The following is a 57,671-nucleotide window of genomic DNA, read 5'->3' on the forward strand; positions in this document are numbered from 1 at the left end:
TGGTATCGTCTGATCAAAGTTGGAAAAAGTTATGGTGTAAGGCTTTGAGAAAATAGAAAAATAGTTTAAGACTAGACATCGGCCCGTTATTATTATACTATTATTATTGTCATTATATCAAAGAAGAAGGAAACAGAAAACAATGTCAATATTAAAGAAAAGCTCTATGGAAATCCTGAATGATGTTGGCTTGTGCCAAGAGAAAGAGGATGCCTTATTCAAGAAAAACTGTCCTCATTGCTATAGTGAAAACGTAAAAATACATTCTCATTATCAAACGAAAGGTAACGGGGAACGTAAAATGTTCATTTGTCAAGAATGTAGTTCTTGTTTTGCTGAGACTTATGGTAGCGTAATCGCTGGCTTAGAAACCCCATTAAGTGAAATTGTAAAAGTATTAAAAGCCAGAATGGAAGGAATAGGATTAAATGCAGCAGCTCGAGCATTCGGCTACGCGAAAACAACAATATTGAATTGGGAAAAGAAATTATCAGGATTACAAGAGACATTATTTTTATACGCCTTAGTGAATGAATTTGTTAAATTAGTAATAGAAGGGGATGAACTATACACAAAAGTTGGAAAAAATAAAGAAGCAAGTGCCTCTGAGGGGTGGACAATCGTGCTCATGGAGAGGGCTAGCCGCTTTATTTGGCATTTAAAATGTGGTCGAAAAGAGCAGAAATTATTTCTAGAAGCAATGATGACGGTAGCGGAATTATTTGAAAGGAGTGCAGAATCTCTCCAGTTATTTACAGATGGAGAAAAGCGATATAGTCAACTGCTATTTGATATTTGTCACGAAGTATTAAGGACTGGAAAGCGAGGTCGTCCCACCAAAGTATTACCGAAGGGTATGGTGGTAAGACTAAAAAATAAGAGTAGTAAACGTCGAGATTCTGAGGGTAAACTCAAGAAAGTAGAAACTCCGAAACCAGAACATCCTGAGACAACAGAAAAACCAGAAGAAAAGGACGTCCATGCCAACCACGTTGAGGCATTTAATAGTGCTATCCGACGCTATTTATCTGCCTTTCGTCGTCGTACAAATACTTATGCTAAATCTGTTGTGGGATTACAGCGAGTCCTAGATATTTTCTGGATGGTTCATAACTTTGTTCGCAGCCATTTTACTACGAGAAAAGTTCCTGCTGTAGCTCTCGGTATAATTGAAAAAGGGTTAACTTGGGAGGACTTACTCCAAGTTCGCCTGATTTCTTGAACCTCTCGTATTGCAACGTTTGTAGCTTCTAGCTAGACGATACCAGTGCCGAGACTTGAATATTCAACAAAATTCCCTGCTTTTTCTCGGAAAACAAAGATATGGCATTAGCAATAATTTATCGGCGGGGTTTCGAGTCGAAGCGGCCCCAAACTTTTTAAATGGGGGCGTACAAATGACAACCCGTTTACCCCTGGGAGAAATTAACCTGAGTGCGGCGGTGAGTGAATTTCAAGGACGGTTTGGCAGTGCTGCCGCTTTGTCCTATTCCACATCGGGAGCCGATGCCAGTATTTCGGCATTGATTCGTATTCTTAGCCCTCAATATGCCAATGCCAGTCTCTTACCGACCAGCGATCGCAATCTGTTGGAATTTAACCTGGCGGGCAGTCTTAATCTGGGTCGTGCAGTGAGAATATATGCGCTTCACTCTTCTGCACCCAGTCGTTATCAAAATTTTACGCAACGGGACACAATCGGACTGAGTATTAACCTCAACTCCCAAATGACCATTAACCTATCAGGTTCTCGTTATTTGAATCAGGGACAGGAACCCGATAATCAATTATTTTTGGGTTTGAATTACTTTTTAGGAAATAATCGCACCTCTTCTTTAACCTTTCAACAACAATCTGGCAAAAACAGCATGGTGGCGGCGGTGCAACAGCCCTTACCGACTCAAACAGGTTTTGGCTTTTTGTTACGGGGCAATGCAACGGATAATCAGGATACCAGTACAAGTCTTACTCTCCAGTATCAAGCACCCTTTGGACTCTATGGCTTAACCTTCGAGAGTCTTAACCAAAATAGCCCAATTAATTTTAATATTGCGGGGTCTTTAGTGTTTTTAGATGGTCGTTTGTATGCGAGTCGGCCCATTCAAAATAGTTTTGCCTTAGTACAAATTCCTGATGTCCCTGGAGTCGTTACCTATGTTAATGGGCAGGATTATGGAACAACTAATAAACAAGGTTATGTATTCTTACCTAATTTACAACCCAATTATGGCAATCAAATTCGGATTTCGGCGGATAATTTACCGCTTGCTTATAACACCATTGGCACTTCCCAGGTGATTGCGCCGCCCTATCGAGGAGGAGGAATTATTCGGTTTGTGGTAGAGAAAACCCAGGCGGTAACGGGTTTATTGCGAGTTAAAAAGGGTAAAGAAACTTTGATTCCAGGCTATGGAGAAATTTCAGTAGAGGGTAATGCTCAAGTATCGCCAATTGGCAAAGAAGGGGAATTTTATTTAGATAATTTGAAACCAGGAACTTATCAGGTCAAAATTGATTTTAAAGAGGGGATTTGTCAGTTTCCCTTGGAAGTTCCTACTTCGGAAGCGATCGTTAGTCAATTAGGAACTTTAACTTGTACTTTATCTCCTTAAATAATTTTATGTTTAATTTTTTCTTGTTTTCTAAATACAGCACTTTATGGTTAAATCTCGTACAGGGTAGGGACATAATATATTATGTCCCTACAAAGATTTATCCGTCGTTACAACGCAATTTGCCGTATCCCAATTCTGAAAGTTTTAATTTACCCCCTTGTATCTTAAAGGAAGAGTGGTAGACCGATTCCCCCTTGGTTATAAAAGCCGAGATTTAGTCTAGGTCGCCACTCATCAATCCTTCAAAAACTCGAAAAATCGAGAGGGTCTCGAACCCGTAGTGAACAAGGTCGAGTAATGAAGATAAAAACTCAAAGTAAAGGGGTAAAAGCATGGAAACTCAAGTAGCAAGCCAATGGGTTGGTATAGACGTCAGCAAAGCCAAGTTGGACATAGCTTTACGTCCAGCGAATAAGGTTTTGCAAGTAACCAATCAAGAGTCAGGCTGGCAGGAATTAAGCGAACAACTCAAAAAATACAAAATTGAGTTAATCATCATCGAATCAACAGGAGGAATGGAAAGAGGAGTGGCTCACAAGCTGCAAAAAGAGGAATTCAAGGTAGCAGTGATTAATCCCAAAAGAGCCAGAGATTTTGCCAAGGCATCAGGTCGTCTAGCGAAAACGGACAAAATAGATGCCGAGGTATTAGCCCATTTTGGAGAAGCCTTGCAACCAAGCCCAAAACCGTTAGCATCAGAATCTCAAGGGGTGTGACCTTTAGTTGATGAAGGAAAAGAAAAGTGTTAACATGAGATGAAAAGTGACAAAGAGGAAACAATGATGACAGCAAAACTAATTAATGTAGAGGGTTCAAAGATAAAAATAGAACTAACATTAGAACTAAGTCGTTCAATGTTGGATACAGAAATAAATATTCAAAAAGGCTTAAACGAAGTAGGTTGCATCGCCAGCAAAGAAGCCTTGAAATATTTAGATACAGATGGTTCACCCTTAAAAATCGGTGAAGAAATCTGGAAGAGTAAGGGAGAGCAACCGAAAGAATATCAAACACCTTATGGTGAGGTTATAGTGAATCGTCATGTATACTGAACACGGTCACAAGTTGCGAATTTTAAAAATAAGAGATAATATAGTAAAAATAGAAAAAGTAGTCAAGAGGCTGAGAAATGATTAAGTTAGAATTTACGGAAGAAGACAAAAGACTGTTGTCTTACGGTCGGTTTAATCACCCGCATCCTAGAGTACAGCTAAAGATGGAAGTTTTATGGTTAAAAAGTCAGGGATTATCTCATCAAAAAATTGCTCAATTCGCAGGAGTTTCAGTAAATACGGTGACAAGCTATATCCGTGATTATCAAGAGGGCGGGATAGAAAAACTAAAAGAAATAAAATTTAATCGCCCGAAAAGCGAGTTAACAGAGCATCAAGGGACAATTGAGGCATATTTTGAGTCAAATCCACCAGCAACAATAAATGAAGCAGTAAAAAGAATAGAAGAATTAACGGGAATAAAAAGAAGTCCAACGCAAGTCAGAAAATTTTTAAAGTCAATAGGAATGAGGTGTCTAAAGGTGGGAACAATTCCATCAAAAGCAGATGTAGAAGCTCAGGATAGCTATAGAGAAAAAGAGCTAGAACCAAGGCTAGAAGAGGCAAAAGCAGGAAAAAGGGCAGTTTTCTTTGTAGATGCCTCTCATTTTGTAATGGGAGCATTTGTAAATTTTATATGGTGCTTCAAAAGGATTTTTATTAAGTCACCATCAGGGAGAAAACGTTTTAATGTGTTAGGAGCATTAAATGCAATTACCCATGAAGTAATTATGGTAACGAACAGTTCTTATATTACGGGAACTCAGGTTTGTGAACTCCTAGAAAAGATAGCAGAATTAGGACTATTAATACCGATTACGTTGGTATTAGACAATGCTCGTTATCAAAAATGCCGAATTGTGCAGGAGTTGGCAGAATCATTAGGAATAGAGTTACTGTACTTACCTCCTTATTCTCCTAACTTGAATTTAATTGAAAGACTGTGGAAGTTTGTGAAAAAGAAGTGTTTATACGCAAAATATTATGAAGATTTTACGCAGTTTTCTGCAGCAATTTCAGGATGTCTTGAAGATGCTAACGTAAAATATAAGGAGGAGCTTGATTCTTTGCTCACCTTACGATTTCAACGCTTTGATAAATCTCAGATTATGAACGTTTGAAGTATAGAACGGACAGAACTGCCCTTAGCTCAAGCTCAGTCAGAGAGTGCGGGGGTCAGTATAGATGGGGGAAAGATTTGTCTGCGGGGCGAGGAGAAGGAAGGGGGACAGTGGCGAGATTATAAACTGGTGAGTCTTCATGGCAATGTCTGTGAAGCCTTTTTCCAAGACCCAGAGGGCTTAAAGAATTGGAGCAATGTTCAACCTTTGTCCCCAATAGTGACCTTTTTGGGAGATGGTCATCCCGCAATCTGGAATGCGGTAGAGAGTTTCGCCACTCAATCGTGGCTGATACGACGAGAGGTGTTGGATTGGTATCATCTCAAGGAGAATCTGTTCAAAGTGGGTGGCTCTCTCAAACGGCTAGAAGCAGTGGAGCATTTACTGTGGCGGGGTTTTGTGAACAAGGCAATAGATGCGTTTGATGGAGTCAAAAGCAAGAGGGCAAAGAATTTTCAAGCCTATTTGACGAAGCATTATCAGCGTATCCCTGATTACCAATACTATCAACAGCTTGGTATTGTGATTGGTTCTGGTGATGTGGAGTCTAAGATTAAACAGGTGGGAGCTAGGGTTAAATTGTCGGGAGCACGTTGGCATCTTCATAATGTTTCTCGTATTCTTCGGCTACGATGTGCTTATCTCAATGGGTGTGACCTTTAGTTGATGAAGGAAAAGAAAAGTGTTAACATGAGATGAAAAGTGACAAAGAGGAAACAATGATGACAGCAAAACTAATTAATGTAGAGGGTTCAAAGATAAAAATAGAACTAACATTAGAACTCAGTCGTTCAATGTTGGATACAGAAATAAATATTCAAAAAGGCTTAAACGAAGTAGGTTGCATCGCCAGCAAAGAAGCCTTGAAATATTTAGATACAGATGGTTCACCCTTAAAAATCGGTGAAGAAATCTGGAAGAGTAAGGGAGAGCAACCGAAAGAATATCAAACACCTTATGGTGAGGTTATAGTGAATCGTCATGTATATCAGCGTTCACCTTTGAGGAAAAACGTATTGCCCCTTAGAAAGAGAAGCAAGGATAATCATAACATCAACGCCATTATTGGCAAAACAGGTATCCTCAAAAATGTCAGGGATGGCAGGCAAAGAGGTGAAAAATGATTTATTAGAAAATCATGGTAGAAAAGTAGCGCTATCCTATATCCAAAGATTGAGTGAAGCAGTAGGAAGTGTGGTACAGGCAAAAGAAGAAGCGTGGAGTTATGCCCCGCCCAAGGAGGATAGCCAAATTGCAACAGTGGGAATAGGATTAGATGGAACCTGTATGCTGATGTGTGAGGATGGCTACCGTGAAGCAATGGTGGGAACCGTTTCCCTATACGATAGTGAGGGAGAACGTCAACAGACAATCTATCTAGGTGCGGCACCAGAGTACGGAAAAAAGAGTTTTCTAGAAAGATTGGAAAGAGAAATTGAGCGAGCGAAAAACCGTTATCCAGAGGCAAAATTTGTCGGTATAGCAGATGGTGCAGAATCAAATTGGAAGTTTTTAGAAAAGCAGACGGAAGAACAGATATTAGATTTCTATCATGCCTCTGGTTACTTAGGAGCGTTGGCAGAAGCGTTGCATCCGAATACCGTGTCAAAACAAAAAGAATGGTTGACTGAAAATTGTCGAGAACTCAAGCATGAAAAAGGAAAAGCAGGAGAACTGCTAAATCTGATGAAAGAAGTCAAAGAAGAAAAAAGTCATTCTAAGAATCTTACCGAGAAACTACAAGCGGCGATTACTTATTACGAGAATCATCAGCATCAAATGGATTATGCTGAATACTTAGAGAAAAAGTATCCGATTGGTTCAGGTGTTACGGAAGCAGCTTGTAAGACGTTGGTCAAACAACGATTATGTTGTTCAGGAATGCGATGGAAGGAAAAAGGAGCAGGAATTATTTTGAGCCTACGAGCTTTGGTATTGACCAAGGAACGATGGAGTCAATTTTGGGCAAAACTTGATCAATATGGGTTCCCTGTAGAACCCTGATTACAACAGCTTTTATCAACTAAAGGTCGCACCCATCTCAATCACTCTCCTCTTTTGAGTGTCAATGTATTATCTTAAGTGGGATGCACCCCTTCCAGATATACTTTCTTTCCCAATAGGGATAAATCCCGAACCAAATTATACTCTATTTGATTTATATCTTCCAATTCTTTATGACAATTTGGACATTCCATTACTTCGTTTTTCATTTTTAATTTTAAGAACAAAGCACCATCTATTTCTCGATAGTTTACGACTGTTACCTTTGGCAAACCTAGTAGCTCATCCAAGTTTATCCACATACTCCACCTCCTACTGTGGTATTACTATTATACACTTTCCACACAGTTGGGGGAAGAGCCTAATCTAGAGGGAATAAATCTAGAGGCAGAACGACTATCAACGCTATTAATTGTGGCAGCGATTGCCCATACAAGTGCAATTCTACAAGGTCAAATGGTCAAGAGAAAGGGAATTCAAAAATATGTGGTCAGACCAGAATCGAAAAGAACGAGTAAACGTCGTCACAGTAGCTTTTATGTAGGTCAACACCTCCATTTGTGGCTGGGACTACGGCAGATGTATGAAAAAATAATTCAAGAGCTAATGCAAATTAGTCGTCATCGGTTAAAGGATTACATTCGAGGTCAGAGGGCTATGGAGCTTGCTATGTCTGTCTTCTAGCTATCTTGTCGCCCCAGCAGGGAAAAAATAGAAGAGTGGAAAGAGAAAAATCTAGAAATATTTTGGTTGCCAGCTTATTCACCAAAATTTAATTTAATTGAAAATACTTTTGATGGATTTTATCACTTACTTCTCCACACCGAGGACAAATTGCTTTCTCATTTCTTCCTTTTACATGGAAATATATACCAATATCTTCAATGTGTTGGCACCACTCAATAATTATGTCTTTTAGGTTCAGAATTTTGTCTAGCATTGTTTTTTTCTCATAGCTTTTCTCTTCTCATTTTAGGATAAAGTTAGATTTTATACAATCTATTTATCTTCTAAATTTCTCATAATTCTTTTACTGTAAGGGTTTTGACTGTTATCCTCTTCTTTTTTTGTCTGACTAATTAAGTTTTTTTCTTTATTTGCATAATACCTACCGAAGAACCACACATATTTTATTTTATCCTCAGAAATAACGACAGAATCCTTGTTGAGCAAGGGTTGTAGGATTTGAGATTTAAAATCATTTCCTAAAGTAACACAAGAGAGATATCTTAACTTATTTGAGCATAATCGCCAACAACTGAACAGTCAATTTCTGTCTGAGCAGGGCGATCAGCTTTAGGCGATACTTTTGACATTAACTCCATCCTAAAAGTGCAAAGAAAAGCAAAAAACAATCTTGCTTATGGCAGCAATGACAATACAAGTGTGCGTACAAAATGACGCCATTGTTGATCATTGATTTTTGCGAATGACAAAATACTTTTCTATTTGCTTTTTTCAGAAAAAATCTTCTCTATTGCCAAAAGTTGTGCTAGACTTCATGTCTAAATAGAGCAAATCAGCCTAATCCAATGATATTGGAGCGGAGGAACCAAATTCTGGGGCTTATTTCAGGGAAATCGTTAAGGTTTCCAGAAAAGGACATCTCTCAGTTCTAGCCCGTCAGCTAACTTCGTCGGCATTGAGGGAAGATTGTTTCTCGACAGATTTTTTCTGGCTAGACTCAGTATTCTTGATAGGTGCTGCTCGCTACTTTTGTACCTAATCTTGAAAAGGAAGTGTTTCGATGAACCTTGCTATTTTTACCCTAGCTGCCCAAGCTGGTTGGAAAAAACTTAAACCTATCGTTTTACGAGATGTTGTCCTATTCCCAGCCCTCGGCTTTTTAGGCTTAATTACCCTGTGGTGGATCATTGCGACTTTTCGCAGTGAATTAATGCCTACCCCCTTAGAAGCTTTTACGAGTAATTTGCACTATATCCTTAATCCTTTTTATCAAAAGGGGCCGGGAGATTTGGGCATTGGGTGGTTACTGTTAGCCAGCTTGAGACGGGTTTGTCTTGGTTTTTTATTGGGAGCCGCCGTTGCTATTCCCCTGGGTTTTTTAATTGGGCTATCAAGAACGGCAATGTTGATTATTAACCCGATTATTCAGATTTTGCGACCCGTTTCTCCCCTGGCCTGGTTGCCGATCGCCTTAGCGATGTTTGGCGTAGCGGAACCGTCAGCCATTTTTGTTATTTTTATCACTTCTCTCTGGTCAACGATTATTAATACAGCATTAGGGGTTGCCAGTGTTCCCCAGGATTATTTAGACGTGGCCGCAGTTTTAGAAATGCCCCAACACCGTCAGATCTTCAAAATTATTTTACCTGCCAGTTTACCCTACATTTTTACAGGATTAAGACTTAGTTTAGGAATTGCCTGGCTGGTCATTGTGGCGGTAGAAATGCTAACAGGAGGAGTCGGTATTGGCTTCTTTCTCTGGGATGAATGGAATCGTTTAAACCTCAGTTCTGTATTTTTAGCAGTTTTTGTAATTGGCATTACAGGCTTAGTTTTAGATTATTTGATTGGTCGTTTACAACTTTGGGTAACACATCGTCCTGCTAAATCGGGACTCTAAATTTTCAGTATCAAATATTTCCTGTTGCTCTTTGATTGCTTTGCGAGCTTATTTTGGGTACGAAATTATTCTGGTTAGGTACGAAATATTCCCACCTGTAGATAATTAGGGCTTACTGAAAACGGCTAGGGGTGTGACCTTTAGTTGATGAAGGAAAAGAAAAGTGTTAACATGAGATGAAAAGTGACAAAGAGGAAACAATGATGACAGCAAAACTAATTAATGTAGAGGGTTCAAAGATAAAAATAGAACTAAGTCGTTCAATGTTGGATACAGAAATAAATATTCAAAAAGGCTTAAACGAAGTAGGTTGCATCGCCAGCAAAGAAGCCTTGAAATATTTAGGGCTTGCTGAAAAAGTCAAAAAACGAAAGAAATGTGGGTTAGGGAAGTATGGACTGAAAAAGCATAGATAACTTATCCTTATGGAAACAAATCAAAATACAGATTTTGTTTAATCTATTGTTCCTTTCTGTCTAAAAAGGTCAACACAAATCACTCCTCACAAAAGAGAGGAAAATTAACACCATTTTTCACAAGAAAAACGACTCTACAACTTTTTACTTTTTGTCTTCTGAAGTAGAGTAGAAAGATTCATTACCAAAAAGTTCATCGCAATTACCGTTTCCGAGGTCTCAGGTAGTTTGGCCATCACTCGACCAAGACTAAATTTCCTCTTTCCCTGTCCGAATTTACCCTCAATGGCATTACGCACTCTTTCATCTGAGCGTGCCTCTTTCTTTTTTTCTTTGCTCACCTCTTTCGGCGGTCTTCCCAATCGGGGACCACTCATTCTTATATCCCTTTCTTTACAATAAGCTCGATTCGCTTTTGTTCGATAGATTTTATCCACATGAACCGATTCCGGATAACATCCTGTTTCCCTTTTATATTCTTCTATTCGCGCTTGTAAATCTCCCGATTCGTTGTAATTATCCCAACTTAATTTGTCTAAGAAGACAAAGCCATTCACATTACTTGCCGATATTTTAGCTCCAAACTCTACTGCTTTTCCCGCTTTTCCACGCACTATTGGACGCACGTGAGGTTGGCTTACACTCACAATTCTGTTTTCTACTTTATTTGTCTTTTTTTCATACATTTCTAACTGTTGCTCATACACTTTTCCTATCGTTACAAGCTCTTCTTGCTCTTTTTTCGTTAGTTTTTCTAACTTTGCTCCCTCTTCTATCATTTTTTCTATATCAGACAAGTTTCTTTTTATATATCCTAGTTGTTTTTTTGTTCCTTTTCTTCTTTCTTTTTTTGACACACGACGTTTTTTTGCTATGGCTAAGTACTCTTTTCTTGCCACTTCCCTATAAGTCCTCGGCTTTTCTTTCCTTTTCTCTTTTATTTCTTCATACAGCTTATCTATTATTTTTTCTGTTTTTTCTCTGGCATCATTCAATATTCCTATATCCGTTGGATATTTTATATCTGCTGGTGTACAAGTCGCATCTAACAATAACTTTCCTTCATTTTCTTTTTTTTCTGACGCTACACCCGTCGCTTTTTTTTCTATTTCTTTATTAATTTTATTTATTAATTCCATTCCTATTTTTTTACGAAAATGAACCATCATTGACGCATTAAATGCTTCTTTGCTACTATAGCTTTCCATTCCTATAAAGTACTGTAAATAAGGGTTTTCTTTTATTTGTTCTACTGTTTCTCTGTCACTTTTTCCTGAAATTTCTTTGATAATTAATGCTCCTAATGCCATTCTAAATGATTTGGCTGGGGCTCCTTTTTTTTCTGTGAAGTTTTTTGCATATTCTTCCTCATATTCTTCCCAAAGAATCATTTTTGACATTTCTATCCAACGATTTTCTTCGTCTAACTGCCCGCCGAACAGATTTTTCAAGTTTTCTGGTGTTTCAATTGAGTACTGTTGCTTTCGGTACATCTGCTTTCTCTCTTCTTAATGCAATGGTTTTGAGGCATTCTACCCTATTTTCGTGCATTCTAGCGGTTCTTAATTCGCCTACTATTTTTCTCCGTAAAGGTTTCAGCTTTTTTCAGCAAGCCCTATTTAGATACAGATGGTTCACCCTTAAAAATCGGTGAAGAAATCTGGAAGAGTAAGGGAGAGCAACCGAAAGAATATCAAACACCTTATGGTGAGGTTATAGTGAATCGTCATGTATATCAGCGTTCACCTTTGAGGAAAAACGTATTGCCCCTTAGAAAGAGAAGCAAGGATAATCATAACATCAACGCCATTATTGGCAAAACAGGTATCCTCAAAAATGTCAGGGATGGCAGGCAAAGAGGTGAAAAATGATTTATTAGAAAATCATGGTAGAAAAGTAGCGCTATCCTATATCCAAAGATTGAGTGAAGCAGTAGGAAGTGTGGTACAGGCAAAAGAAGAAGCGTGGAGTTATGCCCCGCCCAAGGAGGATAGCCAAATTGCAACAGTGGGAATAGGATTAGATGGAACCTGTATGCTGATGTGTGAGGATGGCTACCGTGAAGCAATGGTGGGAACCGTTTCCCTATACGATAGTGAAGGCGAACGTCAACCTACAATCTATCTAGGTGCGGCACCAGAGTATGGAAAAAAGAGTTTTCTAGAAAGATTAGAAAGAGAAATTGAGCGAGCGAAAAACCGTTATCCAGAGGCAACATTGGTCGGGATAGCAGACGGGGCAGAATCAAATTGGAAGTTTTTAGAAAAGCAAACGGAAGAACAGATATTAGATTTCTATCATGCCTCTGGTTACTTAGGTGCCTTGGCAGAAGCGTTGCATCCGAATACCGTGTCAAAACAAAAAGAATGGTTGACTGAAAATTGTCGAGAACTCAAGCATGAAAAAGGAAAAGCAGGAGAACTGCTAAATCTGATGAAAGAAGTCAAAGAAGAAAAAAGTCATTCTAAGAATCTTACCGAGAAACTACAAGCAGCGATTACTTATTACGAGAATCATCAGCATCAAATGGATTATGCTGAATACATAGAGAAAAAGTATCCGATTGGTTCAGGTGTTACGGAAGCAGCTTGTAAGACGTTGGTCAAACAACGATTATGTTGTTCAGGGATGCGATGGAAGGAAAAAGGAGCAGGAATTATTTTGAGCCTACGAGCTTTGGTATTGACCAAGGAACGATGGAGTCAATTTTGGGCAAAACTTGATCAATATGGGTTCCCTGTAGAACCCTGATTACAACAGCTTTTATCAACTAAAGGTCGCACCCACTGAAAAAGGCTAAAACCCTTATAGAGAAAAGAGTATAGCCATAATAACAATGTCAAAGGTGTAGGAAAATAAGCTAAAATGAGCCGAAAACCCTGCATCCCTCCCCTCAACAGTATGTATCGCAAAGAACAGTACACAGAAAAAACACTGGAAAACTTCAAAAACCTGTTTGAGGGGAAATTGGACGAAGAAAATCGTTGGATAAAAATGTCAAAAATGATTCACTGGGAGGAATTTGAAGGAGAATATGCTAAAAATTTCAAAGAAGAAAAAGGAGCACCAGCAAAATCATTTAGAATAGCATTAGGGGCATTAATCATTAAAGAAATGTTAGGAATAAGTGATAGAGAAACAGTAGAGCAATAAAAAGAAAATCCGTATTTACAATACTTTATCGGAATAGAGAGCTACAGTAGCGAGGAGCCGTTTGAAGCATCAACGATGGTTAATTTTCGTAAAAGAATAGGGATGGAATTAACAAATAAAATCAATAAAGAAATGGTAAAGAAGGTTGAGGGAGTAGAAAAAAAAAAGAAGAAAATGAAGGTAAGTTATTGTTAGATGCGACTTGTACACCAGCCGATATAAAATATCCAACGGATATAGGAATATTGAATGAAGCCAGAGAAAAAACAGAAAAAATAATAGATAGGGCTTGCTGAAAAAAGCTGAAACCTTTACGGAGAAAAATAGTAGGCGAATTAAGAACCGCTAGAATGCACGAAAATAGGGTAGAATGCCTCAAAACCATTGCATTAAGAAGAGAGAAAGCAGATGTACCGAAAGCAACAGTACTCAATTGAAACACCAGAAAACTTGAAAAATCTGTTCGGCGGGCAGTTAGACGAAGAAAATCGTTGGATAGAAATGTCAAAAATGATTCTTTGGGAAGAATATGAGGAAGAATATGCAAAAAACTTCACAGAAAAAAAAGGAGCCCCAGCCAAATCATTTAGAATGGCATTAGGAGCATTAATTATCAAAGAAATTTCAGGAAAAAGTGACAGAGAAACAGTAGAACAAATAAAAGAGAACCCTTATTTACAGTACTTTATAGGAATGGAAAGCTATAGTAGCAAAGAAGCATTTAATGCGTCAATGATGGTTCATTTTCGTAAAAAAATAGGAATGGAATTAATAAATAAAATTAATAAAGAAATAGAAAAAAAGCGACGGGTGTAGCGTCAGAAAAAAAAGAAAATGAAGGAAAGTTATTGTTAGATGCGACTTGTACACCAGCAGATATAAAATATCCAACGGATATAGGAATATTGAATGATGCCAGAGAAAAAACAGAAAAAATAATAGATAAGCTGTATGAAGAAATAAAAGAGAAAAGGAAAGAAAAGCCGAGGACTTATAGGGAAGTGGCAAGAAAAGAGTACTTAGCCATAGCAAAAAAACGTCGTGTGTCAAAAAAAGAAAGAAGAAAAGGAACAAAAAAACAACTAGGATATATAAAAAGAAACTTGTCTGATATAGAAAAAATGATAGAAGAGGGAGCAAAGTTAGAAAAACTAACGAAAAAAGAGCAAGAAGAGCTTGTAACGATAGGAAAAGTGTATGAGCAACAGTTAGAAATGTATGAAAAAAAGACAAATAAAGTAGAAAACAGAATTGTGAGTGTAAGCCAACCTCACGTGCGTCCAATAGTGCGTGGAAAAGCGGGAAAAGCAGTAGAGTTTGGAGCTAAAATATCGGCAAGTAATGTGAATGGCTTTGTCTTCTTAGACAAATTAAGTTGGGATAATTACAACGAATCGGGAGATTTACAAGCGCGAATAGAAGAATATAAAAGGGAAACAGGATGTTATCCGGAATCGGTTCATGTGGATAAAATCTATCGAACAAAAGCGAATCGAGCTTATTGTAAAGAAAGGGATATAAGAATGAGTGGTCCCCGATTGGGAAGACCGCCGAAAGAGGTGAGCAAAGAAAAAAAGAAAGAGGCACGCTCAGATGAAAGAGTGCGTAATGCCATTGAGGGTAAATTCGGACAGGGAAAGAGGAAATTTAGTCTTGGTCGAGTGATGGCCAAACTACCTGAGACCTCGGAAACGGTAATTGCGATGAACTTTTTGGTAATGAATCTTTCTACTCTACTTCAGAAGACAAAAAGTAAAAAGTTGTAGAGTCGTTTTTCTTGTGAAAAATGGTGTTAATTTTCCTCTCTTTTGTGAGGAGTGATTTGTGTTGACCTTTTTAGACAGAAAGGAACAATAGATTAAACAAAATCTGTATTTTGATTTGTTTCCATAAGGATAAGTTATCTATGCTTTTTCAGTCCATACTTCCCTAACCCACATTTCTTTCGTTTTTTGACTTTTTCAGCAAGCCCTAAATACTGATACCAGATTGTTCCCCATAATACTGAGACTAATCTCACCGGATGCTTGCAAGGATTAGAACGGTAATTTCCCATAATGATAATCTCATCTCTGTAATGACTACCTTGAGACAATACTTGTTTGGTTTTGTAAGATGTACCCGCTCTAAATCTGGTTAGAAAAAACTTTTTAGCTTCTGTTAACAAATCAAACCACACAAAGCTAAAAAATCCCATATCTACGAGAATTAAACCATTTTCTGGTAATTTAGCTGCCAATTCTTCACACCATATTTTATCATTTTCTGTGTACCATAAAGTAACGGGTCTTTGGGTAAAGGCTTCCACTACCATCATTATTTTACCCCCCAATTTACTCTTTTCTTCTTTACTTATTTTCATATTTTTCCTTATCTGCTCTAGCGTTTAGCCATCTGCTATCCACACTGCACTAAACTTTTCTCTTATTTTTTCCCATTTTTCTCCTACTTGGAGCTTCGAGCTTCTTCCCTTTTTCGGCTGCTTTTTCTAACACTTCTTTTAGTAATATTGCAAATATTTCGGCTGGCACATTCATCATTCTTTTTGATACTGCCTGTTTGCTTACTTTTAATGATGCTACCCATAGCAATCCCTCTTCCTCTAACAGTCTTACCGCTTCACTTATACCCGCTATTTGACGATACACTATACTTAACACTAATGCCACCATTACTGGTAAATTTAATCTAAGTACAGGACAAAAAATGTAGGGAGTCGAGAAAAAGAGAAAAATTGGGTAGAGAAGGATTAAGAACAAGATGACGAAGATGGTCAAAACCAAGACGAAAAAGACTCTGCGCTAGGCGACCATGTTTCTTGAGGGGAATGGGATGAAGATGATGAATTGCTAGACCAGTTTTGAGAGACCAAGCCAAAGCTAAAGTCAGTAAAGCCAAAAGCTTACGAAGACGCTTGGGGTCAGTAAAGTGAGTAGATTCCAAGCAAAAGCCACGAGTCTTAAAGATGCCAAAAAGGGTTTCAATGCCCCAACGCAGGGCATAATCGTGAATAAGACCTTGGGAATCGGGATGTCCAATGACGATGAGTAGAGAATTATCAGGCAAGCGAAGAGCCTCTACAGAAACAGGATATCCCCAAACCCGACAACTCCCTTGAAGACGTTGAGATTCACCAATAGCAAGATGGGCAAAAATGACTTTGGCGGCCAAAAGCTTGCCATTGTGCTCAATCTTGTCCGTAGCCCGAATTCTCAGACAGAAAGCCAGTAGCGGTTCGAGCAGAAGATAGCGAAGCCAAGCCTGACCAATAAACTCACGGTCGCCACATAAACAACGAATCAGGGCGGTGGGAAAAATCTTGAGCATCTCCTCGATAAAACGCATTCGTTCATCACTGTTAGAATTGCCCTTTTTCTTGCTAAGCATCCACCACAAGATGGGAATGGCTACTCCTTCATGGACAATGCCGACAGTGAGGATATTATAACCATGACTGCCAAACTCCCAGGTTGTGCGGTCAATACTTAATACCCAAGGTTGAGGGATATCCAGCCAACTGACTACAATACGGGCAATGTGATGGTAATCCAGCTCAAATCCTGAGAAAAAGCGTTGTAAGCGTTTGTAATGAGAATCCACCAATGCCCGACCTTCAAAACCCAGGGCCAATTCTTTAAGGTTAACCGTTTTCACTTTGAGGAGGGCGAGTAAGAACAAGGCTAGGAAGGAGAGTCTGGCACCATGCCATCCCAAATGGGGTTTTAGGGCTTGTTTCAATGCGTTATATTGGTTCATGGGTTTTCTTACATTACGTTCATCTTCCATGAAACCCCTTTCTCTTATACTTTTCAAGCCTTTTGTCCTGTACTTAGGCTGTAGCTTAATCAAGAGCGATCGCTGTTTTAAGGAAGTTTAAAGTGGCGATCGCATTCAAAGACTTTAGATTAAACTGGGTTAACCTTTAGCAAAATTATGAATTACTGAGGTAAGTAAAACAATGCTCCAATTACATCCAGAACCCTTAACCAAGAACGGACAAGGTTTTGTGGTTTTGCCCTATGCCGAATTTCAACAAATCCAAAAATTGTTAGAAGACTTAGAGGATTTGGAAGACTTAAGACAAGCCAAAGCAGAACAAAAAGATGACTCAACCTATTCATTAGAAGTTGTAAAAAACATTTTATTTCAATCTGAACATAATTGGGAAAATGCCCTTGAACAATTAAAAACAGAAATTCCAGAAAACCAAGCCGAAAAAATCAAAAAATTATTTGACTCTTGGGATCAGTTCAATGATGAAGCAAGATCAACAAGAAACCTTAGAAATTATTCAAAATTTAGAAAGAGTAGCCATTTAAAATAATGGAAAAAATCATTATTCTCGACTCATCACCAGTGTGATTAATTACCAATCCCAAATCTAATTCTTTAGCAAAGGATTGTCAACAATGGTTTTACACACTACTTCAAGGAAGGTACAAAGTGATATTACCTAAAATCGTAGATTATGAAATTAGACGAGAATTATTGAGAGCAAATAAACTGTCAGATTTAAGGAGATTAGAGCAGCTTAAATCAGAAATTCTCTATCTACCGATCACCACAGAAATTATGTTAAAAGCCGCCGAACTATGGGCTAAAGCCAGACAACAGGGAAAACCAACTGCCGATAATCAGGCTTTAGATGGAGATGTGATTTTAGCGTCTCAAGCTCTTACTTTAAAAAATCTCGGTTATGAAGTGATCATTGCCACCAGTAACAAAAAACACCTATCCCTCTTTACTGAAGTAGAAGATTGGCAAACAATTTAAAGGCGATCGTTTTTTATTAAGTTTGAGAAGTACGATCGCGTTTTGTTGAGTTTGAGAAGGGCGATCGCTTTCGCTAAAGTTGTTGAAAGGCAAGAGTCACCCAGAAGATACCAAACCCAAATATGGGTATCTAATAAAAGTCTCATTCTAAAGCGTCCCAAGTGATTAAATTGGCCGTTGGTTCAACAATATCTCCCACAATTTTACCCGTGTTTTTCATGGCTCCAAAGGTGGCTCGTTTACTTTTTTTGATGGGAGAAATAGTCGCGTATGGGATACCATTTTGGGTGATGGTCAAAATTTCGCCAGTGGTTTGAGCTTGGTTGAGGAAACTTTGCAGATTTTCGGGAAGTTCGGATAGATTTATTTGTGCCACTTTATCGCGGTTCCGTTACAAAGGGCGGAGGTGGAGGACAATTTCTATGATATACTAAACACGGTCACAGGTTGCGAATTCTAAAAATAAGAGATAATATAATAAAAATAGAAAAATTAGTCAAGAGGCTGAGAAATGATTAAGTTAGAATTTACAGAAGAAGACAAAAGACTGTTGTCTTACGGTCGGTTTAATCACCCGCATCCTAGAGTGCAGCTAAAGATGGAAGTTTTATGGCTAAAAAGTCAGGGATTGTCTCATCAAAAAATTGCTCAATTCGCAGGAGTTTCAGTAAATACGGTGACAAGCTATATCCGTGATTATCAAGAGGGCGGGATAGAAAAACTAAAAGAAATAAAATTTAATCGCCCGAAAAGCGAGTTAACAGAGCATCAAGGGACAATTGAGGCATATTTTGAGTCAAATCCACCAGCAACAATAAATGAAGCAGTAAAAAGAATAGAAGAATTAACAGGAATAAAAAGAAGTCCGACGCAAGTCAGAAAATTTTTAAAGTCAATAGGAATGAGGTGTCTAAAGGTGGGAACAATTCCATCAAAAGCAGATGTAGAAGCTCAGGATAGCTATAGAGAAAAAGAGCTAGAACCAAGGCTAGAAGAGGCAAAAGCAGGAAAAAGGGCAGTTTTCTTTGTAGATGCCTCTCATTTTGTAATGGGAGCATTTGTAAATTTTATATGGTGCTTCAAGAGGATTTTTATTAAGTCACCATCAGGGAGAAAACGTTTTAATGTGTTAGGAGCATTAAATGCAATTACCCATGAAGTAATTATGGTAACGAACAGTTTTTATATTACGGGAACTCAGGTTTGTGAACTCCTAGAAAAGATAGCAGAATTAGGACTATTAATACCGATTACGTTGGTATTAGACAATGCTCGTTATCAAAAATGCCGAATTGTACAGGAGTTGGCAGAATCATTAGGAATAGAGTTACTGTACTTACCTCCTTATTCTCCTAACTTGAATTTAATTGAAAGACTGTGGAAGTTTGTGAAGAAGAAGTGTTTATACGCAAAATATTATGAAGATTTTACGCAGTTTTCTGCAGCAATTTCAGGATGTCTTGAGGATGCTAACGTAAAATATAAGGAGGAGCTTGATTCTCTGCTCACCTTACGATTTCAACGCTTTGATAAATCTCAGATTATGAACGTTTGAAGTATAATTGCAGAGGTTAGGAAGGCGGAGAATTTGTCTATAATAGTTTAAGCAAGCAATTTTGGCGATCGCCGATGTCTCAAGACCTTATTACCAATCTCTATAATGCGTTTGATCCTGATAAGGTTCTGCCTGCGGGTGATCCTGTTTATGTTGACTTAAAAGCAGTGCGGGGAGACAGTGATATTATTCGGGATTTTGGCCATAAAATTCTGCGATCGCCGAATCGAAATACTTGTCAATTGTATGTCGGGCATCGGGGCGGCGGTAAATCAACAGAATTATTGCGATTAAAGGCAGAGTTAGAAAGACAAGGCTGTTTTGTGGTTTATTTTGCAGCAGATGAAGAAGATATTGATCAAGAAGATGCCCAATACACGGATATTTTAATTGCCTGTACTCGTCATTTGTTAAAGGCTCTAAAAGACGCTGACACTCAGCCTTTGTTTCGTTGGATTGAAGAACGTTGGCGAGATTTAGAAGATATTGCTTCTTTAGAAATTACCGTTCAGGATTTAAAAATAGAAAATTTGATTCCTTTATTTGCTAAATTGTCAGCTAATATTCGTGCTATACCGACCGAAAGAGCTAAGATTCGAGAAAAACTTAATCCTCATACGGTAACGTTACTGAATGCCCTGAATTTGTTTATTGAAGATGGTAAACGCAAACTTTCTGAGGGGAAAACTCAATTAGTCATTATTGCAGATAATTTAGATCGGATTGCTCCTGTTTTAAAGACGGATAGAACCAATCACGATGAGATTTTTTTAGACCGAGCTAATCAATTAAAAGGTTTAGCTTGTCATGTTATTTATACCATTCCTATATCCTTGGCCTATTCTATTCGGGCTACGGAATTACGCAATCTTTATGATGGTGATCCGTTAGCTTTGCCGATGGTAATGGTACAACAAAGAGATAATTCTCCTTGCATAGAAGGACTCAGTTTAATGAAAACAGTTGTGGAAAAGAGAGTGCAACAATTTTCTCCAACTCGTTCTTTAGAAACAGAAATTTTTGAAACTAAAGAGGTTTTAGAGCGGCTGTGTTTGATGAGTGGTGGTCACATGAGAAATTTAATGTTTTTAATTGAATCAGCGATTGATCATGTCAACAGTTTACCGATTACAATCCGTGCTGCTCAAAGAGCTATTACTCAAGCCAGAGACATTTTTCGTTCTACTGTTGAAGATAAGCAGTGGGAAATTTTAGCGGACGTTTACCGCAATAAAGTTATTAAAAATAATGATGAATATCGCAAGTTACTGTTTAATCATTGCATTTTACAATATGTAGATTTTGATGAACAGGAAGAAATGCAACGCTGGTATGACGTTCATCCCTTGATTCTCGGTATTCAGGAATTTAAGAAAGAACTAGAAAAAAGTCAAAATTTATCAGGTAATTAACGATGATTGCAACTACTATTGATTGGGATCAAGATGTGGTGAGTAGCAAGGAAGAATCCTATCAGTCTTTGCAAAATGCTCTAAATCGTAATCAAGGTTTTGGTTTATATTTTGTACGTTCTTCGCCTGTCCAAACTCAGGCTATTATTGAAGATATTAAACGTGATTTACCAAATAAAAATATAGGTGTTTTACCACTGACGTATGAGGTTGATAATCTTTTTAATCTTATCACTAATTTACCCAATTACCAAAATCTCAATATTTTATTTATTTCTGGTTTAGAGTTGTCGCTATTACGTTATGAAGAAAGAGAATCTGAAGGACTTTTTTTACTGAGTCAAAGTGCTGTTTATGGGGGAACTTGGGCTGGTGTACCGCGTATTTTAGGACATTTAAACCTGAGCCGTGAAAGATTCCGTGAACATTTTCCTTTTTCTATTGTTTTTTGTTTACCTGAGTTTGCCCTGCGTTATTTTATTCGCCGCGCTCCCGATTTTTTTGATTGGCGATCAGGTATTTATGAATTTCCGTTAGATCAAGATACATTATCTAAAGAACTAAAAGAAAAACTTGCAGAACTTAAAGCCTACTTAAGTGATTCTCCAAATTTAGAAAAATATAAAGCTTCTGAACTTTGGTTTGAAATGGGTTTAGTATTTGCAATGGTGGGAGAACAAATTAAAGCAATTTCTGCATTTGATCGAGTTTTACAATTTTATCCAGATGAATACAATGCTTTGTATAATAAAGGAGTTGCTCTTGAAGATTTAGGAAGATATGAGGAATCAATAACGGCCTACGACAATGTTCTGAAAATGAGACCTAGTGATTATGAAGCTTGGAATAGCCGAGGTCTTGCATTGTTTAATCTAGATAGGTATGAAGAAGCGATCGCCTCCTATGACAACGCCTTGAAAATTAAACCTGATTACCACGAAGCTTGGTACAACAGAGGGAATGCGTTAGGGAATTTAGGCAGAAACGAAGAAGCGATTACCTCCTATGACAATGCTTTGAAATTCAAGTCTGATAAGTATAAAGCTTGGAACCACCGAGGGAATGCGTTGCTTGTACCTATGCCTTACAAAAAAATTGCTCTTGCAATTGAAAACTTAAAAGGGTGCGACCTTTAGTTGATGAAGGAAAAGAAAAGTGTTAACATGAGATGAAAAGTGACAAAGAGGAAACAATGATGACAGCAAAACTAATTAATGTAGAGGGTTCAAAGATAAAAATAGAACTAACATTAGAACTCAGTCGTTCAATGTTGGATACAGAAATAAATATTCAAAAAGGCTTAAACGAAGTAGGTTGCATCGCCAGCAAAGAAGCCTTGAAATATTTAGATACAGATGGTTCACCCTTAAAAATCGGTGAAGAAATCTGGAAGAGTAAGGGAGAGCAACCGAAAGAATATCAAACACCTTATGGTGAGGTTATAGTGAATCGTCATGTATATCAGCGTTCACCTTTGAGGAAAAACGTATTGCCCCTTAGAAAGAGAAGCAAGGATAATCATAACATCAACGCCATTATTGGCAAAACAGGTATCCTCAAAAATGTCAGGGATGGCAGGCAAAGAGGTGAAAAATGATTTATTAGAAAATCATGGTAGAAAAGTAGCGCTATCCTATATCCAAAGATTGAGTGAAGCAGTAGGAAGTGTGGTACAGGCAAAAGAAGAAGCGTGGAGTTATGCCCCGCCCAAGGAGGATAGCCAAATTGCAACAGTGGGAATAGGATTAGATGGAACCTGTATGCTGATGTGTGAGGATGGCTACCGTGAAGCAATGGTGGGAACCGTTTCCCTATACGATAGTGAAGGCGAACGTCAACATACAATCTATCTAGGTGCGGCACCAGAGTATGGAAAAAAGAGTTTTCTAGAAAGATTAGAAAGAGAAATTGAGCGAGCGAAAAACCGTTATCCAGAGGCAACATTGGTCGGGATAGCAGACGGGGCAGAATCAAATTGGAAGTTTTTAGAAAAGCAAACGGAAGAACAGATATTAGATTTCTATCATGCCTCTGGTTACTTAGGTGCCTTGGCAGAAGCGTTGCATCCGAATACCGTGTCAAAACAAAAAGAATGGTTGACTGAAAATTGTCGAGAACTCAAGCATGAAAAAGGAAAAGCAGGAGAACTGCTAAATCTGATGAAAGAAGTCAAAGAAGAAAAAAGTCATTCTAAGAATCTTACCGAGAAACTACAAGCGGCGATTACTTATTACGAGAATCATCAGCATCAAATGGATTATGCTGAATACATAGAGAAAAAGTATCCGATTGGTTCAGGTGTTACGGAAGCAGCTTGTAAGACGTTGGTCAAACAACGATTATGTTGTTCAGGGATGCGATGGAAGGAAAAAGGAGCAGGAATTATTTTGAGCCTACGAGCTTTGGTATTGACCAAGGAACGATGGAGTCAATTTTGGGCAAAACTTGATCAATATGGGTTCCCTGTAGAACCCTGATTACAACAGCTTTTATCAACTAAAGGTCGCACCCACTTAAAACAAGCAATTAAACTAGATTCCGAATATTTAGAAGATGCAAAAAATGACACCGACTTTGATAAAATTCGCCATGATTCCCGTTTTATTAACTTAATTAATTCCCAAAATCAGAATTTACAATGATGAAATCCTCCTTATACTTAACTACAACCGCTTTACCTGGCAACAAAATTGAGATTCAAAACCCCGATCTTAACGTTGGTCAATCCGTAGAAATTGTGGTTCTGATACCCGAATCTTCGCAATCTGAACTTTCTCTAGAAGACCGTATTACCTTTTTAAAATTGCCTCTTTTCGAGCGACAAAAAATTCTAAAAGAACAAGCAGAATCAATGGTTAATCACTATCAAGAAAACTCTGAATGGAAAGAACTATTAAGCAATGACATCATTGACTATTAAGCCCGAAACCCTAAAACGTGGTGAAATTTGGTTAGTAAACTTCGATCCGACCATTGGGGCTGAAATCAGAAAAAGTCGTCCTGCCGTTGTCATTAGCTCGAACGCAGTCGGAAAATTACCGATTAAACTCATTGCACCAATTACCGATTGGAAGCCCTATTTTACTCAAAATTTTTGGCATATAAAAATTGAGCCAAATACGACAAATGGCTTAACAAAAATTTCCGCCATTGATGCCCTACAAATTAGAGGTGTGGATTTACAAAGATTCATCCAAAAATTGGGCAGTGCTGATTCATCCAAAATGCAAGAAATTTCCGTCGCTATTCTTACTATTCTTGAGTATCGTGATTAACAGTGTAGGTTTTATGTGACGGCTTATCGTACCCATCGAATTTAAAAAAATTAACTACGCTTATTTAAAAAAATTAACTACACTTAAATACTTTACTTTATGTTAATGTGATAAAAATGCGATCGCCGTTAAGGATTAAGGGATGATTTTATAACAAATCCTAATAGAGCCAAAAACATTGCTGAAATGAGAACCCAGAGACGAGTATCCTGCTTCTCAGATTGTTTTCTGAGTTCCGCCATATTATCGTTGATAGCCTCTAACTTCTCATCCATTCTCGCCTGATTAATTTTGATCTCAATTACAGTCTCGTTAATTTTTTCCACACTTTGCTTAAGCTCAGTTATCAGGTCTTTTATTTCCTTTAACTCAGAATCGGTGACAGTAGGCATAGGACAGTATTCCCGAAGCAACAATACAAATTATACAACAAGGAAAAACGCGATCGCCGGTTTATCGCTTTAAGCCGATGGGAAAAAAGCAATTTTTCCTAACAGTCCCAACAATCCCCCAACCAAAGCAAACAATATCCCAATTAACCAACCTGTTAAACGGGTGTGACCTTTAGTTGATGAAGGAAAAGAAAAGTGTTAACATGAGATGAAAAGTGACAAAGAGGAAACAATGATGACAGCAAAACTAATTAATGTAGAGGGTTCAAAGATAAAAATAGAACTAACATTAGAACTAAGTCGTTCAATGTTGGATACAGAAATAAATATTCAAAAAGGCTTAAACGAAGTAGGTTGCATCGCCAGCAAAGAAGCCTTGAAATATTTAGATACAGATGGTTCACCCTTAAAAATCGGTGAAGAAATCTGGAAGAGTAAGGGAGAGCAACCGAAAGAATATCAAACACCTTATGGTGAGGTTATAGTGAATCGTCATGTATATCAGCGTTCACCTTTGAGGAAAAACGTATTGCCCCTTAGAAAGAGAAGCAAGGATAATCATAACATCAACGCCATTATTGGCAAAACAGGTATCCTCAAAAATGTCAGGGATGGCAGGCAAAGAGGTGAAAAATGATTTATTAGAAAATCATGGTAGAAAAGTAGCGCTATCCTATATCCAAAGATTGAGTGAAGCAGTAGGAAGTGTGGTACAGGCAAAAGAAGAAGCGTGGAGTTATGCCCCGCCCAAGGAGGATAGCCAAATTGCAACAGTGGGAATAGGATTAGATGGAACCTGTATGCTGATAGGCGAAGAGGGCTACCGTGAAGCAATGGTGGGAACCCTTTCCCTATACGATAGTGAGGGAGAACGTCAACAGACAATCTATCTAGGGCTTGCTGAATAAGTATAGAACCCTTGCCAGATAATGCTTTCAAGCATTTTAAAAACGATCAGGTGCAAGGTTATGGCCTTTGGAGGCTCAAAGCCCATGCACGTCGTTGGAAAACTGGGGGTTGAAATTGGAAACAACTCTCTGAAGTCACCATTTTTCGCGTCCTGTGGCATCTAGGTTCGTTTTGTGGACTTTTTCAGCAGACCCTATCTAGGTGCGGCACCAGAGTATGGAAAAAAGAGTTTTCTAGAAAGATTGGAAAGAGAAATTGAGCGAGCAAAAAAACGTTATCCAGAGGCAAAATTGGTCGGTATAGCAGATGGTGCAGAATCAAATTGGAAGTTTTTAGAAAAGCAAACGGAAGAACAGATATTAGATTTCTATCATGCCTCTGGTTACTTAGGAGCGTTGGCAGAAGCGTTGCATCCTAATACCGTGTCAAAACAAAAAGAATGGTTGGTTAAAAATTGTCGAGAACTCAAGCATAAAAAAGGAAAATCAGGAGAACTGCTAAATCTGATGAAAGAAGTCAAAGAAGAAAAAAGTCATTCTAAGAATCTTACCGAGAAACTACAAGCAGCGATTACTTATTACGAGAATCATCAGCATCAAATGGATTATGCTGAATACCTGCTGGGGCGACAAGATAGCTAGAAGACAGACATAGCAAGCTCCATAGCCCTCTGACCTCGAATGTAATCCCTCAACCGATGACGACTAATTTGCATTAGCTCTTGAATTATTTTTTCATACATCTGCCGTAGTCCCAGCCACAAATGGAGGTGTTGACCTACATAGGGCTTGCTGAAAAAGTCAAAAAACGAAAGAAATGTGGGTTAGGGAAGTATGGACTGAAAAAGCATAGATAACTTATCCTTATGGAAACAAATCAAAATACAGATTTTGTTTAATCTATTGTTCCTTTCTGTCTAAAAAGGTCAACACAAATCACTCCTCACAAAAGAGAGGAAAATTAACACCATTTTTCACAAGAAAAACGACTCTACAACTTTTTACTTTTTGTCTTCTGAAGTAGAGTAGAAAGATTCATTACCAAAAAGTTCATCGCAATTACCGTTTCCGAGGTCTCAGGTAGTTTGGCCATCACTCGACCAAGACTAAATTTCCTCTTTCCCTGTCCGAATTTACCCTCAATGGCATTACGCACTCTTTCATCTGAGCGTGCCTCTTTCTTTTTTTCTTTGCTCACCTCTTTCGGCGGTCTTCCCAATCGGGGACCACTCATTCTTATATCCCTTTCTTTACAATAAGCTCGATTCGCTTTTGTTCGATAGATTTTATCCACATGAACCGATTCCGGATAACATCCTGTTTCCCTTTTATATTCTTCTATTCGCGCTTGTAAATCTCCCGATTCGTTGTAATTATCCCAACTTAATTTGTCTAAGAAGACAAAGCCATTCACATTACTTGCCGATATTTTAGCTCCAAACTCTACTGCTTTTCCCGCTTTTCCACGCACTATTGGACGCACGTGAGGTTGGCTTACACTCACAATTCTGTTTTCTACTTTATTTGTCTTTTTTTCATACATTTCTAACTGTTGCTCATACACTTTTCCTATCGTTACAAGCTCTTCTTGCTCTTTTTTCGTTAGTTTTTCTAACTTTGCTCCCTCTTCTATCATTTTTTCTATATCAGACAAGTTTCTTTTTATATATCCTAGTTGTTTTTTTGTTCCTTTTCTTCTTTCTTTTTTTGACACACGACGTTTTTTTGCTATGGCTAAGTACTCTTTTCTTGCCACTTCCCTATAAGTCCTCGGCTTTTCTTTCCTTTTCTCTTTTATTTCTTCATACAGCTTATCTATTATTTTTTCTGTTTTTTCTCTGGCATCATTCAATATTCCTATATCCGTTGGATATTTTATATCTGCTGGTGTACAAGTCGCATCTAACAATAACTTTCCTTCATTTTCTTTTTTTTCTGACGCTACACCCGTCGCTTTTTTTCTATTTCTTTATTAATTTTATTTATTAATTCCATTCCTATTTTTTTACGAAAATGAACCATCATTGACGCATTAAATGCTTCTTTGCTACTATAGCTTTCCATTCCTATAAAGTACTGTAAATAAGGGTTCTCTTTTATTTGTTCTACTGTTTCTCTGTCACTTTTTCCTGAAATTTCTTTGATAATTAATGCTCCTAATGCCATTCTAAATGATTTGGCTGGGGCTCCTTTTTTTTCTGTGAAGTTTTTTGCATATTCTTCCTCATATTCTTCCCAGGGAATCATTTTTGACATTTCTATCCAACGATTTTCTTCGTCTAACTGCCCGCCGAACAGATTTTTCAAGTTTTCTGGTGTTTCAATTGAGTACTGTTGCTTTCGGTACATCTGCTTTCTCTCTTCTTAATGCAATGGTTTTGAGGCATTCTACCCTATTTTCGTGCATTCTAGCGGTTCTTAATTCGCCTACTATTTTTCTCCGTAAAGGTTTCAGCTTTTTTCAGCAAGCCCTACATAAAAGCTACTGTGACGACGTTTACTCGTTCTTTTCGATTCTGGTCTGACCACATATTTTTGAATTCCTTTTTCCTTGACCATTTGACCTTGTAGAATTGCACTCGTATGGGCAATCGCTGCCACAATTAATAGCTTTGATAGTCGTTCTGCCTCTAGATTTGTTCCCTCTAGATTATAGCCTCCAGACTTCAAATCCCTAAACATTTCCTCGATACCAAATCTTTTTTGATACGATTTAATTGCCTCCTCTAGGCTTCCTAAATTTGTCAAGATAAACCAAGGCTCTTTTGTCTTAAATCCGCCGTAGGTCTTTTTCCATTTACAGGCTAAATTAAATCCTCCAAATCCTTTCATTTTGGTAACGTTTACTTCGTTAAAAAATAGACTTGTTCCCGGGGATAATCCCAACGCTCTCATTTCTTGGTAAAGCTGCTCATCTTCCGACACATTTGTCGTCTTTTTCTGTCTCAAACAAAAGTATAGACCCTTCTTTCCTAGCCACTTTCCCAGTGTGACTGAACAGAATTCTCTGTCCCCTAATATCACTATTTTGTATTCTGAGAATAGGCTTATTGCCTTCTCTAAATACCCTTTTTGAGCCGTTAAATTACTATTTCCTTTTTTGTCTAAAAATTCCCAATATACTAACACCGCTCTTTTCTCATAAATTAAGCTTACTGTCAGGATGTTTATTACACCCTAATTAGGGCTTGCTGAAAAAGTCAAAAAACGAAAGAAATGTGGGTTAGGGAAGTATGGACTGAAAAAGCATAGATAACTTATCCTTATAGAAACAAATCAAAATACAGATTTTGTTTAATCTATTGTTCCTTTCTGTCTAAAAAGGTCAACACAAATCACTCCTCACAAAAGAGAGGAAAATTAACACCATTTTTTACAAGAAAAACGACTCTACAACTTTTTACTTTTTGTTTTCTTTTTTGTCTTCTGAAGAAGAGTAGAAAGATTCATTACCAAAAAGTTCATCGCAATTACCGTTTCCGAGGTCTCAGGTAGTTTGGCCATCACTCGACCAAGACTAAATTTCCTCTTTTCCTGTCCGAATTTACCCTCAATGGCATTACGCACTCTTTCATCTGAGCGTGCCTCTTTCTTTTTTTCTTTGCTCACCTCTTTCGGCGGTCTTCCCAATCGGGGACCACTCATTCTTATATCCCTTTCTTTACAATAAGCTCGATTCGCTTTTGTTCGATAGATTTTATCCACATGAACCGATTCCGGATAACATCCTGTTTCCCTTTTATATTCTTCTATTCGCGCTTGTAAATCTCCCGATTCGTTGTAATTATCCCAACTTAATTTGTCTAAGAAGACAAAGCCATTCACATTACTTGCCGATATTTTAGCTCCAAACTCTACTGCTTTTCCCGCTTTTCCACGCACTATTGGACGCACGTGAGGTTGGCTTACACTCACAATTCTGTTTTCTACTTTATTTGTCTTTTTTTCATACATTTCTAACTGTTGCTCATACACTTTTCCTATCGTTACAAGCTCTTCTTGCTCTTTTTTCGTTAGTTTTTCTAACTTTGCTCCCTCTTCTATCATTTTTTCTATATCAGACAAGTTTCTTTTTATATATCCTAGTTGTTTTTTTGTTCCTTTTCTTCTTTCTTTTTTTGACACACGACGTTTTTTTGCTATGGCTAAGTACTCTTTTCTTGCCACTTCCCTATAAGTCCTCGGCTTTTCTTTCCTTTTCTCTTTTATTTCTTCATACAGCTTATCTATTATTTTTTCTGTTTTTTCTCTGGCATCATTCAATATTCCTATATCCGTTGGATATTTTATATCTGCTGGTGTACAAGTCGCATCTAACAATAACTTTCCTTCATTTTCTTTTTTTTCTGACGCTACACCCGTCGCTTTTTTTTCTATTTCTTTATTAATTTTATTTATTAATTCCATTCCTATTTTTTTACGAAAATGAACCATCATTGACGCATTAAATGCTTCTTTGCTACTATAGCTTTCCATTCCTATAAAGTACTGTAAATAAGGGTTCTCTTTTATTTGTTCTACTGTTTCTCTGTCACTTTTTCCTGAAATTTCTTTGATAATTAATGCTCCTAATGCCATTCTAAATGATTTGGCTGGGGCTCCTTTTTTTTCTGTGAAGTTTTTTGCATATTCTTCCTCATATTCTTCCCAGGGAATCATTTTTGACATTTCTATCCAACGATTTTCTTCGTCTAACTGCCCGCCGAACAGATTTTTCAAGTTTTCTGGTGTTTCAATTGAGTACTGTTGCTTTCGGTACATCTGCTTTCTCTCTTCTTAATGCAATGGTTTTGAGGCATTCTACCCTATTTTCGTGCATTCTAGCGGTTCTTAATTCGCCTACTATTTTTCTCCGTAAAGGTTTCAGCTTTTTTCAGCAAGCCCTAATTTGTTCTATCTATTGCTAGATAGGGCTTGCTGAATAAGTATAGAACCCTTGCCAGATAATGCTTTCAAGCATTTTAAAAACGATCAGGTGCAAGGTTATGGCCTTTGGAGGCTCAAAGCCCATGCACGTCGTTGGAAAACTGGGGGTTGAAATTGGAAACTACTCTCTGAAGTCACCATTTTTCGCCTCCTGTGGCATCTAGGTTCGTTTTGTGGACTTTTTCAGCAGACCCTAGATATACACAACCATTTTTAACACATTTTTCTGGCTTCTTTATTAACTCTTTTACACAGGGAAACCAGATTTTCTCTATACTTAGTTTTTCCAGATTTAAAAATCTCTGTATTTTTCTCCTTCTACTTTCCATTAAGATGGGAATTGGTAGAGCTTCCGCTATTCTTTCTAACCTCATATCTTGTAATATTTGCAAGCATCCTACTACTACAAATAGGAATAAGTATTCGGCTCGACTTAGATTCTCTTGTAAAGTGGCTTCATATTCTTTTGCTATCATGTTTTCCTTTTGGGGTTATTGTACTCTTTTATAGAGTGTCTTGTCTTGTTTCTTTCTACTGTAATCCTTGCTACACAGGACTTTTACCTACTCTTGTCGCCCCACCAGTACAGTATTATATTGGAACAGACTGGGGAGTATCAGAATCAACGGTCTGTCGTACAACTCAGAAAATCGAAAATATCTTAATTCGCTCAGGAGTGTTCAGTTTACCAGGGAAAAAAGAGTTACATCAAAAAGAGGCAGAAGAAAAAGTAGTAGTAATGGATGTAACAGAGATTCCGATGGAAAAACCGAAAGAAAATCAGAAAAGTTTTTATAGCGGAAAGCGGGGAGAACATACATTAAAGACACAACTAATTATTGACTTAAAAAGCAAGAAAATCATCTGTTTAGCGAGTGGTAAAGGAAGAGTGCATGACTTCAAGCTATTTCAAAATAGTGGAGTAAGAGTTGGAGATTTGATAAAAATCATTGCGGACAAAGGATATCAAGGAATTGCCAAAATTCATGAGTTAAGTGAAACACCGATTAAGAAAAAAAAGGGTAAAAAATTGAGTAAAGAGGAGAAGCAATATAAATAAGTTATTAAACCGTCTTCGAGTAGTAGTAGAACACGTTAATCGACGATTAAAAATTTTCAGAATATTATCTTCAACCTATAGAAATAGAGGTCGTGTTCTAAACCTGTGGAAAAGAGTAATAATAAATAAATGTAAATCTTAAAATTGGTGTGCCATGCTATTCAAAGCAATTGTTTGCCCAAGTTGTCAAAGTACGGATATTGTGAAACACGGCCCCTCTGGGGAGGGGAAAGAGCGTTACAGATGTCGTAATACAGAATGTAAGCGTTGCACATTTATCTTAAACTATACTTATAAAGGTTATTTGCCAGAAGTAAAGGAAAAGATTGCCGAAATGGCAATGAATGGTAGTGGCATAAGGGATACAGCCCGTGTGCTGAGGATTAGTCCATCAACAGTGATTAGTGAACTAAAAAAAAGAGTCTAGTTTAGTATTCGTCAACGAAAAAAAACTAGCAGAACTGGAACCCAGTCAGAGTATTGTAACGCTCTGCCAATGGAATGACGTGGAAGCAGAACTCGACGAAATGTGGGGTTTTGTGAAGAGCAAAAAAGAGCAAAGATGGTTATGGCACGCTATTGATCATAAGACAGGTGAGATATTAGCTTATGTTTTGTCTGGTCACAAAGACGAAGCATTTCTAAGGCTAAAAGAGTTGTTAGAACCTTTTGGTATTACTCAATATTATACAGATGGATGGGGGGCTTACGAACGACATATTGAGCCAGCATTGCATGAGGTGGGTAAGTATAATACTCAAAAAATCGAACGAAAGCACTTGACATTGAGAACTCGAATAAAGAGATTAGCGAGAAAAACGATTTGTTTCTCCAAATCTATTGTGATGCACGATATACTTCAAACGTTCATAATCTGAGATTTATCAAAGCGTTGAAATCGTAAGGTGAGCAAAGAATCAAGCTCCTCCTTATATTTTACGTTAGCATCTTTAAGACATCCTGAAATTGCTGCAGAAAACTGCGTAAAATCTTCATAATATTTTGCGTATAAACACTTCTTCTTCACAAACTTCCACAGTCTTTCAATTAAATTCAAGTTAGGAGAATAAGGAGGTAAGTACAGTAACTCTATTCCTAATGATTCTGCCAACTCCTGCACAATTCGGCATTTTTGATAACGAGCATTGTCTAATACCAACGTAATCGGTATTAATAGTCCTAATTCTGCTATCTTTTCTAGGAGTTCACAAACCTGAGTTCCCGTAATATAAGCTGACTTTTCCCGTTAAGTGCGGATTGCAAGCTGCCAGCCTTGGCAAAGGTCATGCAACTTCAACCAACCGCGCCAAAGGACTTGGATACCGAGAGGAGTTTTACGACGATGTTCAAGATAACCACCAAGAAAAGCAACAGACTCGACAGCCCAAGCAACAGTCAAAATAGGGGGAAGTTTTTGAGAGGCGGCTGCTTTTAACACCTGAAGTTGAAGAGGATTAAGAATTTCAATCGCGAGAGCATCGGGCTGGGTACGATGAAGATAAGTAACGTGTAAAAGTTCAACAGCAATGACACTTAAAAAACCCAAAAGAGTTTTCATTCCATCAGAGGCAAGTCGATAACGCTCACTCTGACAACCAGACTTAAGGACTTTATGAAATTCTTCAACCCGCCATCGGTAGGTGTACCAACGAAGAATAGTGACAGCCATCTCAATAGTCTCAACAACTTCTGTAGTCAGAAGCATCCAAGATAAAGGAGTTTCGCCTTCGGGACAATCGATTTCTGTCGCATAAACAGCATAGACATTCAACGGGTCACGATTATCAAAACGATAGGGAGTTCGTAGATTAACTGAGCAAAATCGGACGGCAAGCTTAACCTTCCGTGCTTTTCTTTTTCCTGTACTCGGAATCTCGATTTCTTGATGAAAACGAATCGGTTCTGATTCCAAATGTTGCCAAAGTCGTTCACTATTTTTGTCTAAACTACGATTATGAGACGCTCTGACCAGCACTCCTGTATGCTTGAGTTGACGCACTGAGTCAAAGACTTCTGAAACATCTCCTTCTCTGTCAAATACATGAATTACCCTCGTTGAACTTTCTACCTGTTTCTCACAGGTGTTTAGAGCCTCTACCCATTTGTAGGATTCTTTTTCCTCAAATGGTCTTTGACGAGCTGCTTTTCTTTGTTCTTTCTGTCTTTCTTTTTTCTGCTTCGCCGTTTCATCTGTTGGGGGCTTTTCTTTTACCTCCCTATTCCACAGTTTTTGCCATAATAAACCTAATACTTGTCCTTTTTCTGGCTCAATTGCTAAAGCACTATGCAGTATTAATCCATTCCCTCCTTTTCCAGTCGGCCCATACCCTTCCCTTTTTTCCTTGATATTGCGATAATCTAAGAAGGTCGTATCTCCGACTGATAGCATTATCTTATATTCTTCTACGGCGGCAGTTGTCATTTCACAGTGCGGCTCTATTATCTTGACAAAGTCTGTTTTCGGATTCCCAAAAATTCATAGGCCCTCTTTAACTCGTTTCCTCCCTTAAACACTTCTGATAAGGCTTTTCCAAACCCCTCACTTAACTTTTTCCCAATCGAGAAGGCACGATTGTTTAGCCTCTCGTCTCCCAATTCACAACTGGCAAAGTTTTTTGTCCACCATTCCAACATTTTTTGACCTGCCCTTTAAGATTTTCTCCATTTTACAGTCTCATACTCCCTTCATCCTTTGTTTTTGAAATTTGAACGATAAGCGGGATGATGGCTTCAGAATATTTTTTTCCTGTCAAGAGAATCATTACTCAAACCCTTGCCAGATAAAGCCTCTAGAAGTTTGCATTGCTGGATTTTGGACTTAACGGGAAAAGTCAGGTAATATAAGAACTGTTCGTTACCATAATTACTTCATGGGTAATTGCATTTAATGCTCCTAACACATTAAAACGTTTTCTCCCTGATGGTGACTTAATAAAAATCCTCTTGAAGCACCATATAAAATTTACAAATGCTCCCATTACAAAAGGAGAGGCATCTACAAAGAAAACTGCCCTTTTTCCTGCTTTTGCCTCTTCTAGCCTTGGTTCTAGCTCTTTTTCTCTATAGCTATCCTGAGCTTCTACATCTGCTTTTGATGGAATTGTTCCCACCTTTAGACACCTCATTCCTATTGACTTTAAAAATTTTCTGACTTGCGTTGGACTTCTTTTTATTCCCGTTAATTCTTCTATTCTTTTTACTGCTTCATTTATTTTTGCTGGTGGATTTGACTCAAAATATGCCTCAATTTTCCCTTGATGCTCTGTTAACTCGCTTTTCGGGCGATTAAATTTTATTTCTTTTAGTTTTTCTATCCCGCCCTCTTGATAATCACGGATATAGCTTGTCACCGTATTTACTGAAACTCCTGCGAATTGAGCAATTTTTTGATGAGATAATCCCTGACTTTTTAACCATAAAACTTCCATCTTTAGCTGTACTCTAGGATGCGGGTGATTAAACCGACCGTAAGACAACAGTCTTTTGTCTTCTTCCGTAAATTCTAACTTAATCATTTCTCAGCCTCTTGACTACTTTTTCTATTTTTACTATATTATCTCTTATTTTTAAAATTCGCAACTTGTGACCGTGTTCAGTATATTGTCCTTGGATTATTTATCAATCGCTTTGAATTTGGATGTCTTATTTAGATGTGCTTCCACAGATTCAGAACACTACCTAGACATCGTAGATACTGTGTTAAGTGTCAAGGGGAAACAGGAAAAAAATCAGTTTCCTCCTCTAAAACAACGTTAGGAAGAGCCAACTTAGTCTGGTCAAACGGTTTCCCTGACTTGAGAATCCCGTAAACAATCCGAATGAGTTTGTGCATTACAACCCCAACGATCTGCATTTTATTTTTTCCTGCCTCTAAAAACCGTTCTCGCAAGTCCTTCATCTTACATCTTGCACCAAAACTCATGTTCTAAGTTGTGACAGCAACTAACTGAAGTTGGAGTCCAAAAGATTGCAAAAGTGGACGTAATCGCTCGACTTGAGAAAAAAGGGAACAAAGAGCAACATCAGGAAAAAGTGTCTGAAGAGCAGAAGCAGAAGCTTGACCCCAATCAGGTGGTTTAGAGGAGTCAGTAGAAAGATAAACCCAATGGGCAAGAAGAAAACTAATCATCGAAAGAAGCAACCAGCGATAAACCCCCAGAAGAGTTTGTTGACCAAAACGATGTAAACCAAAACGATGTTTTACGGTCTTGAAAAAGCCCTCAATACTCCATCTTCGCCGTCCCCACCAGATAATGGTACTGGACTTAAGAGGACGAGTCGATAAGACGAAGCGTTTTTCGAGTTTGCCGTTACGTTTGAGGTAGAACCAAGAGATAGTAACAGGGAAAGATAATCCATCAAGAGTGACCTGTTGTCCTTTTTTGAGCAAATCACGAAGCTGACGACCATCAGCTAATTTACGGTCACAACGCACACCGACGATAACCGCAAGACGGCGTTTTTTCATCGCTTGAAGGAATTGCACACTACTAAAGGCGGTATCGGCTAAAATGACAACCCGAAAAGCACTCAGGAGTTCTTTGGGTAGGCTATCCACTAATCGCACCGCGAGTTGAGCGGGACTTCTTGTTTCTTTACCTCTCCAAACTCGAAATCCCCAGGGGACTCGAAATTCTCCTATCACCAGATAAATCACCAAAAGATGTAAACCCCTCTTCCCGTGAAGAACATGAATTAAATGCTCAAAAGCCTTAAATTTTCCGCATTTCTCCAGTGTCGTTAAGTCCACAATCACCTGCAACCAAGGTCGTCTTCCTCTTGGAGCATAGGTAAGTAGTTCTTTGAGAATTGCTTTTCGCACTGCTCGGATAATTTGGCGAGTACCCCAATCATACTGATTCAAAAATCGGCTTAAGGCCGAGGGTGATTTTGTTTGACTATGTTGGGGTAGAGGATGACCTTGAGCTTCTAGGAATAGCCCCAACATTGCCTGCAAACTATCGCGTTGATAGGAGGTCGGCATCAAACCTAGCAATGTATAAACTAGGGTCTGGGCTTGTATAAGAATGGTTTCCATTGTTTTGCTGTTTTTTCACTTCTACTCCTTTTTCCACTTTCTTGACCCTTTCCGCCAGTCGTTCTTTTGTTCTGCTGCAAGATGTAAGTCATGGGAGAACAATGACGCATAGAACTCAATGCAGGAAAATAAAGAGCCTTACGTAGGGCTTGCTGAAAAAAGCTGAAACCTTTACGGAGAAAAATAGTAGGCGAATTAAGAACCGCTAGAATGCACGAAAATAGGGTAGAATGCCTCAAAACCATTGCATTAAGAAGAGAGAAAGCAGATGTACCGAAAGCAACAGTACTCAATTGAAACACCAGAAAACTTGAAAAATCTGTTCGGCGGGCAGTTAGACGAAGAAAATCGTTGGATAGAAATGTCAAAAATGATTCCCTGGGAAGAATATGAGGAAGAATATGCAAAAAACTTCACAGAAAAAAAAGGAGCCCCAGCCAAATCATTTAGAATGGCATTAGGAGCATTAATTAGGGCTTGCTGAAAAAAGCTGAAACCTTTACGGAGAAAAATAGTAGGCGAATTAAGAACCGCTAGAATGCACGAAAATAGGGTAGAATGCCTCAAAACCATTGCATTAAGAAGAGAGAAAGCAGATGTACCGAAAGCAACAGTACTCAATTGAAACACCAGAAAACTTGAAAAATCTGTTCGGCGGGCAGTTAGACGAAGAAAATCGTTGGATAGAAATGTCAAAAATGATTCTTTGGGAAGAATATGAGGAAGAATATGCAAAAAACTTCACAGAAAAAAAAGGAGCCCCAGCCAAATCATTTAGAATGGCATTAGGAGCATTAATTATCAAAGAAATTTCAGGAAAAAGTGACAGAGAAACAGTAGAACAAATAAAAGAGAACCCTTATTTACAGTACTTTATAGGAATGGAAAGCTATAGTAGCAAAGAAGCATTTAATGCGTCAATGATGGTTCATTTTCGTAAAAAAATAGGAATGGAATTAATAAATAAAATTAATAAAGAAATAGAAAAAAAAGCGACGGGTGTAGCGTCAGAAAAAAAAGAAAATGAAGGAAAGTTATTGTTAGATGCGACTTGTACACCAGCAGATATAAAATATCCAACGGATATAGGAATATTGAATGATGCCAGAGAAAAAACAGAAAAAATAATAGATAAGCTGTATGAAGAAATAAAAGAGAAAAGGAAAGAAAAGCCGAGGACTTATAGGGAAGTGGCAAGAAAAGAGTACTTAGCCATAGCAAAAAAACGTCGTGTGTCAAAAAAAGAAAGAAGAAAAGGAACAAAAAAACAACTAGGATATATAAAAAGAAACTTGTCTGATATAGAAAAAATGATAGAAGAGGGAGCAAAGTTAGAAAAACTAACGAAAAAAGAGCAAGAAGAGCTTGTAACGATAGGAAAAGTGTATGAGCAACAGTTAGAAATGTATGAAAAAAAGACAAATAAAGTAGAAAACAGAATTGTGAGTGTAAGCCAACCTCACGTGCGTCCAATAGTGCGTGGAAAAGCGGGAAAAGCAGTAGAGTTTGGAGCTAAAATATCGGCAAGTAATGTGAATGGCTTTGTCTTCTTAGACAAATTAAGTTGGGATAATTACAACGAATCGGGAGATTTACAAGCGCGAATAGAAGAATATAAAAGGGAAACAGGATGTTATCCGGAATCGGTTCATGTGGATAAAATCTATCGAACAAAAGCGAATCGAGCTTATTGTAAAGAAAGGGATATAAGAATGAGTGGTCCCCGATTGGGAAGACCGCCGAAAGAGGTGAGCAAAGAAAAAAAGAAAGAGGCACGCTCAGATGAAAGAGTGCGTAATGCCATTGAGGGTAAATTCGGACAGGGAAAGAGGAAATTTAGTCTTGGTCGAGTGATGGCCAAACTACCTGAGACCTCGGAAACGGTAATTGCGATGAACTTTTTGGTAATGAATCTTTCTACTCTACTTCAGAAGACAAAAAGTAAAAAGTTGTAGAGTCGTTTTTCTTGTGAAAAATGGTGTTAATTTTCCTCTCTTTTGTGAGGAGTGATTTGTGTTGACCTTTTTAGACAGAAAGGAACAATAGATTAAACAAAATCTGTATTTTGATTTGTTTCCATAAGGATAAGTTATCTATGCTTTTTCAGTCCATACTTCCCTAACCCACATTTCTTTCGTTTTTTGACTTTTTCAGCAAGCCCTACGTAAATGAGGATTACCAATTTTACACAACCGAGTTTTCCCTTTAACAGAGGTTCCCGATTGATGCTCTTGAGGTGTTAAACCCGCAAATGCCGCTAATTGACGAGCAGAAGAAAACTGATTAATATCGCCAATTTCTGCCAGAATTGTCATTGCTGTCGGCTCACCAATTCCTACAATCGAAGTCAATAAATCTGCTTGACTTTTTAGGGAACTATATTCGTTCAACAATTCTTTTTGTCGCTTTTTTACATTGTCAATTTGAGTTTCTAAAAATACAAGATGAGCTTCAATATCTTCTATGAGACTCTCATCAACTGTTGTTTTTAAACGATTTTTTTCTTGAGTTGCCATCTGCTCTAACGCTCTTAATCGACGGCTATAAGACTGTAATTGTGCCATTTCTGGACTTGGAGGTGTCCAAGCTTGTGGTTTAAGGGCTGCACAGAATCGTGCAATGGTTGTGGCATCGGCTTGATCATTTTTTGTTCGACTCAAGCGACTTTGAGCAAATCCCTTAATTCGGGCAGGATTAACAATACTGACAATGTGACCTAAACTGTGTAAATAAGTTGCTACTGAATGACCGTACGTACTAGTTGCCTCTAAACAAGCATGAACTCTTTCCAGTTGGTTTTGCTCCAACCATTTTTTGAGTTGCTCGAACCCTTCAAGGTTATTGGCAAATTCTTTAACCTGACTTTTTTTCTCTCCTTTGAGTAACTGGACAGTGGGAAGTTTATGGATGCCAGATAAGGTAATGACTATGCGACGAAAGTAAGCATATCAGGGCTTGGGGAAGAGGCAAGTTTAGCGGTAAGGAATTTAGGCAAAAGCAGACTGGGTGGACTTTGAGGAAAAATCATTTGGGCTTGATGTTGAAGGGCTAGTTGAGCAATCCGTTCACTAGGGTAGCCATGGGATGGTAATGTCCGAAACCATCGAGGAAAATTAGCCCAAATCCCCTGGGGTAACTCTAAGGCGAGAATTTGAAGTAGCCCTAAAGCAATGGCATTAAGGTTAACAAAACGCTCAAAGGCTTCTACCTTGTTTAAAATCTGAGTCTGAACAGCTTGTGGATAGTCACTGAGGATAAGATTGCTGGGCCAGGTAGGTAAAGTAGGAAGACTCTTAAGCCAAAAACGATAGGCAAAGCTGCCCAAAAGATGGACTAATTGACGAAAAGTGACTTCAATCTTAAATCGGAGACCGTAAGCGGCAATAATCTCAGGTCCAGTCAAACAGAGATCAGTAGAAAGCAGAATCAGTCGTCGTCCGTTAGGCAATTGGGTCAGAACAAACTTGACGAGCTGATGGGGACTATCCCAGTGGAACTCAAAGCACTGATAAGAAACCGTGACTTGTTGACCATAGAGCCAGACTTTAGCTGTCGGAAAGTCCGCCGCCAGAGCGAACAGCTTTTCTAGTTTTATCGAACTCCCCCAAATCCGTGGTCGTCCTCTCCCCGTCAGCGTCGGCACGGAACAAAAGGGGGCATAGGCGACGGTGGAGCAACGCACTCTTGTGATTAGATGCAAGGCGTTCTGGCGAAAACTTTTGAGCACTGGTTCGCAAGCAAAATAAGCATCCAAAATTACATAACTCCCTGCCTCTGCGTAAGTAACACAAAGGTCAGCCATTTTTGTCACCAGGCTCGTCTTCACCTTTTTTTTGCCTTTTCCCTCCCCCTTCTCGGTTGCTTTGGACTTGATGCCATCGTCTAGCCGCAACACTAAGGGCAAGGCAAAGCAGGCTTTCCCTACTCCCACCAAAATACTCAAGGCATTGAAGTAATGACCCCTTATCCACTCTGGCTTGGACACATCTTCCGATTCTTGGTGTAGTCGTTTTACACCTGGCATCTTGCGTCCTTCTTTCCCCACTTTGATGCCATCACCCACATACACCCGTTTCCCTTTAATTCTGTATAGACTTTCATGCTGACTTAGCCACTTTGACCATTGTAAAGTTAGTCCTTCGACCCTAAACGCCTTGGAATCAAACCAATGTAGAGCCTGATTGTAGTAGCTCTCTGTTCAGCCAATGGCATTGACATAGCTAGTTATTGCGCTGGGTTGGCTGTTGAGCACTACTCCCCAGACTAACAGGATAAACCATTGGAACGTTGCTTCTCGGCTAAAGGCTGGACGGAGATTATTGAGGATTTGCTCTAGTCGCTGACATAGTTGCATAATTGATAGATAGCACTGGCTATCGATTTTCTTATATCAGCCAGTTTCGGACATAACGGCACTCTTTTGTATCGGATGTCCGATTTTCTTTTCTCCACTTACACGCCTCGAGAACTTCCCACTGTCCAGTTGAGTAAGGCGGCTGAGAATTTTTCTTTACTAATATCTATGCCGAGAATGGCTTCTTTTTCGCTCATGATTTAACTCCTTGTGAGTCAGAAAAATAGTTGTCACTCTGCCGCGCTATCCTTGCAAATACTAGGTTTTTTGAGAAAAGCCACGTTGATACTGTCCAGTCTGCGGAAGGTGACATTCCGAAGAACAAATAGGAGGCTCTTTATCTACGAAGCAAGCTTTTTGCTTTAGGTTGGGTTCAGAGTCACTCTTTTTCTTGTTCTTCTTGAGATTAGGATAGCTCCTATCCTCCATTCCCAACATACAAGGTTCGGTTTAAGAGCAAATTTAATAGCAGGTATTTATAACTACGGCAATGGTTCAGTCTGATTATTGGAATTGCATCAAACCCCTGTGCAGCAAGGGATACAACGATTTTTGCCCTGAATCACTAAAATCCTTACAGGGCAAGACTTTCAGGCTATTTAACAACTAGGCTGAACCAGTGCCATAACTACGAGTTAGAAACAAAAGAATTGGAAGCAAAGGTGGAGATGACAGTGGAGATGAAAACAGAATAATTTATTCGAGATAATTTATTCTTCAAGTTCAGCTTTTGGAGACAAGCTGAGCGGCTTGAGTATGCCAATTTTTTGTTATTCTACTTTGAGAGATTATTTTGTCTTGATTTCCGATATAGCGGTAGTCGAGTGAGTGAGATGTATTGGAGTCTTTTACAGTAAGCCTTTCAAAGATTTTATTGCCCCTCATACGACTGAATACCGCTATAAGTTTAAAACCGTTTTTGACAGTCGATGCAAATTTTCTAGATTAAATCTGTTTTTCATATCAGCCGTTACAAGACTTGTGCAATAGGTCTAAGCCTTTCCCACTATCTTAACCTATTTTTCTGCATCCTAATTGTTCTTAATTCGACTACTATCTTTTGTCCATAAGGGTTTCACTTTTTTCAGCAAGCCCCAATTAGCAAAGGCTTAAGCTGCCACCACTACTATCGAATCACTACCTGCTGTATTTTATTGAGATAATTGTTGCTTTAAAATTTCCAAGGCTAACCAGCGATGATCAACTGCCTTTTCTAAATTGCTTTTGATCTCTTGATTATCAATATCGGTGATCGGAGCCCGACAATCCTTACCACAGAGACGGCGTAGGGGGAGTGCCAGGGTAAATTGTTCGTACAGCCAAGTGTCTATATCAAAATGCCCATCCGGTGGCAAGGTTTCCGATAAATCTTCCCAAGAAACTTCTCGTTCCTGAGGATAATTGGCATTTTGTGAGGCTTCTTTATCGAGCCAGATTAATTCTGAGGTATTCAGTACCAGACGATCATTGTACTGTTGAGCACAGCGATCGCAGATTAAGGTGACAATCGTTTCTGCTTCGACCCCCACCTCTAAAAACGTACCACCATGTCGAATTTTCATTTCCCCCCGCACCGGCGTTAAAGTCTCTAAATGGGGAATATTGCCATCTAGATAAAGGGTCTGTGTCCGTTGGGGTTGCTGAAGGAGATGGGGAATATAGATAGATTGCATGGCATTCTGAGGGGAGAGAGGGAAACTGAATCCTTTTAATCCTTGGCGGCCAGATCGGAGCGTTTCTGTTCCACTTCTGCCTGAAGTTTTTCCCGTTCTTCGGGGCTGAGACTTTCCCAACGTTTTTGGATCATGGCTTCTTCATAATCCTTAATTTGTTGATGGTAAGTCATATCGTGGGTTAACACCCGAAAGACATAGGAACAGAGCCAGAGGATTAAACCCCCGACTAAAACGGCTTGAGTCCAAATGCCTGCTTTTTGGCTGTCGATACCGATCGTGAGCAACAACACATAAACTCCGCCACCGGCTAGAAAAAAGCCCAAACTAATGGCGATCGCGTCAATTCGTCGCATAATGATTCACTGTTAATTAATCTCTAAACGGCCCGACGATGGGGACGAAAGTTGAGAATAGGACTGAGTAGCAACAGACCAGGGAAGAAAAAGAAAACTAAAAAGTACATAAAGGTACGTTCAATCGAACCCACAACATACCAGCGCGTTTTCAAGTAAAAATAGAGCAGGGCAGGCAATACTAACAAATAAGCAAAACTCAGAATCAGATAGAGCAACGCAACGAGGCCCGTTTCTGAGAGTAGGGTAGATACCAATAAATCCATTGCCTTATTCCCAAATCAAGTAACAAAAGTAGCTTAGAAAACTTTAGCGTATTTTTCCTCACATTTCAGCCCGACCAGGGCAAACGCATCTTATTTTTGAAAGGTAGGCTGGATAAGGGTTTCCGAGATCATGATTGATTTTTTATGAAACGCTGAAAGTCTTATCAGATAAGGAGTCTAGAATTTAGATGCGTTTGCCCTGTCCTAGAGCCAGCAATTCCAAATTCAGAATGTAGCTAAAGATACAAAAAACCTGAAGTGCTTACGGTCAAGGGGTTTAATGCCAATATTTAAAATCAATGTAATGCTCTATTTAGTGATTGATCAAGTTTGTTTGCAGGTTACTGACTCTCTAAGAGACCGAGATTCGAGGAGGGAATGCAAAAAAACTCAGAGATTAGGTTAATATCTCTTACATCCATAAAAACAAGATCGTGTCTGTATCCTATGTTGCCGTTTGAATTTGGAATTGCTGGTGGTAGCTGCGCTTGCAAGCAGTAAATAAGTGATCAGGTTACAATTTTTGGGTGTGACCTTTAGTTGATGAAGGAAAAGAAAAGTGTTAACATGAGATGAAAAGTGACAAAGAGGAAACAATGATGACAGCAAAACTAATTAATGTAGAGGGTTCAAAGATAAAAATAGAACTAACATTAGAACTCAGTCGTTCAATGTTGGATACAGAAATAAATATTCAAAAAGGCTTAAACGAAGTAGGTTGCATCGCCAGCAAAGAAGCCTTGAAATATTTAGATACAGATGGTTCACCCTTAAAAATCGGTGAAGAAATCTGGAAGAGTAAGGGAGAGCAACCGAAAGAATATCAAACACCTTATGGTGAGGTTATAGTGAATCGTCATGTATATCAGCGTTCACCTTTGAGGAAAAACGTATTGCCCCTTAGAAAGAGAAGCAAGGATAATCATAACATCAACGCCATTATTGGCAAAACAGGTATCCTCAAAAATGTCAGGGATGGCAGGCAAAGAGGGGGTGTGACCTTTAGTTGATGAAGGAAAAGAAAAGTGTTAACATGAGATGAAAAGTGACAAAGAGGAAACAATGATGACAGCAAAACTAATTAATGTAGAGGGTTCAAAGATAAAAATAGAACTAACATTAGAACTCAGTCGTTCAATGTTGGATACAGAAATAAATATTCAAAAAGGCTTAAACGAAGTAGGTTGCATCGCCAGCAAAGAAGCCTTGAAATATTTAGATACAGATGGTTCACCCTTAAAAATCGGTGAAGAAATCTGGAAGAGTAAGGGAGAGCAACCGAAAGAATATCAAACACCTTATGGTGAGGTTATAGTGAATCGTCATGTATATCAGCGTTCACCTTTGAGGAAAAACGTATTGCCCCTTAGAAAGAGAAGCAAGGATAATCATAACATCAACGCCATTATTGGCAAAACAGGTATCCTCAAAAATGTCAGGGATGGCAGGCAAAGAGGTGAAAAATGATTTATTAGAAAATCATGGTAGAAAAGTAGCGCTATCCTATATCCAAAGATTGAGTGAAGCAGTAGGAAGTGTGGTACAGGCAAAAGAAGAAGCGTGGAGTTATGCCCCGCCCAAGGAGGATAGCCAAATTGCAACAGTGGGAATAGGATTAGATGGAACCTGTATGCTGATGTGTGAGGATGGCTACCGTGAAGCAATGGTGGGAACCGTTTCCCTATACGATAGTGAAGGCGAACGTCAACCTACAATCTATCTAGGTGCGGCACCAGAGTATGGAAAAAAGAGTTTTCTAGAAAGATTAGAAAGAGAAATTGAGCGAGCGAAAAACCGTTATCCAGAGGCAACATTGGTCGGGATAGCAGACGGGGCAGAATCAAATTGGAAGTTTTTAGAAAAGCAAACGGAAGAACAGATATTAGATTTCTATCATGCCTCTGGTTACTTAGGTGCCTTGGCAGAAGCGTTGCATCCGAATACCGTGTCAAAACAAAAAGAATGGTTGACTGAAAATTGTCGAGAACTCAAGCATGAAAAAGGAAAAGCAGGAGAACTGCTAAATCTGATGAAAGAAGTCAAAGAAGAAAAAAGTCATTCTAAGAATCTTACCGAGAAACTACAAGCGGCGATTACTTATTACGAGAATCATCAGCATCAAATGGATTATGCTGAATACATAGAGAAAAAGTATCCGATTGGTTCAGGTGTTACGGAAGCAGCTTGTAAGACGTTGGTCAAACAACGATTATGTTGTTCAGGGATGCGATGGAAGGAAAAAGGAGCAGGAATTATTTTGAGCCTACGAGCTTTGGTATTGACCAAGGAACGATGGAGTCAATTTTGGGCAAAACTTGATCAATATGGGTTCCCTGTAGAACCCTGATTACAACAGCTTTTATCAACTAAAGGTCGCACCCTTCGATGCTTCCAAAGTCCTTCTGTTTCTCTGGTTCCGTATATTTGCGCAGGATACGGGCTGATTCGGTGAGATGCTGTTTTAACAGTGCTTTTTCTTCTGGGGGAATCGGTAACATACTTTTTTCGCTCATCAGTTTTTTTCCATTTTACCCCAGATTCTATGTACTATTTTATCCGGGATGTACCCCTGATTGTACAATCAGTTGCCTACGCACCTCTTCACTTGTTATTCTCGTATATAATCGCGTACTTTTAAAACTTGGGTCTGTTTGACTTTTCGGCTCCACTATCGACTTTATATCTTCTAAGATATTCGGTAATTTTGTTTCTTTTTTTTGCGCCCACTACGGCTGCGACCATCTATGAATGCTTGACCACTCGTTAATTCTTCTGTTCCTTTGCGGATTGTTCGTCTATTCCACCCTAATTCGCGTTCTGCGAAGGTTTGTCCCAGCGGGTGCGACCTTTAGTTGATAAAAGCTGTTGTAATCAGGGTTCTACAGGGAACCCATATTGATCAAGTTTTGCCCAAAATTGACTCCATGGCACTGGTATCGTCTAGCTAGAAGCTACAAACGTTGCAATACGAGAGGTTCAAGAAATCAGGCGAATTTGGAGTAAGTCCTCCCAAGTTAACCCCTTTTCAATTATACCGAGAGCTACAGCAGGAACTTCTCTAGTCGTAAAATGGCTGCGAACAAAGTTATGAACCATCCAGAAAATATCTAGGACTCGCTGTAATCCCACAACAGATTTAGCATAAGTAGGGCTTGCTGAAAAAAGCTGAAACCTTTACGGAGAAAAATAGTAGGCGAATTAAGAACCGCTAGAATGCACGAAAATAGGGTAGAATGCCTCAAAACCATTGCATTAAGAAGAGAGAAAGCAGATGTACCGAAAGCAACAGTACTCAATTGAAACACCAGAAAACTTGAAAAATCTGTTCGGCGGGCAGTTAGACGAAGAAAATCGTTGGATAGAAATGTCAAAAATGATTCCCTGGGAAGAATATGAGGAAGAATATGCAAAAAACTTCACAGAAAAAAAAGGAGCCCCAGCCAAATCATTTAGAATGGCATTAGGAGCATTAATTATCAAAGAAATTTCAGGAAAAAGTGACAGAGAAACAGTAGAACAAATAAAAGAGAACCCTTATTTACAGTACTTTATAGGAATGGAAAGCTATAGTAGCAAAGAAGCATTTAATGCGTCAATGATGGTTCATTTTCGTAAAAAAATAGGAATGGAATTAATAAATAAAATTAATAAAGAAATAGAAAAAAAGCGACGGGTGTAGCGTCAGAAAAAAAAGAAAATGAAGGAAAGTTATTGTTAGATGCGACTTGTACACCAGCAGATATAAAATATCCAACGGATATAGGAATATTGAATGATGCCAGAGAAAAAACAGAAAAAATAATAGATAAGCTGTATGAAGAAATAAAAGAGAAAAGGAAAGAAAAGCCGAGGACTTATAGGGAAGTGGCAAGAAAAGAGTACTTAGCCATAGCAAAAAAACGTCGTGTGTCAAAAAAAGAAAGAAGAAAAGGAACAAAAAAACAACTAGGATATATAAAAAGAAACTTGTCTCATATAGAAAAAATGATAGAAGAGGGAGCAAAGTTAGAAAAACTAACGAAAAAAGAGCAAGAAGAGCTTGTAACGATAGGAAAAGTGTATGAGCAACAGTTAGAAATGTATGAAAAAAAGACAAATAAAGTAGAAAACAGAATTGTGAGTGTAAGCCAACCTCACGTGCGTCCAATAGTGCGTGGAAAAGCGGGAAAAGCAGTAGAGTTTGGAGCTAAAATATCGGCAAGTAATGTGAATGGCTTTGTCTTCTTAGACAAATTAAGTTGGGATAATTACAACGAATCGGGAGATTTACAAGCGCGAATAGAAGAATATAAAAGGGAAACAGGATGTTATCCGGAATCGGTTCATGTGGATAAAATCTATCGAACAAAAGCGAATCGAGCTTATTGTAAAGAAAGGGATATAAGAATGAGTGGTCCCCGATTGGGAAGACCGCCGAAAGAGGTGAGCAAAGAAAAAAAGAAAGAGGCACGCTCAGATGAAAGAGTGCGTAATGCCATTGAGGGTAAATTCGGACAGGGAAAGAGGAAATTTAGTCTTGGTCGAGTGATGGCCAAACTACCTGAGACCTCGGAAACGGTAATTGCGATGAACTTTTTGGTAATGAATCTTTCTACTCTACTTCAGAAGACAAAAAGTAAAAAGTTGTAGAGTCGTTTTTCTTGTGAAAAATGGTGTTAATTTTCCTCTCTTTTGTGAGGAGTGATTTGTGTTGACCTTTTTAGACAGAAAGGAACAATAGATTAAACAAAATCTGTATTTTGATTTGTTTCCATAAGGATAAGTTATCTATGCTTTTTCAGTCCATACTTCCCTAACCCACATTTCTTTCGTTTTTTGACTTTTTCAGCAAGCCCTAAGTATTTGTACGACGACGAAAGGCGGCTAAATAGCGTCGGATAGCACTATTAAATGCCTCAACGTGGTTGGCATGGACGTCCTTTTCTTCTGGTTTTTCTGTTGTCTCTGGATGTTCTGGTTTCGGAGTTTCTACTTTCTTTAGTTTACCCTCAGAATCTCGACGTTTACTACTCTTATTTTTTAATCTTACTACCATTCCCTTCGGTAATACTTTGACGGGACGACCACGTTTTCCAGTCTTCAATACTTCGTGACAAATATTAAATAGCAGTTGACTATATCGCTTTTCTCCATCTGTAAATAACTGGAGAGATTCTGCACTCCTTTCAAATAATTCCGCTACCGTCATCATTGCTTCTAGAAATAATTTCTGCTCTTTTCGACCACATTTTAAATGCCAAATAAAGCGGCTAGCCCTGTCCATGAGCACGATTGTCCACCCCTCAGAGGCACTTGCTTCTTTATTTTTTCCAACTTTTGTGTATAGTTCATCCCCTTCTATTACTAATTTAACAAATTCATTCACTAAGGCGTATAAAAATAATGTCTCTTGTAATCCTGATAATTTCTTTTCCCAATTCAATATTGTTGTTTTCGCGTAGCCGAATACTCGGGCTGCTGCATTCAATCCTATTCCTTCCATTCTGGCTTTTAATACTTTTACAATTTCACTTAATGGGGTTTCTAAGCCAGCAATTACGCTACCATAAGTCTCAGCAAAACAAGAACTACATTCTTGACAAATGAACATTTTACGTTCCCCGTTACCTTTCGTTTGATAATGAGAATGTATTTTTACATTTTCACTATAGCAATGAGGACAGTTTTTCTTGAATAAGGCATCCTCTTTCTCTTGGCACAAGCCAACATCATTCAGGATTTTCATATAGCTTTTCTTTAATATTGACATTGTTTTCTGTTTCCTTTTTCTTTGATATAATGACAATAATAATAGTATAATAAAAACGGGCCGATGTCTAGTCTTAAACTATTTTTCTATTTTCTCAAAGCCTTACACCATAACTTTTTCCAACTTTGATCAGACGATACCAGTTCCGACTCCATCGTTCCTTGGTCAATACCAAAGCTCGTAGGCTCAAAATAATTCCTGCTCCTTTTTCCTTCCATCGCATCCCTGAACAACATAATCGTTGTTTGACCAACGTCTTACAAGCTGCTTCCGTAACACCTGAACCAATCGGATACTTTTTCTCTATGTATTCAGCATAATCCATTTGATGCTGATGATTCTCGTAATAAGTAATCGCCGCTTGTAGTTTCTCGGTAAGATTCTTAGAATGACTTTTTTCTTCTTTGACTTCTTTCATCAGATTTAGCAGTTCTCCTGCTTTTCCTTTTTCATGCTTGAGTTCTCGACAATTTTCAGTCAACCATTCTTTTTGTTTTGACACGGTATTCGGATGCAACGCTTCTGCCAAGGCACCTAAGTAACCAGAGGCATGATAGAAATCTAATATCTGTTCTTCCGTTTGCTTTTCTAAAAACTTCCAATTTGATTCTGCCCCGTCTGCTATCCCGACCAATGTTGCCTCTGGATAACGGTTTTTCGCTCGCTCAATTTCTCTTTCTAATCTTTCTAGAAAACTCTTTTTTCCATACTCTGGTGCCGCACCTAGATAGATTGTAGGTTGACGTTCGCCTTCACTATCGTATAGGGAAACGGTTTCCACCATTGCTTCACGGTAGCCATCCTCACACATCAGCATACAGGTTCCATCTAATCCTATTCCCACTGTTGCAATTTGGCTATCCTCCTTGGGCGGGGCATAACTCCACGCTTCTTCTTTTGCCTGTACCACACTTCCTACTGCTTCACTCAATCTTTGGATATAGGATAGCGCTACTTTTCTACCATGATTTTCTAATAAATCATTTTTCACCTCTTTGCCTGCCATCCCTGACATTTTTGAGGATACCTGTTTTGCCAATAATGGCGTTGATGTTATGATTATCCTTGCTTCTCTTTCTAAGGGGCAATACGTTTTTCCTCAAAGGTGAACGCTGATATACATGACGATTCACTATAACCTCACCATAAGGTGTTTGATATTCTTTCGGTTGCTCTCCCTTACTCTTCCAGATTTCTTCACCGATTTTTAAGGGTGAACCATCTGTATCTAAATATTTCAAGGCTTCTTTGCTGGCGATGCAACCTACTTCGTTTAAGCCTTTTTGAATATTTATTTCTGTATCCAACATTGAACGACTGAGTTCTAATGTTAGTTCTATTTTTATCTTTGAACCCTCTACATTAATCAGGGTAATCGCATCTTATTTGTTACAAAAAATACAGACAAAAAGAGAGAAATATAGCGTAAAAAAGAAGCAGTCATCTAAGAGAAGAAAAGGCTAAGCTGTCATCAGTTTAACTTGCAATAATACTTGAGCCCTTGTTTTTGATTTTACGTCCCCAACATATTGTCAATCCACCTTCATTAAGAAGTTTATGGATGAGAGATTCTAATTCTTCAATTGATTTGAATAATTTATTTGCAATATATTCTTTTGCTGAATGCCATCTAAGTACAGGACAAAAGGCTTGAAAAGTATACGAGAAAGGGGTTTCATGGAAGATGAACGTAATGTAAGAAAACCCATGAACCAATATAACGCATTGAAACAAGCCCTAAAACCCCATTTGGGATGGCATGGTGCCAGACTCTCCTTCCTAGCCTTGTTCTTACTCGCCCTCCTCAAAGTGAAAACGGTTAACCTTAAAGAATTGGCTCTGGGTTTTGAAGGTCGGGCATTGGTGGATTCTCATTACAAACGCTTACAACGCTTTTTCTCAGGATTTGAGCTGGATTACCATCACATTGCCCGTATTGTAGTCAGTTGGCTGGATATCCCTCAACCTTGGGTATTAAGTATTGACCGCACAACCTGGGAGTTTGGCAGTCATGGTTATAATATCCTCACTGTCGGCATTGTCCATGAAGGAGTAGCCATTCCCATCTTGTGGTGGATGCTTAGCAAGAAAAAGGGCAATTCTAACAGTGATGAACGAATGCGTTTTATCGAGGAGATGCTCAAGATTTTTCCCACCGCCCTGATTCGTTGTTTATGTGGCGACCGTGAGTTTATTGGTCAGGCTTGGCTTCGCTATCTTCTGCTCGAACCGCTACTGGCTTTCTGTCTGAGAATTCGGGCTACGGACAAGATTGAGCACAATGGCAAGCTTTTGGCCGCCAAAGTCATTTTTGCCCATCTTGCTATTGGTGAATCTCAACGTCTTCAAGGGAGTTGTCGGGTTTGGGGATATCCTGTTTCTGTAGAGGCTCTTCGCTTGCCTGATAATTCTCTACTCATCGTCATTGGACATCCCGATTCCCAAGGTCTTATTCACGATTATGCCCTGCGTTGGGGCATTGAAACCCTTTTTGGCATCTTTAAGACTCGTGGCTTTTGCTTGGAATCTACTCACTTTACTGACCCCAAGCGTCTTCGTAAGCTTTTGGCTTTACTGACTTTAGCTTTGGCTTGGTCTCTCAAAACTGGTCTAGCAATTCATCATCTTCATCCCATTCCCCTCAAGAAACATGGTCGCCTAGCGCAGAGTCTTTTTCGTCTTGGTTTTGACCATCTTCGTCATCTTGTTCTTAATCCTTCTCTACCCAATTTTTCTCTTTTTCTCGACTCCCTACATTTTTTGTCCTGTACTTAGGAATGCCATACCAATTCCATTAAATTATAATCGGGACTATAGGGGGGTAAAAACTCCAAAATAATGTTTGGCATTTCTTCCGTGCTCTCGTCTAGAATTTCTTGCTTTTTGTGGAAGCTCGCATTATCTAAAATAATCACAATCTTCTGACCATTCTGGCTCTTCCCCCAACTGTGTGGAAAGTGTATAATAGTAATATCACAGTAGGAGGTGGAGTATGTGGATAAACTTGGATGAGCTACTAGGTTTGCCAAAGGTAACAGTCGTAAACTATCGAGAAATAGATGGTGCTTTGTTCTTAAAATTAAAAATGAAAAACGAAGTAATGGAATGTCCAAATTGTCATAAAGAATTGGAAGATATAAATCAAATAGAATATAATTTGGTTCGGGATTTATCCCTATTGGGAAAGAAAGTATATCTGGAAGTGCCCCGCCGCCAGTTCCATTGTGAAAAATGTCAGAAATACATAACAGAAAGACTGGACTTTATGCGGCTAAGAAAACATTATACAATTCGTTATGAAGAAAAGATTTATGAGCAAGTAAAAAAGAAAAATGTAGAAGAGGTAAGGCAAGAAGAAGAAATAAGTTGGGGAACATTGGAATCAATATTTGAAGAGTATGCAAAGCAGGCAGAAAAGAAGGAATGGGAATTACCAGAAAAGATAAGTTTAGACGAATTTAGTAATAGAAAAGGAAAAAAGACTTTATTACAACAGTGATAGATATAAATAAAAAGGAATTGTTAGAAGTAATAAAAGGACACAAAAAAGAAGAGATAATAGAAGCCCTAAAGGTGCAGCCAGCAAGGGTTAGAGAGAATGTAAAGGAAGTAAGTGTGGATATGTGGGAGGGATTTACGTCAGCAATAAAGGAGTTATTTGTAAATGCTAAAATCGTCTATGATAGATTTCATGTAATGAAAAATATAAATGAAGAATTGAATAAATTGAGAAAGAAAATGAATATCCATAAAAAGGGTTTAACATACCTATTATGGAAAAATAAAGAAGAGTTAAAAGAAGAAAAAGAGAAGAGTTAGAAGAGATATTGAAAATGTATCCTTGTTTAGGAATAGCGTATGAAATGAAGGAAGAGATTAGAGATATTTATGAGCATTCAAGAACGACAAATGGTGCAAGGAGAAAATTTGAAAAATGGATGAGAACAGCGTGCCTATTCTATAAAAAAAGTGTGGGTATGCTAGAAACTCATTTGACAGGTATATGCAATTATTTTGAAAACCATACAACTAATGGATTAACGGAAGGGATGAATACAAAAATTAAATTAATAAAAAGGAAAAGTTATGGATTTGCTAATTTTGAGCATCTACGGCTTAAATTGTTAGCTTGCTTTAACTCGTAATATAACATTACACACAGACAAGGGAAGAGCCCCATTCTTTTCAAAGTCTTCTTTTTTATTTCCTTGTTCTATCCATTCTCTTTGTATCTGGAGAGTGCGAAGTTCTCTGTCAGACATTTTGACAAAATGCCTAAAAGCCTTGCATTGAAAGCCTTTCAGCGATTGTGAGTCTGGAAGAGGGGTGAAGGACGTTGGGGGCTGAAACCCTAGTAAACTCGTTGATTTTCCTAGAACTTCGCACTGTCCAGTTTGTATGTCTTTGTAAAATTTTAATAATACACTCTTGAAGTTCTGAGAGTTACCAGTGGGAATCAAATCAACCCACCGTTTTTTGTCAGTATATCTAATACCACCCATTACATTGACTCTTCCTTTTCTTCTATCTCCCCTCACTTTTTTACGCTTTCCTTTTTTTGTCCAATGTTTTCTCCGTATTACTCTTAAGCTGAAGCCACTTTCATCCCAAAACCATATCTGGATTGATTCTGGCTTTTCTTTCAAAAGCTTCTTGTACTCTTCAACTTTCTTTCTAAATTCCTCTCTTTTTTGCTCATCTTTTTTATCTTCTAGACTATATTTTGCCCAGATGTAGACAAATCGCTTTTTTTTAAGCATATTTCTAAGTTGTGTATTTCCTAACAATATACCCGTTTCTTTTTCCATATGAGTTGATAGTCTTGCTACTGTCTAACGTCCAAATTCATATCCAAACTCTTCAGGCTCTTTGATTATTATCTCCGTCAATTTCTCTATGTATTCTTCTGTTACTTTCCTGTGATTTCCTTTTTTTCTTTTGTCTCTTAAGCTTTCTATCTCTTTCGGATTTCCATTATTGCACCAGTACCACACTTGTCGTTTGCAACATCCTAATAATCCTGATATTTCATCATACGTTTTTCCTTCATTTCTCAGTAACATAATCAATATTCTCTCTCTTGTAACTGCGTGCTCTTCCGTTTTAAGGGCTTTTTGTAGCTCTTTCTTGGTCTTTTGGTCTAAGAAGTTTAACGTCAGCATAGTCATACAAAAAAGTAAGTCTATATATTCTACCTTATATCCACTTAGAGTGATGACAGCTTATTATTTAAAAAAAGTAAGTGAGTGAGGTCAAAGATGGCAAAAGGCTTCGGCGCAAGAGTTCTAACCCCACAACAAGAAAAAGAAGTCAAAATTATCAAAAGAAGCATACTGAAACATTTTCAGTGCCTAAAAGAACCGAGAACAGGGAGAAGGCAAGACCATAACTTAACAGCAATTGTCACCATAGGAATATTGGCAGTATTGTCAGGGGCAGATGGCTTCGTAGCAATTGAAGCCTATGGCAAAGCCAAACGAGAATGGCTAGAAATGTTTCTAGAGTTACCAAAGGGAATTCCCTCTCACGATACCTTTGGAAGAGTATTTGGAATGTTGGAAACAGAAGAACTAGAAAAAAGTTTTCTGAGCTGGATAAGCAGTCTAACGGAGAAAATGGACATAGAGCTGATACAGATAGATGGAAAAACGAAAAGAGGTTCTTATGATAGGGAAAAAGGACTAAATGCGTTACACAGCATAAGTGCGTGGAGTAGTGAGCGGGGACTGATGTTAGCGCAAAAGAAAGTAGATAGTAAATCTAATGAAATAAAAGCAGTCCCCTTGTTACTGAAGTTACTTAACATCAAGGGGGCAGTAGTAACCCTAGATGCAATGGGAACGCAGACAGAAATCGCAAAACAAATAAAGCAAGGTGAAGGTGACTATGTATTGGCTCTCAAAGGAAATCAGGGCAAACTTAATAAACAAGTTAGGGATTGGTTTAAACAAGCGGTCGCTCAGAACTGGCAAGGAATTGAATACAGTTATCATGAGAAGACAGAAAAAGGACATTACCGTTTAGAAACTCGTCAAGTCTGGACAGTGTCAATCAATCAGCTTTCCGCATTGCATCGCCAAAATCAGTGGGTCGGTTTAGCAACTGTTGTGATGGTTAAAAGTAAAACTCAATTCGGTCATAAAACAACAGAGACGTTTCGCTATTATATTAGCAGTCTTCCTACGGATGCCGAACGTCATAGCCATGTGATTCGTTCTTACTGGAGTATTGAAAATAGTCTGCATTGGGTTTTAGATGTCACTTTTAATGAGGATGCGAGTCGAGTGCGTCAAGGCAATGCGGCTGATAATTTGGGCTTGCTCCGTCGTTTAAGTATTAATTTGCTTAAACATGAGCCATCTCAAAAAAGCTTGAAGATGAAGCGTTATTTGGCGGCGATGGACAACAATTTTCTTCTACAGGTTTTAGCAGCTAGTTCACGGGAGTGATATTCATGAGTATATTTAGCTTCAAATAGGGCTTGCTGAAAAAGTCCACAAAACGAACCTAGATGCCACAGGGCGCGAAAAATGGTGACTTCAGAGCTCAGTTTCCAGTTTTACCTCACATTTTTCCAGCAAAGTGCATGGATTTTGAGCCTCCAAATGCCATAGCCTTGCATCTGATCGTTTGTAAAATGCCTGAAAGTATTGTCTAGCAAGGATTTCATCCTTATTCAGCAAGCCCCAAATAGGAGGATTGGCAAAATATTGACACCAACAATTATGAATTAGCGAAATTACTTAATCTTTTAGAGTTTAAGTTGATTTTCTTCTCTTTTTAGTTTTTGATATAGTCTATTTTTAAGCTAGATTTCTTTTTTGATTCCACTCTACTAATATGCGATTACCCTGCTACATTAATTAGTTTTGCTGTCATCATTGTTTCCTCTTTGTCACTTTTCATCTCATGTTAAGCTGTCATCACTCTAAGTGGATATAAGGTAGAATATATAGACTTACTTTTTTGTATGACTATGCTGACGTTAAACTTCTTAGACCAAAAGACCAAGAAAGAGCTACAAAAAGCCCTTAAAACGGAAGAGCACGCAGTTACAAGAGAGAGAATATTGATTATGTTACTGAGAAATGAAGGAAAAACGTATGATGAAATATCAGGATTATTAGGATGTTGCAAACGACAAGTGTGGTACTGGTGCAATAATGGAAATCCGAAAGAGATAGAAAGCTTAAGAGACAAAAGAAAAAAAGGAAATCACAGGAAAGTAACAGAAGAATACATAGAGAAATTGACGGAGATAATAATCAAAGAGCCTGAAGAGTTTGGATATGAATTTGGACGTTAGACAGTAGCAAGACTATCAACTCATATGGAAAAAGAAACGGGTATATTGTTAGGAAATACACAACTTAGAAATATGCTTAAAAAAAAGCGATTTGTCTACATCTGGGCAAAATATAGTCTAGAAGATAAAAAAGATGAGCAAAAAAGAGAGGAATTTAGAAAGAAAGTTGAAGAGTACAAGAAGCTTTTGAAAGAAAAGCCAGAATCAATCCAGATATGGTTTTGGGATGAAAGTGGCTTCAGCTTAAGAGTAATACGGAGAAAACATTGGACAAAAAAAGGAAAGCGTAAAAAAGTGAGGGGAGATAGAAGAAAAGGAAGAGTCAATGTAATGGGTGGTATTAGATATACTGACAAAAAACGGTGGGTTGATTTGATTCCCACTGGTAACTCTCAGAACTTCAAGAGTGTATTATTAAAATTTTACAAAGACATACAAAGAGAATGGATAGAACAAGGAAATAAAAAAGAAGACTTTGAAAAGAATGGTCCGAAGATTGTGATTATTTTAGATAATGCGAGCTTCCACAAAAAGCAAGAAATTCTAGACGAGAGCACGGAAGAAATGCCAAACATTATTTTGGAGTTTTTACCCCCCTATAGTCCCGATTATAATTTAATGGAATTGGTATGGCATTCAGCAAAAGAATATATTGCAAATAAATTATTCAAATCAATTGAAGAATTAGAATCTCTCATCCATAAACTTCTTAATGAAGGTGGATTGACAATATGTTGGGGACGTAAAATCAAAAACAAGGGCTCAAGTATTATTGCAAGTTAAACTGATGACAGCTTAACACTTTTCTTTTCCTTCATCAACTAAAGGTCACACCCGTCCCAGCAATTCTAAATTTAAGGCGAGGTAAGGGTTGTAGAAAAAAAGGATAATGGGAAAGGACAACAAGGTAGCCAGAGAGGAAGAAAAGATGCAAGGAATAATCAGTATGACTGGTCTGATAGCGTACTTGGTAGCAAGTATAGAGAAAATGAAAGACCCTCGCCAACCCAGTCCAAATACAACCTACAGCCTAAAAGATGCGGTACTAGGTGGTTTCAGCCTGTTTCTAATGCAATGTGAATGGGTGCGACCTTTAGTTGATAAAAGCTGTTGTAATCAGGGTTCTACAGGGAACCCATATTGATCAAGTTTTGCCCAAAATTGACTCCATCGTTCCTTGGTCAATACCAAAGCTCGTAGGCTCAAAATAATTCCTGCTCCTTTTTCCTTCCATCGCATCCCTGAACAACATAATCGTTGTTTGACCAACGTCTTACAAGCTGCTTCCGTAACACCTGAACCAATCGGATACTTTTTCTCTAAGTATTCAGCATAATCCATTTGATGCTGATGATTCTCGTAATAAGTAATCGCCGCTTGTAGTTTCTCGGTAAGATTCTTAGAATGACTTTTTTCTTCTTTGACTTCTTTCATCAGATTTAGCAGTTCTCCTGCTTTTCCTTTTTCATGCTTGAGTTCTCGACAATTTTCAGTCAACCATTCTTTTTGTTTTGACACTGTATTCGGATGCAACGCTTCTGCCAAGGCACCTAAGTAACCAGAGGCATGATAGAAATCTAATATCTGTTCTTCCGTTTGCTTTTCTAAAAACTTCCAATTTGATTCTGCCCCGTCTGCTATCCCGACCAATGTTGCCTCTGGATAACGTTTTTTCGCTCG

General features: G+C 38.4%; 49 protein-coding genes, 20 pseudogenes and 1 riboswitch (2 of these 70 running past the window's edge). Of the genes and pseudogenes, 38 read left to right on the forward strand and 31 right to left on the reverse strand.

Annotation, left to right across the window (positions count from 1 at the left end; translation table 11 throughout):
• The 8 genes and pseudogenes from KA717_19505 to KA717_19540 form a co-directional block, all read left to right on the forward strand.
• Window positions 1–13 carry the final stretch of a hypothetical protein gene (locus KA717_19505; GenBank protein ID UXE64460.1) on the forward strand. Its footprint begins 1,052 nt before the window's first position, so the window shows 13 of its 1,065 coding nt (coding positions 1,053–1,065); the start codon falls outside the window, past its left edge; the stop codon is at window positions 11–13.
• 129 nt (window positions 14–142) lie between these two features.
• Window positions 143–1,222, forward strand: coding sequence for an IS1 family transposase (locus tag KA717_19510; GenBank protein UXE64461.1), 1,080 nt, complete (start codon window positions 143–145; stop codon window positions 1,220–1,222).
• Window positions 1,223–1,397: 175 nt separating this feature from the next.
• Complete coding sequence (locus KA717_19515; GenBank protein ID UXE64462.1) at window positions 1,398–2,612, forward strand: fimbria/pilus outer membrane usher protein; 1,215 nt, start codon at window positions 1,398–1,400, stop codon at window positions 2,610–2,612.
• A gap of 335 nt (window positions 2,613–2,947) precedes the next feature.
• Window positions 2,948–3,331, forward strand: coding sequence for a transposase (locus KA717_19520; protein UXE64463.1), 384 nt, complete (start codon window positions 2,948–2,950; stop codon window positions 3,329–3,331).
• Window positions 3,332–3,370: 39 nt separating this feature from the next.
• Window positions 3,371–3,667: a hypothetical protein gene (locus KA717_19525; GenBank protein UXE64464.1), complete on the forward strand. Its 297-nt coding sequence runs from the start codon at window positions 3,371–3,373 to the stop codon at window positions 3,665–3,667.
• A gap of 77 nt (window positions 3,668–3,744) precedes the next feature.
• Window positions 3,745–4,788, forward strand: a complete 1,044-nt coding sequence (locus KA717_19530; protein UXE64465.1) for an IS630 family transposase — start codon at window positions 3,745–3,747, stop codon at window positions 4,786–4,788.
• 129 nt (window positions 4,789–4,917) lie between these two features.
• Complete coding sequence (locus KA717_19535; protein UXE64466.1) at window positions 4,918–5,451, forward strand: hypothetical protein; 534 nt, start codon at window positions 4,918–4,920, stop codon at window positions 5,449–5,451.
• Window positions 5,452–5,510: 59 nt separating this feature from the next.
• Window positions 5,511–6,792: pseudogene (locus KA717_19540) on the forward strand (ISKra4 family transposase).
• Between the two features lie 92 nt (window positions 6,793–6,884).
• Here KA717_19540 and KA717_19545 read toward each other — a convergent pair.
• A pseudogene (locus tag KA717_19545) lies at window positions 6,885–7,094 on the reverse strand (transposase family protein).
• Window positions 7,095–7,140: 46 nt separating this feature from the next.
• Between KA717_19545 and KA717_19550 the strand changes: the two are divergent.
• From KA717_19550 to KA717_19560, 3 genes are all read left to right on the forward strand, one after another.
• Entirely contained in the window at window positions 7,141–7,476 is a 336-nt protein-coding gene (locus KA717_19550) for a hypothetical protein (protein UXE64467.1), read from the forward strand.
• Between the two features lie 827 nt (window positions 7,477–8,303).
• A riboswitch (cyclic di-AMP (ydaO/yuaA leader) is annotated at window positions 8,304–8,449 on the forward strand.
• Between the two features lie 90 nt (window positions 8,450–8,539).
• Complete coding sequence (ntrB, locus tag KA717_19555; protein ID UXE64468.1) at window positions 8,540–9,379, forward strand: nitrate ABC transporter permease; 840 nt, start codon at window positions 8,540–8,542, stop codon at window positions 9,377–9,379.
• Between the two features lie 176 nt (window positions 9,380–9,555).
• Window positions 9,556–9,795: a hypothetical protein gene (locus KA717_19560; protein ID UXE64469.1), complete on the forward strand. Its 240-nt coding sequence runs from the start codon at window positions 9,556–9,558 to the stop codon at window positions 9,793–9,795.
• A 155-nt stretch (window positions 9,796–9,950) separates the two neighbouring features.
• Here the strand turns inward: KA717_19560 and KA717_19565 are convergent.
• Window positions 9,951–11,288: pseudogene (locus tag KA717_19565) on the reverse strand (IS5 family transposase).
• 225 nt (window positions 11,289–11,513) lie between these two features.
• On the opposite strand from KA717_19565, the gene KA717_19570 reads away from it, so the two are divergent.
• The 4 genes and pseudogenes from KA717_19570 (at window position 11,514) to KA717_19585 (ending at window position 14,693) form a co-directional block, all read left to right on the forward strand.
• On the forward strand, window positions 11,514–11,666 hold the full coding sequence (locus tag KA717_19570) for a hypothetical protein (GenBank protein UXE64470.1): 153 nt from the start codon (window positions 11,514–11,516) through the stop codon (window positions 11,664–11,666).
• The gene (locus KA717_19575; protein UXE64471.1) at window positions 11,632–12,546 is read left to right on the forward strand and encodes an ISKra4 family transposase; all 915 of its coding nucleotides are present in this window, start codon (window positions 11,632–11,634) and stop codon (window positions 12,544–12,546) included. The genes KA717_19570 and KA717_19575 overlap by 35 nt, the downstream gene beginning before the upstream one ends.
• A gap of 150 nt (window positions 12,547–12,696) precedes the next feature.
• Window positions 12,697–13,232: pseudogene (locus KA717_19580) on the forward strand (transposase).
• 124 nt (window positions 13,233–13,356) lie between these two features.
• Window positions 13,357–14,693 (forward strand): annotated as a pseudogene (locus tag KA717_19585) (IS5 family transposase).
• Window positions 14,694–14,848: 155 nt separating this feature from the next.
• On the opposite strand, the gene KA717_19590 reads toward KA717_19585, so the two are convergent.
• The 3 genes from KA717_19590 to KA717_19600 are packed head-to-tail and all read right to left on the reverse strand — an operon-like array spanning window position 14,849 to window position 16,704.
• Window positions 14,849–15,310, reverse strand: coding sequence for a hypothetical protein (locus KA717_19590; GenBank protein ID UXE64472.1), 462 nt, complete (start codon window positions 15,308–15,310; stop codon window positions 14,849–14,851).
• Between the two features lie 49 nt (window positions 15,311–15,359).
• The gene (locus KA717_19595) at window positions 15,360–15,620 is read right to left on the reverse strand and encodes a hypothetical protein (protein ID UXE64473.1); all 261 of its coding nucleotides are present in this window, start codon (window positions 15,618–15,620) and stop codon (window positions 15,360–15,362) included.
• A gap of 16 nt (window positions 15,621–15,636) precedes the next feature.
• The gene (locus tag KA717_19600; protein UXE64721.1) at window positions 15,637–16,704 is read right to left on the reverse strand and encodes an IS4 family transposase; all 1,068 of its coding nucleotides are present in this window, start codon (window positions 16,702–16,704) and stop codon (window positions 15,637–15,639) included.
• A 256-nt stretch (window positions 16,705–16,960) separates the two neighbouring features.
• Here KA717_19600 and KA717_19605 point away from each other — a divergent pair, with 256 nt between their 5' ends.
• Window positions 16,961–17,272, forward strand: a complete 312-nt coding sequence (locus tag KA717_19605; protein ID UXE64474.1) for a hypothetical protein — start codon at window positions 16,961–16,963, stop codon at window positions 17,270–17,272.
• Between the two features lie 119 nt (window positions 17,273–17,391).
• Window positions 17,392–17,721, forward strand: coding sequence for a nuclease (locus tag KA717_19610; protein ID UXE64475.1), 330 nt, complete (start codon window positions 17,392–17,394; stop codon window positions 17,719–17,721).
• A 142-nt stretch (window positions 17,722–17,863) separates the two neighbouring features.
• Here the strand turns inward: KA717_19610 and KA717_19615 are convergent, their stop codons facing one another.
• The gene (locus tag KA717_19615; GenBank protein UXE64476.1) at window positions 17,864–18,097 is read right to left on the reverse strand and encodes a type II toxin-antitoxin system Phd/YefM family antitoxin; all 234 of its coding nucleotides are present in this window, start codon (window positions 18,095–18,097) and stop codon (window positions 17,864–17,866) included.
• A gap of 135 nt (window positions 18,098–18,232) precedes the next feature.
• Here KA717_19615 and KA717_19620 point away from each other — a divergent pair, with 135 nt between their 5' ends.
• The 6 genes and pseudogenes from KA717_19620 (at window position 18,233) to KA717_19645 (ending at window position 23,963) form a co-directional block, all read left to right on the forward strand.
• Window positions 18,233–19,276, forward strand: a complete 1,044-nt coding sequence (locus KA717_19620) for an IS630 family transposase (protein ID UXE64477.1) — start codon at window positions 18,233–18,235, stop codon at window positions 19,274–19,276.
• Between the two features lie 74 nt (window positions 19,277–19,350).
• Window positions 19,351–20,688, forward strand: coding sequence for an ATP-binding protein (locus KA717_19625; protein UXE64478.1), 1,338 nt, complete (start codon window positions 19,351–19,353; stop codon window positions 20,686–20,688).
• Between the two features lie 2 nt (window positions 20,689–20,690).
• A complete protein-coding gene (locus KA717_19630) occupies window positions 20,691–21,824 on the forward strand; it encodes a tetratricopeptide repeat protein (protein UXE64479.1) in 1,134 nt (377 codons plus the stop codon).
• Between the two features lie 59 nt (window positions 21,825–21,883).
• A pseudogene (locus KA717_19635) lies at window positions 21,884–23,165 on the forward strand (ISKra4 family transposase).
• Between the two features lie 161 nt (window positions 23,166–23,326).
• The gene (locus KA717_19640) at window positions 23,327–23,608 is read left to right on the forward strand and encodes a hypothetical protein (protein UXE64480.1); all 282 of its coding nucleotides are present in this window, start codon (window positions 23,327–23,329) and stop codon (window positions 23,606–23,608) included.
• On the forward strand, window positions 23,598–23,963 hold the full coding sequence (locus KA717_19645; protein UXE64481.1) for a type II toxin-antitoxin system PemK/MazF family toxin: 366 nt from the start codon (window positions 23,598–23,600) through the stop codon (window positions 23,961–23,963). The genes KA717_19640 and KA717_19645 overlap by 11 nt, the downstream gene beginning before the upstream one ends.
• A gap of 128 nt (window positions 23,964–24,091) precedes the next feature.
• Here KA717_19645 and KA717_19650 read toward each other — a convergent pair whose 3' ends face one another.
• Window positions 24,092–24,355: a hypothetical protein gene (locus KA717_19650; protein ID UXE64482.1), complete on the reverse strand. Its 264-nt coding sequence runs from the start codon at window positions 24,353–24,355 to the stop codon at window positions 24,092–24,094.
• Between the two features lie 208 nt (window positions 24,356–24,563).
• On the opposite strand from KA717_19650, the gene KA717_19655 reads away from it, so the two are divergent.
• The 3 genes from KA717_19655 (at window position 24,564) to KA717_19665 (ending at window position 25,905) form a co-directional block, all read left to right on the forward strand.
• The gene (locus KA717_19655; GenBank protein UXE64483.1) at window positions 24,564–24,992 is read left to right on the forward strand and encodes a hypothetical protein; all 429 of its coding nucleotides are present in this window, start codon (window positions 24,564–24,566) and stop codon (window positions 24,990–24,992) included.
• On the forward strand, window positions 24,958–25,263 hold the full coding sequence (locus tag KA717_19660) for a hypothetical protein (GenBank protein ID UXE64484.1): 306 nt from the start codon (window positions 24,958–24,960) through the stop codon (window positions 25,261–25,263). Before KA717_19655 ends, KA717_19660 begins: the two co-directional genes overlap by 35 nt.
• A 174-nt stretch (window positions 25,264–25,437) precedes the next feature.
• Window positions 25,438–25,905, forward strand: a complete 468-nt coding sequence (locus KA717_19665; protein ID UXE64485.1) for a hypothetical protein — start codon at window positions 25,438–25,440, stop codon at window positions 25,903–25,905.
• Between the two features lie 370 nt (window positions 25,906–26,275).
• Here KA717_19665 and KA717_19670 read toward each other — a convergent pair.
• The 4 genes and pseudogenes from KA717_19670 to KA717_19685 all read right to left on the reverse strand — a co-directional run bounded on the left by KA717_19670 (window position 26,276) and on the right by KA717_19685 (window position 30,665).
• A pseudogene (locus KA717_19670) lies at window positions 26,276–27,612 on the reverse strand (IS5 family transposase).
• Between the two features lie 102 nt (window positions 27,613–27,714).
• Window positions 27,715–28,392 carry an IS4 family transposase gene (locus tag KA717_19675; protein UXE64486.1) on the reverse strand — a complete coding sequence of 226 codons (678 nt, stop codon included), beginning with the start codon at window positions 28,390–28,392 and terminating at the stop codon, window positions 27,715–27,717.
• Between the two features lie 294 nt (window positions 28,393–28,686).
• Window positions 28,687–30,024, reverse strand: a pseudogene (locus KA717_19680) (IS5 family transposase).
• 299 nt (window positions 30,025–30,323) lie between these two features.
• Window positions 30,324–30,665 (reverse strand): hypothetical protein, encoded by a 342-nt coding sequence (locus KA717_19685; protein ID UXE64487.1) that lies wholly within the window; start codon window positions 30,663–30,665, stop codon window positions 30,324–30,326.
• 113 nt (window positions 30,666–30,778) lie between these two features.
• Between KA717_19685 and KA717_19690 the strand changes: the two are divergent.
• From KA717_19690 to KA717_19700, 3 genes and pseudogenes are all read left to right on the forward strand, one after another.
• Window positions 30,779–31,391 (forward strand): annotated as a pseudogene (locus tag KA717_19690) (transposase).
• A 162-nt stretch (window positions 31,392–31,553) separates the two neighbouring features.
• Window positions 31,554–31,676, forward strand: a complete 123-nt coding sequence (locus tag KA717_19695) for an IS1-like element transposase (protein UXE64488.1) — start codon at window positions 31,554–31,556, stop codon at window positions 31,674–31,676.
• Between the two features lie 79 nt (window positions 31,677–31,755).
• Window positions 31,756–32,127, forward strand: coding sequence for an IS1 family transposase (locus tag KA717_19700; GenBank protein ID UXE64489.1), 372 nt, complete (start codon window positions 31,756–31,758; stop codon window positions 32,125–32,127).
• Here KA717_19700 and KA717_19705 read toward each other — a convergent pair.
• The 6 genes and pseudogenes from KA717_19705 to KA717_19730 form a co-directional block, all read right to left on the reverse strand.
• Window positions 32,109–32,480 (reverse strand): annotated as a pseudogene (locus tag KA717_19705) (transposase). The gene KA717_19700 and the pseudogene KA717_19705 overlap by 19 nt on opposite strands.
• Before the next feature lie 15 nt (window positions 32,481–32,495).
• A complete protein-coding gene (locus KA717_19710) occupies window positions 32,496–33,671 on the reverse strand; it encodes an IS4 family transposase (protein UXE64490.1) in 1,176 nt (391 codons plus the stop codon).
• A 17-nt stretch (window positions 33,672–33,688) separates the two neighbouring features.
• Window positions 33,689–33,883, reverse strand: coding sequence for a transposase (locus tag KA717_19715; protein ID UXE64491.1), 195 nt, complete (start codon window positions 33,881–33,883; stop codon window positions 33,689–33,691).
• 200 nt (window positions 33,884–34,083) lie between these two features.
• Window positions 34,084–34,764 (reverse strand): annotated as a pseudogene (locus KA717_19720) (IS630 family transposase).
• A gap of 191 nt (window positions 34,765–34,955) precedes the next feature.
• Window positions 34,956–35,138: pseudogene (locus tag KA717_19725) on the reverse strand (hypothetical protein).
• A gap of 36 nt (window positions 35,139–35,174) precedes the next feature.
• Entirely contained in the window at window positions 35,175–36,287 is a 1,113-nt protein-coding gene (locus KA717_19730) for a transposase (protein UXE64492.1), read from the reverse strand.
• A 268-nt stretch (window positions 36,288–36,555) separates the two neighbouring features.
• Here KA717_19730 and KA717_19735 point away from each other — a divergent pair.
• A pseudogene (locus tag KA717_19735) lies at window positions 36,556–36,759 on the forward strand (IS5/IS1182 family transposase).
• A gap of 124 nt (window positions 36,760–36,883) precedes the next feature.
• Window positions 36,884–38,221, forward strand: a pseudogene (locus KA717_19740) (IS5 family transposase).
• Window positions 38,222–38,437: 216 nt separating this feature from the next.
• Here the strand turns inward: KA717_19740 and KA717_19745 are convergent.
• The 6 genes from KA717_19745 to KA717_19770 form a co-directional block, all read right to left on the reverse strand.
• Entirely contained in the window at window positions 38,438–39,196 is a 759-nt protein-coding gene (locus tag KA717_19745; GenBank protein UXE64722.1) for an IS110 family transposase, read from the reverse strand.
• 17 nt (window positions 39,197–39,213) lie between these two features.
• Complete coding sequence (locus KA717_19750; protein UXE64493.1) at window positions 39,214–40,356, reverse strand: transposase; 1,143 nt, start codon at window positions 40,354–40,356, stop codon at window positions 39,214–39,216.
• Window positions 40,357–40,485: 129 nt separating this feature from the next.
• Window positions 40,486–40,641 (reverse strand): hypothetical protein, encoded by a 156-nt coding sequence (locus KA717_19755; GenBank protein ID UXE64494.1) that lies wholly within the window; start codon window positions 40,639–40,641, stop codon window positions 40,486–40,488.
• 1,151 nt (window positions 40,642–41,792) lie between these two features.
• Window positions 41,793–42,314, reverse strand: a complete 522-nt coding sequence (locus tag KA717_19760; GenBank protein ID UXE64495.1) for a YceD family protein — start codon at window positions 42,312–42,314, stop codon at window positions 41,793–41,795.
• A 35-nt stretch (window positions 42,315–42,349) separates the two neighbouring features.
• Entirely contained in the window at window positions 42,350–42,670 is a 321-nt protein-coding gene (locus KA717_19765; protein UXE64496.1) for a DUF3007 family protein, read from the reverse strand.
• 23 nt (window positions 42,671–42,693) lie between these two features.
• Window positions 42,694–42,936, reverse strand: a complete 243-nt coding sequence (locus KA717_19770; protein ID UXE64497.1) for an NAD(P)H-quinone oxidoreductase subunit L — start codon at window positions 42,934–42,936, stop codon at window positions 42,694–42,696.
• A gap of 572 nt (window positions 42,937–43,508) precedes the next feature.
• On the opposite strand from KA717_19770, the gene KA717_19775 reads away from it, so the two are divergent.
• Window positions 43,509–43,946 (forward strand): hypothetical protein, encoded by a 438-nt coding sequence (locus tag KA717_19775; protein ID UXE64498.1) that lies wholly within the window; start codon window positions 43,509–43,511, stop codon window positions 43,944–43,946.
• Window positions 43,947–44,001: 55 nt separating this feature from the next.
• Window positions 44,002–45,283 (forward strand): annotated as a pseudogene (locus tag KA717_19780) (ISKra4 family transposase).
• 19 nt (window positions 45,284–45,302) lie between these two features.
• Here KA717_19780 and KA717_19785 read toward each other — a convergent pair.
• Together KA717_19785 and KA717_19790 are read right to left on the reverse strand one after the other, a co-directional pair.
• Window positions 45,303–45,449, reverse strand: a complete 147-nt coding sequence (locus KA717_19785; GenBank protein ID UXE64499.1) for a hypothetical protein — start codon at window positions 45,447–45,449, stop codon at window positions 45,303–45,305.
• Between the two features lie 463 nt (window positions 45,450–45,912).
• On the reverse strand, window positions 45,913–46,065 hold the full coding sequence (locus KA717_19790; GenBank protein ID UXE64500.1) for a hypothetical protein: 153 nt from the start codon (window positions 46,063–46,065) through the stop codon (window positions 45,913–45,915).
• Between the two features lie 142 nt (window positions 46,066–46,207).
• On the opposite strand from KA717_19790, the pseudogene KA717_19795 reads away from it, so the two are divergent.
• Window positions 46,208–47,544: pseudogene (locus tag KA717_19795) on the forward strand (IS5 family transposase).
• Window positions 47,545–47,770: 226 nt separating this feature from the next.
• On the opposite strand, the gene KA717_19800 reads toward KA717_19795, so the two are convergent.
• Window positions 47,771–48,685 (reverse strand): IS1 family transposase, encoded by a 915-nt coding sequence (locus tag KA717_19800; GenBank protein ID UXE64501.1) that lies wholly within the window; start codon window positions 48,683–48,685, stop codon window positions 47,771–47,773.
• 94 nt (window positions 48,686–48,779) lie between these two features.
• Window positions 48,780–50,061: pseudogene (locus KA717_19805) on the reverse strand (ISKra4 family transposase).
• A gap of 331 nt (window positions 50,062–50,392) precedes the next feature.
• Between KA717_19805 and KA717_19810 the strand changes: the two are divergent.
• Window positions 50,393–51,460, forward strand: coding sequence for an IS4 family transposase (locus tag KA717_19810; GenBank protein ID UXE64723.1), 1,068 nt, complete (start codon window positions 50,393–50,395; stop codon window positions 51,458–51,460).
• On the opposite strand, the pseudogene KA717_19815 reads toward KA717_19810, so the two are convergent.
• Window positions 51,460–51,612 (reverse strand): annotated as a pseudogene (locus tag KA717_19815) (transposase). The gene KA717_19810 and the pseudogene KA717_19815 sit on opposite strands and share 1 nt — an antisense overlap.
• 65 nt (window positions 51,613–51,677) lie before the next feature.
• Here KA717_19815 and KA717_19820 point away from each other — a divergent pair.
• Window positions 51,678–52,830 (forward strand): annotated as a pseudogene (locus KA717_19820) (ISL3 family transposase).
• Here KA717_19820 and KA717_19825 read toward each other — a convergent pair.
• The gene (locus KA717_19825) at window positions 52,810–53,493 is read right to left on the reverse strand and encodes a transposase (protein ID UXE64502.1); all 684 of its coding nucleotides are present in this window, start codon (window positions 53,491–53,493) and stop codon (window positions 52,810–52,812) included. The pseudogene KA717_19820 and the gene KA717_19825 overlap by 21 nt on opposite strands.
• A gap of 24 nt (window positions 53,494–53,517) precedes the next feature.
• On the reverse strand, window positions 53,518–53,853 hold the full coding sequence (locus KA717_19830; protein ID UXE64503.1) for a helix-turn-helix domain-containing protein: 336 nt from the start codon (window positions 53,851–53,853) through the stop codon (window positions 53,518–53,520).
• Window positions 53,854–53,943: 90 nt separating this feature from the next.
• On the opposite strand from KA717_19830, the gene KA717_19835 reads away from it, so the two are divergent.
• Together KA717_19835 and KA717_19840 are read left to right on the forward strand one after the other, a co-directional pair.
• Window positions 53,944–55,134 (forward strand): ISAs1 family transposase, encoded by a 1,191-nt coding sequence (locus KA717_19835; protein UXE64504.1) that lies wholly within the window; start codon window positions 53,944–53,946, stop codon window positions 55,132–55,134.
• 527 nt (window positions 55,135–55,661) lie between these two features.
• A pseudogene (locus KA717_19840) lies at window positions 55,662–56,774 on the forward strand (IS630 family transposase).
• 333 nt (window positions 56,775–57,107) lie between these two features.
• On the opposite strand, the gene KA717_19845 reads toward KA717_19840, so the two are convergent.
• Window positions 57,108–57,671 carry the final stretch of an ISKra4 family transposase gene (locus KA717_19845; protein UXE64724.1) on the reverse strand. 717 nt of this gene lie beyond the right edge of the window, so only the last 564 of its 1,281 coding nucleotides appear in the window; the start codon falls outside the window, past its right edge; its stop codon occupies window positions 57,108–57,110.

The organism is Woronichinia naegeliana WA131 (assembly GCA_025370055.1).
GTDB lineage: Bacteria > Cyanobacteriota > Cyanobacteriia > Cyanobacteriales > Microcystaceae > Woronichinia > Woronichinia naegeliana.

Bases quoted from the DNA above. Each gene is read 5' to 3' on its own strand.
- KA717_19625 (UXE64478.1), top strand. From the start codon at position 19,351: ATGTCTCAAGACCTTATTACCAATCTCTATAATGCGTTTGATCCTGAT.
- KA717_19510 (UXE64461.1), top strand. From the start codon at position 143: ATGTCAATATTAAAGAAAAGCTCTATGGAAATCCTGAATGATGTTGGC.
- KA717_19560 (UXE64469.1), top strand. From the start codon at position 9,556: ATGAAAAGTGACAAAGAGGAAACAATGATGACAGCAAAACTAATTAAT.
- KA717_19520 (UXE64463.1), top strand. From the start codon at position 2,948: ATGGAAACTCAAGTAGCAAGCCAATGGGTTGGTATAGACGTCAGCAAA.
- KA717_19730 (UXE64492.1), bottom strand. From the start codon at position 36,287: ATGGAAACCATTCTTATACAAGCCCAGACCCTAGTTTATACATTGCTA.
- KA717_19595 (UXE64473.1), bottom strand. From the start codon at position 15,620: ATGGTGGCATTAGTGTTAAGTATAGTGTATCGTCAAATAGCGGGTATA.
- KA717_19515 (UXE64462.1), top strand. From the start codon at position 1,398: ATGACAACCCGTTTACCCCTGGGAGAAATTAACCTGAGTGCGGCGGTG.
- KA717_19835 (UXE64504.1), top strand. From the start codon at position 53,944: ATGGCAAAAGGCTTCGGCGCAAGAGTTCTAACCCCACAACAAGAAAAA.
- KA717_19685 (UXE64487.1), bottom strand. From the start codon at position 30,665: ATGATAGCAAAAGAATATGAAGCCACTTTACAAGAGAATCTAAGTCGA.
- KA717_19800 (UXE64501.1), bottom strand. From the start codon at position 48,685: ATGTCAATATTAAAGAAAAGCTATATGAAAATCCTGAATGATGTTGGC.
- ntrB (UXE64468.1), top strand. From the start codon at position 8,540: ATGAACCTTGCTATTTTTACCCTAGCTGCCCAAGCTGGTTGGAAAAAA.
- KA717_19775 (UXE64498.1), top strand. From the start codon at position 43,509: ATGAAAAGTGACAAAGAGGAAACAATGATGACAGCAAAACTAATTAAT.
- KA717_19530 (UXE64465.1), top strand. From the start codon at position 3,745: ATGATTAAGTTAGAATTTACGGAAGAAGACAAAAGACTGTTGTCTTAC.
- KA717_19525 (UXE64464.1), top strand. From the start codon at position 3,371: ATGAAAAGTGACAAAGAGGAAACAATGATGACAGCAAAACTAATTAAT.
- KA717_19710 (UXE64490.1), bottom strand. From the start codon at position 33,671: ATGACAACTGCCGCCGTAGAAGAATATAAGATAATGCTATCAGTCGGA.
- KA717_19590 (UXE64472.1), bottom strand. From the start codon at position 15,310: ATGAAAATAAGTAAAGAAGAAAAGAGTAAATTGGGGGGTAAAATAATG.
- KA717_19655 (UXE64483.1), top strand. From the start codon at position 24,564: ATGAAAAGTGACAAAGAGGAAACAATGATGACAGCAAAACTAATTAAT.
- KA717_19660 (UXE64484.1), top strand. From the start codon at position 24,958: ATGTCAGGGATGGCAGGCAAAGAGGTGAAAAATGATTTATTAGAAAAT.
- KA717_19620 (UXE64477.1), top strand. From the start codon at position 18,233: ATGATTAAGTTAGAATTTACAGAAGAAGACAAAAGACTGTTGTCTTAC.
- KA717_19650 (UXE64482.1), bottom strand. From the start codon at position 24,355: ATGCCTACTGTCACCGATTCTGAGTTAAAGGAAATAAAAGACCTGATA.
- KA717_19785 (UXE64499.1), bottom strand. From the start codon at position 45,449: ATGAGCGAAAAAAGTATGTTACCGATTCCCCCAGAAGAAAAAGCACTG.
- KA717_19715 (UXE64491.1), bottom strand. From the start codon at position 33,883: ATGTTGGAATGGTGGACAAAAAACTTTGCCAGTTGTGAATTGGGAGAC.
- KA717_19600 (UXE64721.1), bottom strand. From the start codon at position 16,704: ATGAACCAATATAACGCATTGAAACAAGCCCTAAAACCCCATTTGGGA.
- KA717_19760 (UXE64495.1), bottom strand. From the start codon at position 42,314: ATGCAATCTATCTATATTCCCCATCTCCTTCAGCAACCCCAACGGACA.
- KA717_19575 (UXE64471.1), top strand. From the start codon at position 11,632: ATGTCAGGGATGGCAGGCAAAGAGGTGAAAAATGATTTATTAGAAAAT.
- KA717_19765 (UXE64496.1), bottom strand. From the start codon at position 42,670: ATGCGACGAATTGACGCGATCGCCATTAGTTTGGGCTTTTTTCTAGCC.
- KA717_19755 (UXE64494.1), bottom strand. From the start codon at position 40,641: ATGCAACTATGTCAGCGACTAGAGCAAATCCTCAATAATCTCCGTCCA.
- KA717_19630 (UXE64479.1), top strand. From the start codon at position 20,691: ATGATTGCAACTACTATTGATTGGGATCAAGATGTGGTGAGTAGCAAG.
- KA717_19770 (UXE64497.1), bottom strand. From the start codon at position 42,936: ATGGATTTATTGGTATCTACCCTACTCTCAGAAACGGGCCTCGTTGCG.
- KA717_19825 (UXE64502.1), bottom strand. From the start codon at position 53,493: ATGGAAAAAGAAACGGGTATATTGTTAGGAAATACACAACTTAGAAAT.
- KA717_19830 (UXE64503.1), bottom strand. From the start codon at position 53,853: ATGACTATGCTGACGTTAAACTTCTTAGACCAAAAGACCAAGAAAGAG.
- KA717_19810 (UXE64723.1), top strand. From the start codon at position 50,393: ATGAACCAATATAACGCATTGAAACAAGCCCTAAAACCCCATTTGGGA.
- KA717_19640 (UXE64480.1), top strand. From the start codon at position 23,327: ATGATGAAATCCTCCTTATACTTAACTACAACCGCTTTACCTGGCAAC.